Origin of the sequence: Dechloromonas hortensis (genome assembly GCF_009469765.1) — a bacterium.
Taxonomy (GTDB): Bacteria; Pseudomonadota; Gammaproteobacteria; order Burkholderiales; family Rhodocyclaceae; genus Azonexus; species Azonexus hortensis.
In genome coordinates this window covers 1-56151 of sequence record NZ_SSSQ01000002.1, presented here as the reverse complement: position 1 = coordinate 56151, position 56151 = coordinate 1, and the positions used below count along the sequence as shown (strand labels likewise).

Sequence of the window (56151 nt, the reverse complement as noted above, 5' to 3'; positions counted from 1 at the left end):
ATCCACAGCGGCAGGGAAACCAGCGTCGTCACTTCCTCCGATTCGTAGGTGGCAATTGCCGACAGCACGGTCCGCCAGGCCAGGATGCTGGAAACGATGGCGAACAGCACTTCGGCGACGCCATCGATCGGGCGTTTCAGTGAATCACGCATGTTCTCGGTGAAGAAATCCACCTTGATGTGCTCGCCGAGCAGGGTGCAGTACGGCAGGAAAGCCGTCGCCGCCACCGCCGTGCCGGCCTGCATCAGTTCGATATCGCCGTTCACCGAGCCGAAGCCCAGCTTGCGGCCGATGATCGAAACCAGCGACATGGCGATCAGCGCGATGAACAACACCCCGCCCGAAATCGCCATCGCCTTGCCCGCCATGATCAGGTAGTGCTCGACCTTGTCGTGCTCCACCAGATCATGGGGAATCCCCATCGGATCATGCATGATTCACCTCTTCCAAAAAAAACGTGTTACTTGTTGGTGCCAGTCAGTTCGCGGGCCGAAGCAATCAGCTTCTTGCCGTCCAGACCTTTTTCGCCGACCTGCTTGGCCCACTCTTCCTCGACCGTGGCCGTCGCCTGCTTCATCGCCGCCACCTGGGTGGCGCTGAAGTCGGTGATCTTGTCACCCTGAGCGGCAATCCGCTTGCGGGTATCGGCCGCGACGTCGTCGAACATTGCGCCGAACTTGCCGACCATGACTTCGCCGGTCGTCTTGTCGACGATGGCCTTCAGATCAGCCGGCAGGCTGTCGTACTTCTGCTTGTTCATCAGCACGGTGAGCACGGTTGCGGTCGGGTGGGCAACACCCGGTGCCGGCTGGGCGTGGAACTTGGTGACTTCGGAGAGCTTGGTCGGGTAAACCAGTTCCCAGGCGCCGAGCGAGCCATCGACAACGCCCTTGGCGATGGCTTCGGTGACCTGGGCCGGCGGCATGGCAACCGGTGCGCCACTGAGGGCGGCCAGCGTCTTGGCGCCGACACGGGTCGAGGTGCGCAGCTTCATGCCGGAAAAACCGGTCAGGCCGACGATTTCCTTCTTCGAGGTGTGCACTGCCTGGCCGCCATCGGTATGGAAAGCCAGCACCTTGTAGGCGGCGAATTCCTGCTGGGCATTTTGCTGGTAGTACTTCCACAGCGCCTTGGAGGAACTGGTCGCATCCTTGACCATGAAGGGCAATTCGAAAGCCTCGATGGCCGGGAAGCGGCCGGCCGAGTAACCCGGGCCGGTCCACACCACATCGGCAACGCCGTTCTTGACCTGATCGACCAACTGGGCTGGCGTACCACCGAGTTGCATGGCCGGGTAGAACTGACAGGCGATGCGGCCGTTCGACTCCTTCTTCATTTCCTCGCACCACGGCTGCAGGACTTTCTGCTGCGTCGGCGCGGCCGACGGCAGGAAGTGGGCAATCTTGAAGGTGACCTCCTGGGCAGCCGCCGGCAGGGCAACGGCCAGAGCACCAAGAACGGCGAAGTTACGGTAGTTCATGTCTATCTCCTCTTTTTTGGAAAAAAGGCCGAAGCCCAATCTTCGTTAATATGTTAGCGATTAAATCACTACGATGTTAGTGAGTCAACAGACTTGAAGAAAATTTTTCCACCATTTTTTGCCGGCCATTGCTGCTGCATTGCAGCATCCACGGCGGCCCGCCCGGCCAACGGCTGCCTATGTCAGCCAGCGATCAGCCCGGCGACGGATGGCGATAGATTTGAAAGCGGCCGCCGCGGAAATCGACTTCGTTTTCCAGCACCGCCCCCACCGACAGCGCCACCCGGATCGAGGCCAGATTGTCGCGATGGATAAAACTGATCGGCGGCGGCGCCTCGGGATAAGCCGCCCGCGCCATGCGCTGAACGGCACGGGCAGCCTCGCTGGCGTATCCCCTGCCCCACCAGTCGGGGTGCAAGGCCCACTTGATTTCACGTTCCGGAAAATCTGCCGGATACCACAGGCCAGCGGCACCGATCAGCGCCCCGCTCGCCTTCTCCTCCAGCGCGTAAGGCCCGTAGCCGCGCAGCAGCCAATGCCCGGCCAGGGTTGCCGTCTGCCGCCAGCTCTCGCCTTCGCTGAGCACCCGGCCCAGCGTAAAGCGGGTGCACTCGGGGTTGGCGTAGTGGGCGTGCATGCCAGCCCAGTCCGCTTCGCAAAACATGCGCAGGACCAGGCGTTCCGATTCGAGACGCGGGGGAATTTCAAACTGTTTCATATCGAGGATGATGCCGCTAAAAAAAGCCGGCTGCACAAGGCAGCCGGAAAACTCGCAGAGGAGGGAGAAATGGGTGGAAAAATGGCCGAGGAAATGCCGGACCGGCTCAGGATTTCATGATCTTCAAGGTCTGGATCGAGGTGTATTCGGCCAACCCGTGGCGACCGAACTCGACGCCGATGCCAGACTGCTTGACGCCGCCGAACGGCGCATCCGGCTGCACGGCACCGTGTTCGTTAACCCAGGCCGTGCCGCATTCCAGACGCAGCGCCAGGGCGGCGGCAGCGGCCAGATCGGACGACCAGACCGAGCCGCCCAGACCATTCGGATTATGGTTGGCGCGGGCGATCACTTCATCGATGTCGCTGTAGCGGATGACCGGCAGGATAGGCCCGAAAGGTTCTTCATCGACCAGGCGCGTGCCGTCGCTCAGATCGGCGACGATAGTCGGCTCGTAGAAATAACCCGGCCCGGCCCGGCGCTGGCCGCCACACAGGAAACGCCCGCCCTGGGCGCGGGCGTCGGCGGCGAGTTCCTCGACCTTGGCTAGTTGCATGGCGTTCTGGATCGGCCCGAGCTGGCTGTCCGCCTGCATGCCGTCGCCAACCACGGTCGACTGCGCGATGGCGGCCAATTCGGCACACAGTTCCTCGTAAATGCTGTCATGCACGTAAAGCCGTTTCAGGCAGGCGCAGGTCTGGCCGTTGTTGTGGAAGGCGACGCCGAACAGCTTGGGCGCCACGGCCTTGACGTCGACATCCGGCAGCACGATGCCGGCATCGTTGCCGCCCAGTTCCAGGGTCAGGCGCTTGAGATTGCCCGCCCCGGCCGCCATGATCTTGCGCCCGGTGGCGGTCGAGCCGGTGAAAACGATCTTGGCGATCCCTGGATGGCTGGCCATGGCCGGCCCGACCTCGGAGCCGGCGGCGCCGGTGACCAGGTTGAGGACGCCGGGCGGCAGGATGGCGTTGGCCAACTCGACGAAACGCGCCGTCGCCACCGGGGTCAGCTCGGAAGGCTTGATGACCACCGTATTGCCGGCGCGCAAGGCCGGGATGACGTGCCAGATGGCGATCATCAACGGCCAGTTCCACGGGGTGATCGAACCGACCACGCCGAGCGGCTTGCGATGCACTTCGACACGGGCCTCGGCGTTGTCCTGCAGCACTTCGACCGGCAGGTCGAGGTTGGCGGTGACCTGCGTCCAGGCAATCGAACCGCCGACTTCCATGCCGGCGCCGACGCCATTCAGGCCGTTCAGCGGCTTGCCGGTTTCCTGCGTGACCAGCGCCATCAGTTCCGGCATGTGTGCGGCCAGCGCATCGGCCAGCGCGAGCAGCAGGCGCTGGCGCTCGGCGTCGCTTGTCCGGCTCCAGCCGGAAAATGCCCTTTGTGCGGCGTCGACCGCAGCATCGACGTGCGCGGCGGTACCGGCGGCGGCCCGGGCGAAGGCTGCGCCGTTCGCCGGGTTGATGACCTCGAAAGTGGCTGGCGTGGTGACCGGCTGGCCGTCGATCAGCATGGCGATAGTTTTCATCTTGTCTCCTCAAACCATTTTTATTTGGCGTTGCCGTCGGTGACGACACCGCGCTTGGAAAAACGCTGCAACTTGCCATTGCCGACCGCAGCGACCGCGGTCAGCGACAGGCGGTCGTCGCGCTGGGTCCAGGTGAAGCTGGCGCCGCGGTCGGCGCTATCCACCTGGACACCGTCGAGCCCGACGCCGACCACCTTGTCGCCGACCGCCAGCAGATCGGTCAGCGAACTCTTGACGCCGCTATTCACGGCCTGCCAGGTATGCCCGTCATCGCCGCTGCGGTAGATCGTGCCGCGCAGGCCGCCGACCAGCAGCGTACCGTCGGCCAGGCCGACACCCGACCAGAAGGAACCCTTGTAGTCGGTCATCAGGTAGCGCCAGCTGCGGCCATGGTCGTCGCTGCGCAACACGGCGCCGCGCTCGGCGGCGACGAACAGGCTGCCCTTGGCCGAGACGAAGGCCTTGAACAGGTTGCGGTCGCCCTTGCCACCTTCCGGCGGCGCCGGCAGCTCGCTTGGTATCCAGGTCTTGCCACCGTCGCTGGTCAGCAACACCAGCGACCACAAGCCGACGGCCACCCCTTCGCGGGCATTGAAGAAATGCACCGAGAACAGCGGCCGGTCTTCCTGGCTATCGAGGCGCTGAATCTCCCAGCTCTCGCCGCCATCGGCGGTATGCAGGATGGCGCCCCAGTGGCCGACCGCCCAGCCCTGCTTGTCGTCGGCGAAACTGACTGCAGTCAGCGTCGACGAAACCGGTACCTTGGCCGACTGCCGGAAGGACTTGCCCGCGTCATCCGAGAGCAGCACGGTACCGTAGTTGCCGACGGCGACGATACGCTGGCCAGCCATGGCCGCACCGAGAATAGGCGCACTGGTCGCGGCGGCATTCATTTTGGCCGGCTGCGCCTGCAGGTTCACCGGCGCGCCCGGCGTTTGGGCCCAGACCAGCGTCGAACAGAGGGCCAGACTGAGCAGGCCGAGACGGAATTTTGCGTTGGCAGAAAACATGTTTCGTCCGATCAGTGATTGAGAATGCCTGGGGCGCGAACCGGCCTCTTGCGCGGGAAGAGCTTTTCCAGCCAGACCGCGAAGGCCGGCAGCGCCGTCATCGCCATCACCATGTTGACCATGAACATGAAGGCGAGCAGCTTGCCCATGTCGGCCTGGAACTTGAGGTCCGAGAAAGCCCAGGTGGCGACGCCGATGGCCAGCGTGATGGCGGTGAAGATGGTCGCCGTGCCGACTTCGAGGATCGAATGTTCGAGCGCCTTGACGATGTTCTCGCCGTGCGCCATGTGCATCTGCAGGCGGTTGTAGATGTAGAAGGCGTAATCGACGCCGATCCCGACGGCGAGCACCATCACCGGCAGGGTCGCCACGGTCAGGCCGATCTGCAGTTCCTTCATGAACCAGTAGCCGATGAAGGTGCCGACGGTCAACGGCAGGCAGCAGGCCAAAACCGCCCGGAAATCGCGGTACACCAGCGCAACCAGGATGACGATGGCGGCATAGACGTAGAGCATCATCGGCCATTCGCTGTGTTCGACTTCGTCATTGACCGCCGCCAGCACGCCGGCGTTACCGGAGGCGAGGCGGATGGTGACCCCGTCCAGCTTGTTTTCGGCACGGAAGGTCTTGACCTGGTCGATGACGCGATTGATCGTCGTCGCCTTGTGGTCGGTCAGGAACAGGTGCACCGCCGTCATGCTGCAATCCTTCTTCATGTAGCCCCGCATGCGGCCGACCTCGGTACTTAGCGCCGCGTAATTGCCGGGGTCGATCGGAATCGCCCCCATTTTCGGGTTGCCTTCGTTGTAGCCCTCGTTATAGGTCCGCAACTGGCCGGCGTAGGAACTGGCCGAAAGCACGCCTTCGGTGTGCTGCAGCTCCCAGACGAATTTGTCCTGGTAGATGCCGAGCGCGACGTTCTCGCAGGAATCCGGCGCCGCTTCGAAAACCACGGTCAGCCAGTCGAGGCCGGTGTCGTAGGCTTCGGCAATAGCCACCGCGTCGCGGTTGAAGCGGGCCTCGGGGCGCAATTCCGGCGCCCCCGGCTGCAGCGTGCCGATCACCCGGTCGCTGCTCTGCCAGACGGCGACGCCGAAGATGGCGGTGGTCAGCGCAATGACGACCAGCGCATTTTTCGGCTCGGCAACGCGGGCCAGCGAGCGCAGCCAGCGCGCCCGCTTCTCGCGCTTCAACATCGCCTTGTCGGCATAGGCCTTGGTAAAGGTGAAATAGGAGGCTGCAATCGGCAGCATCGCCAGGTTGGTGGTGATCTTGAAGAAGACGCCGAGCGAGGCGGTGATCGCCAGTTCGCGCACCATCGGGATCGGAATCAGGATCAGCGTGATGAAGGACACGAAGGCAGTGACCAGGGCCAGGACGCCCGGGATCAACAGGCCGGAAAAGCTGGCCCGGGCGGCCTCTTCGGTGGTCTTGCCGTGCGACAGTTCGCGGACGATGAAGTTGATCTGCTGTACGCCGTGCGAGACACCGATCGCGAAGACCAGGAAAGGCACCAGCACGGCCAGCGGATCGAGGCCGAAACCGAGCAGGCGCAAGGCACCGAACTGCCAGACCAGCGAGGTGAAGGAACAGAGCACCGGCAGCAGCGTGAAGCGCAGCGAGTGGCAGTACCAGTACACCGCAGCGGCGGTCAGCAACAGCGCGACGGCGCAGAATTCGAGTACCGCCGAGGCGCCGTTGGCGATGTCGCCGATCTGCTTGGCAAAGCCGATGATCTGGATCTCGAAATCGGCGTCCTCGTACTTGCCACGCAGTTCTTCAAGTAGCTTGTCATAGGCGACGTAGTCGATCTTGTTGCCGTCCTTGTCCACCTCGGCCAGTTCGGCGACGATCATCGCACTGGTCTGGTCGCGCGAGACCAGCGTCCCGACAAAACCGCCCTGGCTGGCCGAACGCTGGATGCCGGCGATGATTTCCGGATTGAGCTGCTCAGGCATCACCGTCCCCGGGATCAACGGATCGGCGCGAAAGCCCTCCTCGGTGATCTCATTGACGAAGCTGTTCGGCGTCCATAGCGATTGCACGCCCAGGCGGTCGACGCCGGGCAGGTAGATGACGGCCTGGGTCACGTCGTACAGGCGCTTCAGGCCGGCCTGCGTCCACACCGTGCCGTTCTTCGCCTTGACGACGACATTCAGTCGATTGGCGCCGAGCACGTCGTTGCGGTATTTCTGGAAGGTCTCGATGTACTCGTGGCCGGTCGGCATCTGCTTTTCGAAGCCGGCCTCCATCCGCAACTGCAATGCGAAGTAGCCCATGCCGGCGGTGAACACGGCAAGCCAGATCAGGAAAGGCGTGCGGAAGCGAAAGCAGAAATCCTCCAGCCCCTTGAGGGCCCGGGTCAGGTACTGGTCTACATCATTGACGCTGAATAAGTTGAGCATGGTCAGCTGTTCCGTGGGGGTAATGCCTGTTGTTATTTAATGTTTCGGGAAGGCGGTCGACGACCGCCCTCCCCTCACAGCATCAGAAGTTGCGGGAAACGTAGGCTCCGAAGAAATCGCGGTCGGCGTAAGGCTGGTCGAAGACGCGTGATCCGCCCCAGAACTTGGCGTAATTGACGCCGAGCTGCCAGTTGGCCGGGTTTTGCACGAAATTGACCATGAAGTTGGCCGATTTCGCCCCTTCCATGAACAGGGCCGAGGAATTCGGCGTCCGCCCGCTGACCGCGTGGAAGAAGTAGATTTCCGGAATGACCTGCCAGCCGGGAATCAGGCTGCCGTCGTACACCCAGCTGAAGTCGAGGTTGTAACCGGCCGACAACTTATCGCCAACCGCCTCGGCCGTGCCGCCGAGGTCGAATTCCTGGCCCCAGCCCCAGACCCCGGCCGCGATCGGCTCGCCGTTGTAGAACTTCTTCAGTTTCGGATAGTAGGTGGCAACGCCTTCGATCATCAGCGTGGCGGTCGAGGCGTTGCCGAGCAGCTTCAGAATGCCGCCGTAGTCACCCGGCGTCATGCTGAGCAGGCCGGTCAGGTGCCACTGGAACTTCTTCTCGTCCACCCAGCAGCGCCCACCGTTCGCCGCACAACCGTCGGCATTCGGGTTGAGCGAGACGGCATCCTTCGGTCGGTAGGACAGTTCGGTACCGACCGCCCAGTCGCCGAGCGGCATGTTGGCCGAAACGCCGAACAACTTGCGGTCCTCGGCAAACACCCATTCCGCCCCCTTCTCGAAGCTCAGTTGCGGCACCTTGTCGTGGTAGGCCATGCTGTAGACACCGAGATTGAGCTGGGTGCCGGACGGCTGCCAGCGCAGCGCTGCGCCATACTGGCCGGAATCCTTGGCCTTGCGCTTCGGGATGCCGTAGGCGGTATCGCCCTTGCCAAGACCGTTGAGCTGCGACCAGTAGCTGCCGGTCGGCGGGAAGTAGCTGTCGTTCCAGGCGCCCTGGACATAGGCTTCGAAATTGAAGCCGTTGCCGAGGCCGGTCGCGAAGCTGACGATCGGTGCCGGCAGGAAGACTTCCTTCAACTGCGTGCCCGGTTGCGACAGCCGCATGATGTCCAGCGCATTGGTCTGGTTGATGCCGCCAGGCAGGAACATGCTTTCACCCCAGCTGATCACCTGGTTACCGGCGCGGACCCGGGCCCGCTGTTCGCCGAGCGAAAACTCCTTGCTGACCCAGAGGTCAAGCAGGCGGGTCTTGAATTCCAGGTCGTCGCGGGCAGCGTCCGACTGCGAGACCGAATAGCCGTTCGGCCCAGTCGCCGCGCTGACGAAATCGGTCGTCCGCGTCGCCGAGAAGTCGCGCAGCCAGCTGAAACGGCCCATGAACTTCCAGTCGTCAGGCATCTTGAGCAGCAGCTCATGGGTGCCTTTCAGATAGGTCGTGAAGGCGTCGCCCTTCTTGTAGTTGATGTTGCCCTGGTCGCCGACCCCGGCCGTTGTCGTGCAGCCGGTCGGCGCGCCGCTGCCGCTCGCCCCGGCGACGACGAGGTTGCAGGACGGGTCCTGGCCGCGAACGCCGACCCCGAAGCTGACTGTCGAATCGAAACTGCCCGAAATGCTCTCCGTCTCGAAGGTGAAGGCGGCCGCGCTCCCCGCGTAGCCGATCAGTGCTGCCAGAATGGTTTTCTTGAATACCTTGGTCATGGATTTACCCTCCGTGTTTTTCTATGGCTGCCGGATCAACGCTCGCTGATCGCGCGCAGGTTTTCGGAGGTGTAGAAACCTTCCTTGAGCTTCGGGTCGCTGGCTTCGACGAACCAGCGCATGTCCTTGCCGCCGCCGAGCGAGCTCTGGTCGACCAGGTAGCGGTTGTCGATCAGGTTGTGCTGGACGAAGGCCGGGTTGTCGCAGCTACCCGTCTCGTAGACCGGGATGACGAAGCCTTCGCGAACCTTCCACAGCTTGCCCTGGGCGTCGTAATCCTCGGCGACGACAATGGCCCAGCTGTCTTCATCGATATAGAAGGTGCGCTTCGGTGCGACGTGGCGGACGCCCGGCTTGACGGTCGCTTCGACGACCCAGACGCGGTGCGTTTCATAGCGGCGGTTGGCGCTGCTCAGGCCTTCGCTCTTGGCGACATCATGAAAATTGGCCTTGGGGTCGTACATGCCGAAGGCGTTGTAGCCGACGATCAGTTCCTTCTTGCCGACCAGCTTCCAGTCGAAACGCTCGATGGTGCCGTTGAACATGCGCGGCTCGTCCATCGTGTACTGGTTCTCGAAGCCGATCTGCGGCGCATCGTAGGCGTAGGTCGGCATGCGGCGAACGCGGCGCTGGCCCGGGAAGTAGTAGAAGACCTCGTTGGTCTTGTCGAGGAAGTTGGTAATCGCCAGCGACTGACCGGCCAGCGCCGTCGGCGACTTGTAGGAGAAGAAGGTGAAATACTCGACCGGCGGCAGCGACGAGAGCTGGGTCGAACCCTTCTTGCCCCACGGGAAGAAATAGGTCTGGGTCGAGGTCGCATCGATCCATTCGCTCGCCCCCTGGCGCGGCGACAGCGCGGTGTACAGCGTCGGGAACTCGAAGCCGACCCCGGCGTACTTCATCTTCGCGTTCCACATCACCTCGGTGCCACTCTTCGGTATCGGGAAAGGCACGCCGGGCACGGTCGCCTCTTTCAGGCTCCAGCCATCGGGGCCGAGCTTGGCGCTGGTGGCATTCTTCTTGGTGTTGTCGACGACGAAATCGGGGTTGCCGCAGGTCCGGCGCGACGGATAGACATCCATCTTGTAGCCCTTGCTCTGTTTGAGCAGCTGGATCTGGCCCGGCGACAGCTTGTCGGCGTACTTGTCGACATTGCCGGCATCGATCGAGTAGAGCGCCTTGTCGTCATGGTGTTTCCAGAACTCGGCACGGCTCTTGCCGTAACTCCAGCCGGCGTTCGGTGCCTCGGTCCCCTGCCAGGCCGGAATCGAGCCATCCTTGTTGGCTCCCTTTTCGGCGCCGACCGGGGTCAGCTCCTTGCCCAGCTTGGCCGCTTCGGCATCGGTTGCGGCATACGCCCCGCCGCTGAATGCGAAGGCGGCAGCCAGGACCACGCCCACTTTACGCATCTGAATCATTTGAACCTCCTTGTTGGGTGAAGGGAACGACCTCTCGCCGAACCCGAACTGCCTATTGGTGACTTGAGTGTAGAAATCGGCGGCCTGTGCCCGTTATCAAAAATCGGCAAGTTTCTTGATCCGGATCACAGAAATAGCGTCAGCTTTGTGTCAGGAAACGCAACGCTAATTACTGGCATCCACGCTGACCGGCTCTGCCACAGGCCGGGCCATCGGCCAGAACTGGCAATCGCCGGTGAATTCACGAATATGTTTGTGATTCGCCTATAAAAATGGCGGCAACCCGCCCCCGGGTTTGCCGCCGGCGGCTCGGCTCAATCGGTTTTCTTGAGCCGTTCGAGCTGGTCCAGCAACTTGACGCGCATCCCGGGAATGTCCTCGGGAATCGAGGCCCGGTAGTTTTTGACATCCACCGCCGTGTACCGCCGGAAGTCGGCCGGCGTGCTCTGCCGCCCGATATTGAGCAACACCCAGTTCAGCAACTCCGCCGTTTCACCGTCGCTGAGCGGTGTATTCAACGTGCCCGGCACCTGCGACAGGTAGGCCCGGCCGCCGGGCACGGCCAGGAAATGGCCGACCTCGTCGCGCATGCTGGGGATGCCGTTGTCCGGCGAACCGCTGCCGTCGGCCTGGTGGCAGCCCATGCAGTGCAGGCGGTAGTTCTTTTTCGCGGCGTCGGCCCGGGCCGGGCCGCTGATCGCGCAGGCCAGGGCGAGCAGGAGCAGGCCACGGCCAAGGATGTTCGGGGCGCGCATCTTCTCTCCTTACTCGGACTTGGGCTCGGATTCGGCCCGCCAGGCCCGCAGATCCTTGGCCGTCGGCTTCTTCTCGCGCAACTGGGTGAAGGTCTCGGCGCTCAGCGGCTGGTGGCCGGGCGGCAGTTCGGCAGTGTTGAAGGTGGTCAGCACGTGATTGACGACGGCGGCCAGTTCGGCATCGGAAAGCTGCTGCCAGGAGGGCATGACGCCGGTGTAGGTGACGCCCTTCGAGACCAGCTTGCCGGCCAGCCCGCTGAGCACGACGCCCGGCACGTACTGGCGGCCGGCCGGCGTCGCCAGCCGCTTGCCGAGCGTGCCCTGCAGCGGCGGCGCCAGGCCGAGCGCGCCGCCGCCATCCGGCTGATGGCAGGCGGCGCAGTGGGCATCGTAGATCGCCTTGCCGTCCTCGGCCAAGGCGACTCCTGCGGTGAACGGCAGAAAAAGGGCAAAAACCGCGCGTCGCATCATGACTGCCCCTCTTCCAGGCCGACAATGACCGACACCGTGCAATGGTAGAGGCTGCTCTGGTTGGCCATGCACCAGTTGATGTCGTTATGGACACCGAGCCGGTAGCCGGCCCGCTCGCGGATATTGGTGTTGCAGCCGCAGCGGCCGCAGGTCGTCCGGCCGCAGCAGTCGTTGTAGCTGACCAGGTAGTCGCGGCCGTCGGCCGGGTTGTGGCAGGTGCCGACCCAGGACACGGCCGACGGCGTCGTGCCCGGCGGGCAGGTCGTCATCGTGCCGCCGCAGCAGGAACAGAGAAAGCCATCGACGCTGCAGTAACGCCAGTAATCGCAATCGGTATCGGTCGGTTCCTTCTTCGGCGCCGGCTTGCCGGCCGCCTGCACGGTACGGTCGAAGGGCAGCACCGGCAGCACGAAGGCGCTGGCGACCAGTACCTTGCTGACGCCGACCAGGAAGCCGCGCCGCCCGGAGCGCTGGGCGACGCCGCGCGTGCTGCGCTCGGCCAGGCTGTCGAATAGTTTGAGGAAATTCATGGTTCAGCCCTTTCCGAGGATGGCGGGCACCGCCAGGCTGCGGTCGAGATGTTCCTGCACCGAGGCGACACCGTGCTCGAAGGCGCTCAGCAGGCTTTCGACCTGCTCGCGGGAATTGACCAGGCCCTTGGCGCGGACGGCGCCGGCCGCGTCGAGCAGCACGCAGTAAGGCAGCTTGGAAATCTTGTAGGTCATGCCCAGCGGCTGCGACAGCACGTAGGGGAAATCGGCCAGCTGGTACTTGGCGTAAAAAGCGGCATGTTCGCTGCGTTCACCGTCGGAGGCGAGCACGACATCCAGCCACTGCCCTTCGCGGGCTTGGACCGAGCGGATGATCGGCAGCAGCTTCTTGCACACCGGGCAGGTCGGCGACAGGAAGAAGATCAGCGTGCTTTTCGTCATGCCGGCGCCGAGAGTCAGGGCGCGGCCTTCCCAGGTCGTCACTTCGACCGGCGGCGCCAGTTCGCCGACCTTCGGCCCGTGGTCCATCATCAGCGCCCCCATCGGCGCGACGCGCTCGTAGAGAATGCCGATCTGGCGGGACAGTGCGATGACACAGACGCCCAAGGCAATGACCAGCAGCCACAGGGCAACGATAGAAATCAGCATGGGATCGATCATGAGTGGATCTCCTTCAAAAACGGTTGATTGGCCAACAACTGGTTGGCGCAGGCATAGAGGGCGAGCAGCGCGAGGGCGATGGCAGCGACGCTGAAATAATCGAAGGCGGCGAGCGGGCGAGCCGCTTCATCGCCGGCAGCGAGGGCAATGGCCGCGGCGAGCACCGCGTTGCGGGCAACCAGGCCCCACGAGATACGCTGGCCGCTGCCACCACAACCGCACTCGATGCGGTCGAGGCCACGGCGCAGGCTGATCGCCACCCCGCCGCTCGCCACCGCCATGACGCCGAGGCCGAGCAAAGCGGCCCAGAACTGGAGCGGTTCGACGACGAGGGCGAGGCCGGCCAGCAACTCGGCCAGCGCGAAGCCCCAGGCAAAGGGCAGCACCGTTGGCGCCGGCAGCAGGCGATAGTTCTCGACGGCGTAGCGGAACAGTTCGATGTCGCGCAGCTTGGTCAGCGCGCCGAGAATCAGGATGATGCTCAGGGCGGCGCTGACGCCGCGCAGGATGACCGGGTCGAAAATGAACTGGCTGGCCTGCATCTCAGTTCACCTCCATGAACATCGGCGTTTCGCCGATGCCGGCGATGTCGCGCAGTACCGGGTAGCCCGGCGCCACCCGGCGCACCTGCACCTTGCCGTCGTGGCTCAGGCCGTAGAGCAGCGGCTCGGCGCCTTGGCTGACGGCGACCGAAATCGACTGGTTGGAGGCAATCCGGGCGAGGCGCTTGCGGCTTTGCAGGTCGACGGCCCAGATTTCCTTCGACGGGTTCTTGTGCGTCCCTTCCGCCCCCTTGTCGTGCATATTGACGAAGAAGGTGCCGCTGGCGCGATGCAGCGCGCTGATCTGCAAGCCGCCTGGCCGCCAGTTGCGCTTGCGGTCCGCCTGGTCGAGCAGCGACCAGGGCGCCTCGAAGCGCGGTGCCTCGCCAGCCAGGCCGACCTTGTACACATTGCCGTTGTAGGAAACGAAGTAGCGCTCGTCGCCAACGATTTCCGGATGGATGAAGATCGGGTCCTTGTCCGGATCGAAGAAAGGTGCGCTGCGCTCGCGCGACTTGGCCTGCCCGGCCTCGTCCAGCGTCACCGTCAATAAGGTGCCGTCGCCGCAAATCGCCGAGAAACGATAGCCCTGCTGCCAGGCCTGAATCGACCAGCAACCGGGCGTCTGGACCTCGGCGACGAACTTGCCGGCCACCAGATCGACGATGCCTACCGAGGTGGCCGGCGTCGCGTTCTGGATGTACAGGAAGCGGCCGTCGGCACTGGTCGCCAGCATGCCGCGATAGGAAATGCTCTGCGCCCGCCGTGGCGGAATATCGATCTCGCCCTTCAGCGCCAGCGTCTGCGTGTCGTGGATTTCGACGACATCGGTTCGTTGACCGCGGGAAAGGCGTGGGTAATAGGTGGTGACCTGATACAGGCTGCGGCCATCCTTCGACGGCAGCATCAGCGAACCGAAACCGGTGCCGATCATGCCCAGAAAGCGGCCGCTCTTGCCGTCCAGCACGTGTGTCCGGCCATCCACCATGTGGCCGAAGGCGGGGTCGACCACGTACAGCCGGTTGCCGTCAGCCGGCGCCAGGCGCTCGACCTTGATTTCTTCTTCGGGTAACGGCGGGGGCCGTCTGGGTTCGCCGATCGCCGTGCCCGATGCCAGACCTGCCAGCACCAGCAAAGCGATCAGTTTTTTCTTTTTCTGCATCTTCTGACCTCGCTCGACTCTGTTGAGAACGCGAGTTCAGTATCTTGGAAAGCCTCCTTTGAGGCATATCAAGAATTGGCAAAAAAACGACGCCTTTCAAGCGTTGAGGCAGCGCTCCCGCGTCTGCGACGGCAGCTCGCCGAACAGGCGGCGATAGTCCTGGGCCAGTTGCGACAGATGCCAGAAACCCCAGCGCGCCGCGACGTCGCCGATCGACTCGCGGCCCGGCGCACAGGCCTTCAGGGCGCGCCGGAAACCGTTCAGGCGGATGGCTTTCAGGTAATGCTGCGGCGAAATGCCGAACACTTCCTGAATGGCGTTCTGCAGCGTGCGCCGCGTCACACCGACCTCGTCGCAGATATCGGTGATACTCAGCGCCGACTCCGGGTTGGCGTCGAGAAAAGCGCGCACCCGCCGGGTGACCCGCTCCCGATTCGGGCACACCGAGCGCGCCTGGTTGCCCTGCCCGGCGCTGACCGTTTCGCTGATCAGCGCGTAGAACTCTTCGGCCAGCTGCTTCTGGTTGGAGGGAATGAACAGCCGCTCCGGCGACTCCTGGCTGGTCTCGAAGGCGCGCAGCAGAAAATCGGCCAGCGCCTCGGAATAGGTCGAATCGATCGTTTTCGAACTGCGCAGCAGGTCCAGTTCGAGTTCGCGATGGTCGATCGTCGAATCGTCGAGATTGGCGCACAGTTCCTGCGGCGTGAACACGGCTGCGACCAGGTCGAAGCTCTCCGGCGTCCGGATTTCGAACTCGGTTTTCGGGTCGAGCAAGGCCGCCGATCGATGCCGCATGATCTCGCCGCAATGGTAGCCATGCTCGGCGAGGCTCATCACCGAGCCGATGGCGAAGACCCCATCGGGTGTGCAGCCCTTTTGCAGCAACACGCGATTGCTGGTTTCACGCAACAGGGTAAAGGCCGGCAACTGGATTTCGTGCAGCGAGCCGTCGAAACGCCCCGCCGAAAGTTGATCGTAGCGTTGGCCCCAGCGTTCGTAGATCAGTGCCGAGGCCTGCAGATCGACGTCGGCATTCTGCCGGGTACGGCGATGGACGGCGCCGTGACCCACTACGGATTCCATCACCATGTTCATTTGCCGCCCCCGTGAATTTCGTTTAATGCAACTATTAACATATTAGTGAATCAACGGGAACCGTCAATAGCGTTTCCCGACAAATTCGACATCCGACTGAATATTCCTGAAAAGCAAAAAATCAGCCCATGTCATCGAACCGGCCGAAAAAACCCGAACGGGATTAAGGTTTGCGCCGCAGGCAACTGATGGATAAGGTTTTTCTGCAACACCGGGCGGACACGACAGGTAAATCAAAGACCGCCGGTCAACTGTCGCAAAGGCACCAAAACGGAGAGATTCGCCCAGCCACAGTGCGCGGTGGCCAGCAAAAAAAAGGCCGCGTTTTACGCGGCCATCAAGCCACCCGTTTGACCGAGTAGCGGAGAGGTGATCGGAATCAGTTGGCGAAGCTGCCGTCGTGCCTAAGGATCGTCAGCTCGACAAGGCTGGAGCCGGCGTGGCGGCGATTGCCGTAATCGACGACGAAATCGCCGAGATCGAATTTGCGCAGCCCGCCCAGCGCATTGACCAGGCCGGCCCGAGTCAGCTCCTTGCCGGCCCGGCGCAGCCCCTCGATCAGCACGCGGCCGGCGATGTAGCCTTCGATCGAGGCATGATGCATCTCGGCAGGATTGGTGCTGGCCGAGAGCGCCGCCCGGTACTGGCGGACGATGCCGTACTTGGTGTTCCACGGCGAGGGCACGACCTGGCTCATGACGATGCCGCCGACCCCACCCTTCAACTCAGCGTGCAGCAGCGCCGGGCTGAGCACCGAGAGGCCGAAGATCGACGGCCGCTGACCGCCCTGGCCGATGCCCTTGAGCAGGCTTGTCGACACCTTGCCGGTGGTCCCGAGCACGATCGCCATCGGCTGGCTGCGCCCGATTTCAGCGAGTGCCGGGGCGACGTCGATCGCCTGCGGATCGACGCTGGAAATGGCGACCGGCGCCAGGCGCTGGCGGCGCATCGCCTCCTCGAAGCTGCGCCGCGTCGCGCGGCCGAACGGGTCATCCTGATAGACCAGCGCGATCCGGGTAATGCCCAGCGTCGCCTGGTGCTCGACGATCCGATCCATCTCGTCGCCGTAACTGGCGCGCAGGAAGAACAGATTGGCCGCCGGCTTCTCGCGCAGCGCGTCGGACCCGGTCAGCGGCGCGATCAGCGGCACCCCGACCTTCTCGGCCAGCGCCTGGCCGGCGATCGTAGCGCCGGTGCCGGCATAGCCGAATAGCGCAAATACCTGCCGCTCCTCGATCAGCTGCCGGGTATTGCTTTCGGCACGCTGCGGATCGTAGGCATCGTCGAGGGTCTGCAGGTCGAGCTGGCGGCCGTGGATGCCGCCCTTGCGGTTAGTCTCGGCGATCGCCAGCGCAACACCCTTGGCATACTGCCGGCCGACTTCGGCCATCGGCCCGCTCAACACGACCGACTGGCCGAGCACGATCGCGTTCGGCGTCACGCCCGGCACCGACTGCGTCGCCGATGCGGCCAGGGCACCGGCGAGCAGGCCGAGACCGGCCAGCCAGCGGAACATGGCTTTCTTCATTGCTGTCTCCTTGCGTGGCATTTTTTTATGTCGCTGCCACTGCAAAAAATCGCCCCACCGGCGGTCAACCGCCAGCGGGGCCTGATTGCCGAGGGCTTCGGTTCAGACGCGCTTGAACAGCGGACTGCGCACCTGTTGCGCATCGGCGGCCGAGAAGAATTTCTCGGTATAGATGTCGCGCTCAAACAGTCGGCCCTGCATCAGGGCGGTGATGCAGGCTTCAATCATGATCGGCGGGCCGCACAGGTAGGCCTTGTTGCCGCGGAAATCGTTGTCGAAATGAGCCTTCGCCGCTTCATGAACGAAGCCGCGGAAACCTTCCCAGCCGCTGTCGGCCGGCTCATCGTTGAGGGCCGGCACGTAGGTGAAGTGCGGATACTGCGCCGCCAGATCGAGGAATTCCTGGTGGTAGTACAGCTCGCCCTGGTTGCGGGCGCCATAGACCAGCGTGATCGGCAATTCGCTGCCCGTTTCGAGCAGTTCGAGAATCATCGAGCGCGGGCTGGACAGGCCGGAACCGCCGGCCATGAACAGCGACGGCACGTTGGCCGACTTGTGTACGAAGAAGCGGCCATAGGGACCGGACACCGTGATCTGGTCGCCGACCTTCAGTTCGTTGTGGATCCAGGTGGTGCCGACGCCGCCGGGGACGATGCGGATGTTCAGTTCGATCTCGTTGCCGGCCGACGGTGCATTGGCCAGCGAAAAGGCGCGGTGGCCCATGTCGTTCGGCAGGTACAGGTTGATGTACTGGCCGGCCTGGAAGTCGAGCACCTCGTCGTTCGGGAGCTTGAGCCAGATGCCTTTGATGGTCGGCGTCAGGTCCTCGATACGGCTGACCGTGCCGTGGAAATCCTTGACCGGGATATCGCGTGCGTCCTCGTCGATTTCCATCTCGACTTCGATGACCGTATCGGATTCCAGCGTCGCGCAGCAGGCCAGGGTCTGCCCTTCCTCGCGCTCGTAGTCCATCAGCGCGAAGCTCGACGCATTCTGGTGATCGACTTCGCCGTCGGTGATGCACACCTTGCAGGTGGCGCAGTAGCCCTGGCCGCAGGCATGCGGCAGGTAGATGCCGGCGCGCAGCGCGGCATCGAGGATGGTCTGGCCTTCTTCGACTTCGATGCTGCGGCCGAGCGGCTCGATGGTCAGTTCGTAGCTCATGTTCTTGTCTCTCCGTGGGGAATGCTTAGCCGGTCACCCCCACCAGCGGGGTGACCGGCAGGCCATCAGTAGCCGGTACCGGCAATACCGTCCAGGCCTGGCGTCCGGAAACGGATCAGGTCCTTGTGGCCGATGCCGTTGTCTTTCAGGCTCTTGTTGCGATCCGGCGTGAAGGGCGTGTTGCCGTTCTGCCAGACGACCGTGTTCCAGTCGATCTGCTTCCAGTCCGGGTGGTAGCTGAAGCACTCGGTCATGTACTGGTCGATGATCACCGAGAACGGCGTTTCCGGCGGCAGGGCCAGCACGAAGGGACGCGAGAACATGCGGTGACGTTCCCAGTTCACGTAGAGCAACTGGCGGCCCTTGTAGTTCTCGACCGCGTCGCGCGACTTGAACTCGTAGGGAGCAAGGGTTTTCAACATCGTCATGGCTGTCTCCTTAGTTCTTGGTGGCTTGTTCGCGCCAGGCGGCAAAGTTCTTCTGGTCATCGGAGCCGTTGAAGTCGCCGAGGGCGCGCTTGTCGAGCTTCCAGTAGTCGAGCATGTTCTGACCCGGTTTGAAGTCGGCGGCATTGACGTCGGTGCCATCCGGCTCGCAGTTGCCCTGCAGTACCTGGTGCGAGGAGATGAAGGTCTGGATGTACTTCTCCGGCTCGTTGTCGAAGATTTCCTTGCAGTGATCCGAACAGGTATGGAACTTCTCGCCCTGGTAGATCGACTCGCGAAAACACATTTCCATCGGATCGCCCGGTTCGTTGAACTTCATGGTGCTGACGCAGACTTGGCAGTTCATCGGCGCCGTCTTGTTGTCGAAGCGGTTGCCGGCCTTTTCCTGGGCGTCGAGATGCTCGAGCACCGGACGGTAGTACTTGTCGAAGGTGTTGGGGTACTTCTCGGACAGCCAGTCCATTTCGTCCGGCGTCGGGATCCAGGTGTGGAAAGGCGTCGCCTGCGGCTTCATGTAGAAACCGATCCACGACTGGTGGGTGACGTGTTCTTTCTCTTCGATGGTCTGGCCGAAGCACTTGGGGATGGTGATGCCGTAGCGGGCGAGGTCCTTGAACAGCGCGCCGCCGTTTTCCTCGACGTACATTTCCCAGGCTTCCTTGAAGCTCATGATGCGCTTCGGCAGCATGTAATCCATCATCATGCCGACCGAGGCCAGCTTGCGCGTACCGCGCCAGGTCCATTTGTCGATCCAGCGCTGGACGATGGGCAGGTTGTCCGGGTCCTGTTCGAGCATGAACTTGATGCATTCGAGGCCGAGCGTCATGTGGCGCGCTTCGTCGGACTGGGCCGAGAAGCCGACGGTCATCGCCGCCATGTCGCCGTTGTAGGCGGCACCGGAGATGAAGGGCACGAACAGGATGTTGGTCAGCACGTATTCGAAGGCGAAGCCGATGGCGACCATGAATTCGAAGGGGCCGGCGGTGATCGCGTCATCGAAGAAGGACTTGCCGTCCGACAGGTACCACATGCGGGATTGCTGATGGGCAAACTCGTCCATCCCGTTGTAGTACTTGTTGTAGTTGGAGATCGAGTGGATCTGCGTCTGGAAGTGACGGTACTCGTCGACCGCCTGCATCTGGCAGGCGACGCGCGGACCGGCGCCGTTCATCTGCCGGCCCATCATCGAGAAACCACGGGCGGCCATCAGTTCGAGCGGCGGGGTCGAGCCGAGGAAGAGCTTGAGGACGTTGATGTAGCGCGCATCGGTGACCGACAGGTGGCCGTTGTTCTGGTTGAAGCCGTCGAGAATGGCGTACAGCTTGCGCTCCTTCTCCGACTGGTACTTCCAGTAGGCGTCCATGGTCAGGCGGAACGGATCCTCCCATTTGTCCCAGTCGTGAATCTTGATGCCTTCATAGGTGGTCTGCGGAAAAACCTTGTCCATCGGCTGGTAGGTCGTATCCCAGGCCAAATCCCGGGTCATCAGGGCGTAGCGCTCTTTGAGGCCGAGCTTCTTGGCAACTTTCATATCCATGGTGTTCTCTCCTTGGCGGCCGGAATCAGGAATTCCAGGTCAGGGTAAATTCGTCGTCGGTCTCGTCCAGATTGCCGGAGATGGTGATCAGGTGCAGTTGCAGCTCCTGCAGGTCGAACTCGCGACCCATCTTTTCCGTGACCGTCTCGCGCTTGATAACCAAGCGGTTGGGGACGTCGATCTTCACCATCGACGGCTGGTCGTCGACCATCGCCCCCGGGTTGTCGTCGAGGATGGCCTCGATGATGCAGCGGGAGTCGTCGTTCTTCTGGAATGCGATAAATGCGTTGGACATGCGGCTTCCTTTACAGGGCAATCCCGGCCTTGGCGGCGCGGGCATTCAGGTTCTGGACGACTTCTTCCATGACGGCATCGGCTTCGCTGCCGAAGGCCAAGCCGGCGATCGGCTGCACCGCCTTGATCGCCCGCTCGCGCCAGTGCTTGATCCACACCGCGAGTTGTTCCTTGTTGTCGGCGTTATCGGCAGCGGTCGTCTTCAGGATGGAGTCCATCCACTTGGTGGTTTCGCCGAACCATTCGCGCTGGAAGCGGGTCAGCATCGAGAACACCGGGCTGTAGGCGGCGTTCAGCTTGTCGTTGAAGCGCTCGTAGATCAGCGGATAGAGCAGGCCTTCGAGGGCGAAGTCCTGGGCGACGAGGACCTGGAACCAGTCCTTCTCGACCATCAGGTCTTCGACGTAGCGGCGCATTTCCTGCCACTCGGCCCCTTCCAGCCAGGCGGTCTTGGCGGTAGCCAGCGCGTCGAGGTCATTGAAGGCCATGCCGAGCCGGGTCACGTACTGGGCGACCCCCAGCTGATCCATGCTGGCGTAGCAGGCGGCTTGTGAAATGGCGATGCCGTAGCCGTAGGAGGAAACGTAGGCCTTGTTCAGGTTCGAGGCCCAGGCAACGTGGCGCAGCGGCAGGAAAACCTGCAGGGCTTCTTCCTTGCCGGCGGCCGGATAGGCGGCGGCGAGACCGAGTTCATCGACCAGATCGAAGTCACCTTCGGCGATTTCCTGCATCTTGCCGCGCGCCAGCGTCCAGGCACCGTAGTAGTACTGGCGCGGATCCTTCAGCGCATACCAGTCCTTCATCGTGATACTGGTGCGGGTCGTATCGAAGATGTCGTACTGCGGTTCCCAGGTCGGGCGATAGTGATAGTTTTCAACCGGCTGCAGGTCCATCGTCGCTTCCATGTAGCGCGAAGCCGGCTTGTCGGCGCCCATGCGCCGGGCCAGGTGGCCAAAGGTCTGGCGCAGCGGTGTAATGCTGACCGTCCGCAAATCTATTGCCATGCTTGTCTCCTCAAATAAACAGATGCGCTGCGGTCGACCGCAGCTAAAAGCCAAAAACCCTTAGCGGAAGCGCTGATGCGTTGCCTGGTGCAGGTTCCATTGAAAATCGGCGTCGGCCGCGTCGGCTTCGACTGGGGCAGCCTTGGCCGCAGTCAGCATTTCGACGTGATTGGCCGCGCAAAACTCTTCGAAGGCAGCCTTGGGCATGACCAGCTCGACCGCGACATCCGGGTCGCCAACGGCGAACTCGAATTCGATCAGGCCGTTGGGCAGGGTGCGCATGACGCGCACGAACTTGCGCGTGATGTCGAAATTGCTGCTTGCCATGTCGTCTCACTCCTCTTTTTTGTCCGCCTCGAAAGCGGCTATCTGATGAGGCACATTAAACCTTTTACTAAGATGTTAATGAATGGACGTTTGGGGAAATGACTTGTACTTTTCGTAACCTGGCCGATCGTCGACCGGCGGCAAGCCGGCGGCCGTATACTGCTCGTCGTTCAGGATTCGTCCTGAACAGCCCCCGAGCCAGTCGCCCTGCTTCCGCTACCTGATATCCATTGCCTGTGATCCACCTGCCACCTTCCCTCGCCCTGCCCCGGCCAGCTCTTCGATGAGCACCAAGGACTCCCGCCGCCTTCTCGCCAAGGAGCTTGCCGCCGCGGCCGCCGCCTATCAGGCAGCCGCCGTCATCCCGCATTGCGCCGTGTGCACGAAACCGTGCTGCCGACTCGATGCACTCGTCCTCGAACTGGAATGGAAGCAGGTCAAAACGCTCTGGCATCTCGGCGAATCGCGCCCTGCCTTCGACAAGCAGCTCGCCGCGGGCAAAGGCCCGGAGGAAATCCGGGCCGGAAACGGGCTTTACTACATCCATAGCAAACCCTGCCCCGCTTACGATGACGCGTGTGGCTCGTGCAAGATTTACGGCCAGGAACTCAAGCCCCAGGGGTGTTCGGACTTCCCGGTGTACGAAGATCAGGGCAGCGTGATCGCCGACCTGCGCTGCGAAGCCGTGGACCTCAAGGCGCTGGTTGCCTGGATGGCCCGCGCGCTCGGCCCGGAGTTTCGCGTCGTCCATTCCGCCGACGAGGAGTTCCCTTTCATGGTCACGCTGTCGGTGAAGCGGGTAGCCGCCCGGCGCAACCCGAAGCGTTAGCCCGCCCCGCCGGCGTAAGCTGGAAACTACCGGCGCTGCAAATCATCGATCACCGGAAAAGCCATCAATCAAGCCGCTGTCTCCGGTCTACGCGTGTGGGGAAAGAATCAGGGGAACACTCTTCTCGCCGGCTCGGACTGCAGCGCTTCGATGGGCGCCGGGCGTCCCAGCAAATACCCTTGCGCCTTATTGACCTTTAACTCGCGCAAGGCTTGGAGTTCGGCGTCAGTTTCGACCCCTTCGGCAACGATCTTGCTGCCCATCTCCTCGGCAAACCGTATGAGGGCAGCCGCCAAAGCGCGGCACCCGGTATCGGAGTCGATTTTCCGGATCAGGCTGACATCTAGTTTGATCACGTCCGGCTGCAATTTGAGAATGTGACGGAAACTGGCGAACCCCGCCCCGGCATCGTCTACGGCCAAGCGCAAGCCCCGTTGCCGCATGGGCTTGAGAACGGTGGCGATCGGGGAATAATCGCTGACGGACGCATGTTCGGTCACTTCCAACATCAAGCGCTCGAAGGGATAGCCTTGCAAAACGGAGGCGACGGAACCCTTCAGAAGGGTAGCCGGGGAAACGTTGAGTGAAAGGTAGGCATCCTCGGGGAGACGGGCCAGCCCGAGCAATGCCTTCTTGATCGCCGCCAATTCCAGTTCTTCCTGGAGGCCGACCGTTGCCGCCTCATTGAACCACAGGTCGGGCGTGCGCACCGGTTCGGCCGAAAACCGCGTCAGGGCCTCGTAGCCAACGATCTTGTGCTGGGCGACATGAATGATCGGCTGATAGACGATCGTAAAGCGCTCCGCGTCAAGCACGTCTCGAAGACGGGTGACGAGTTCGTTGCGGGCTTCTTCATCGCTCACCTGCTGCTCCAGGAGCTTGCCGGTGACTTCGGCAAAGAGCCGCATCGCCCGGATATCGCGATCGTTCAGGGTGCTGTCGGGAGAAGTGCAGAAGCAGCAAAACGTGCCGTAGATATGGCCATCGCTGAACCGGATCGGAACGCTCAGGTGGGCGCCCACCGGCAAGGCTATCGTCACCGGCAAGGTCAGCGCCTCGGGGATTTGCGTTGCATCGCGGATCAGTTCCGGCAGGCGGCCGTCAACTACGCGTTGGCAGTAGCTTTCCTCGAGAGGATCACCCGCTCCAACGCAGAGCGATACAGCACCCTTTTGTGAATCCACATAACGAAAGACGCGGCATCCGCCCGTAAACTCCGAGATAAATGCCACTTCCATGCCAAGCAGGGTGCGTACCGAGTGCAGCGTTTCCATGATGATTTCATGAGAAGAACGGTGATTGGCGCTCATGTCTATCCTTGGTCTATCGATGGATTGATCCCTGCATCATTATAGACAGGGTACTCGCCATGTCCGCACGCCGCATAACAGCAGGAATCGATAGACTTGCCGACAGACGTCACGCTGGTTTCCGGTCGCAGCCAGTGCGGCACCAGCACTGGATTGCTGATGTCAGCATTAGCGAAGCGCCGCTTTGAATCGGGATTTGAGTGGGGCAAGCCACTGCTGCGGTGCACGCCCTAAATTAAGCAAAAACCAACTTAATGCTGCCCGGCCAAGCGAAACTGGCCGGGCTATGTGCCGACCCGCTTGGTGAAGAAGCGGGAGAAAGTGCAATGACGATGCGGCCCGGATCAGACCTTGGTCAATAATCGGTATAGCCCTTTTCTCCCGGCGTGTAGAAGGTAGCGAAATCGGGCGCCACCAACGCCTGGCCCGACCTGAGCTTGGCTACCAGATCCGGATTCGAGATGAACGGGCGACCGAAAGCCACCAGGTCGCCGCGCTGCGCGTCGAGATCGGCATTGGCTCGCGCCACGTCATAGCCACCGGAGAGTATGTATTGTCCTTTGAAGGCGGTACGGATTTTGGCCTTCAATTCGGGACTGACTTCAGGCGCCCCCATGGCGCTGTGATCGACGATGTGGATGTAGAGCAGGCCGAGCCCATTCAACTCGTCGATCAAACGTAAATACAAAGCGTCCATTTCTGCATCCGGCAGCTGAGCATTGAATACGCCGTAAGGCGAGATCCGCATGCCGACGCGCTCGGCACCAATGGCGGCGACGCTTGCCTTGGCGACTTCTACAGCGAAGCGGATACGGTTGTCGACGCTACCACCCCAGCGGTCATTGCGCTGATTGGAGGCGGTATTGAGGAATTGGTCGATCAGATAGCCATTCGCCGCATGCAACTCGATGCCATCGAAGCCGGCCTGCATGGCCAGTTTGGCCGAGGCTGCATATTCGGCGATGCTTTGCGCGATGTCCGCCTCGCTCATTTCGCGTGGCACGGGATGCGGCTGCATGCCCTCCGCGTCGGTCCACATCTCGCCCTGGACGGCGAGCGCCGAGGGCGCCAGGACGCTAGCACCGGCCGGCAGGTTGGCAGGATGGCTGACCCGTCCGGTATGCATCAGTTGCACGAAAATCCTGCCACCTGCCTGATGGACGCCCTCGGTGACGCCTCGCCAGGCCTGCACCTGTTCCTCATTGAACAGTCCGGGAATGCGTGCATAGCCAAGGCCGTTGGGTGAAGGCGAAGTACCTTCGGTAATGATCAGTCCAGCCTCCGCCCGCAAGCGGTAATACTGTTCCATCAGGGCATTGGGCAGGTTTCCGATCGCGCGACTGCGCGTCAGCGGTGCCATGACGATGCGGTTCTTCAGCGACAGACTGCCGAGTTGGGTAGGGGTGAATAGCGTGCTGCTCATGAAAATTTCCTTGGTGTTTAGTTCAGATTAACGCGTCGTTGCGTCGCTTAAAGCGAAAGCAATCGTGGCGCCGGCTGGCCGGTTTGCATCGCGACGAAGAGATCGGACCGAGCTGTGTCATAGCGCTCCCAGAGACCGGTATCTGCCATGGACGGCAAAGTGACCGACTCGCCCTGGTCGAAGCCGGCCAGCGCGGCATCGACCAGGTGCTCGACAGACATCACCGTTTCTGGCGCCAATGCGGCCAGCGGTACACCGGAGATATCCCAAAGATCGGTAGCTGTCGCGGCCGGCAGCACCACTTGAATCCTGATGCCGGTATTCGCGAGTTCCTGCTGCAGACCGCGACTGAAATTGAGTACGAAACCCTTGGTGCCGCTATATACGGAACTCACCGGCAGCGCATGCAGCGCCAATGCCGAAGCAATATTGACGATAACGCCTTGGTTGCGCTCTTTGAAGGCGGGCAGGACGGCCTGCGTCAAGCGCGTCAGGGCCGTGATGTTCAACGCGATCTGCGACAAGGAGTCTTTGATCGACGTCTCGGCAACAGGACTCAGCCTGGCAATGCCGGCGTTGTTGACCAATAGATGGATGGCGGGATTGCCAGCAAGAACAGCTTCGAGAGCGACAAGATCGGCTTCTTTTTCAAGGTCGGCGACGAAGGTTTCGGCCTTGATGCCGTACGCCTGCTCAAGCTTTGCGGCGAGATTCCGCAAACGCTCGCCACGCCTGGCGACGAGCAGGAGGTCGTAGCCGCGCCGTGCCAGGCGATCGGCATAAACGGAGCCGATGCCGGAAGATGCACCGGTGATAACAGCGATTTTTGTAGATGGGGTCATGGTTTTATGTCCTAAAAGTTAACTGCCTGTCTTGGCCGGCTTGCTGCCCGGCGATTCATATTCAACGCATTTTGATGACGACTTTTCCCTTGGCATGCCCCTGGGCGAGGTAGGCAAGCGCCTCCTTTGCTTGTTCGAACGGAAACACCTTGTCGATCACGGGCTGGATACGCTCCGCCTCGATGAGTTTGCCGATTTCGGCAAGTTGAGCGCCATCGGGGCGGGCAAAGAGAAACGAGTAAGTGACGTCCCGCTTTTTCGCAAGACGCATGATCTTGCGGCTCATCAGCCCGAAGACGAACTCAAGGACGAAGTTGAGCCGTCGAGCCCGAGCGAATGCTGTATCCAGCGGCCCGACCAGCGAAACGATCGTGCCCCCTGGCTTGAGGATGCCGAGGGACTTCTCGATCGCGTCCCCCCTGATGGTACCCAGTACCGCGTCGTAGCCGCGCAGCACTTTTTCGAATTCCTGTTTCCTGTAATCGACCACCTCGTCGGCGCCAAGGCTGCGCACCAGTTCGACATTGCCCGTGCTGGTGGTCGTTCCCACCTTGGCGCCCAGGTGCTTTGCCAGTTGAATCGCAAACGTACCAATACCGCCGGAGCCTGCCGGGATGAACACCTTCTGGCCGGCCCGAAGATTGGCCCGCTCCTTCAGCGCTTGCCACGAGGTGAGCCCGACCATCGGGATCGATGCCGCCTGCACGAAGTCCAGATTGGCCGGTTTCAGTGCGGCAAGCTTCTCCGGTACCACTGCGAACTCGGCGATAGCGCCCGTACCCAGGTCGAAGATGTTGGCGAAGACGTTATCGCCAGGCTTGAAACGAGTCACGCCACTGCCAACCTCGGTCACCACACCGGCCAGATCGCTACCCAACGTCGCGGGAAGCTGAAAATGCAGGACTGGTTTGAATACTCCCGTCAGGATCATGTTGTCCACCGGGTTCACGCTCGCCGCGTGCACATGTACGAGCAATTCATTGGCCTTCAGGGTCGGGCGGGGAACGTCGGCAACCCCGATCTCGGGCGATTTGCCATAGCGTTTGAAAGTAAGTGCTTTCATTGTTTGAGTTTTCATCCTTGCTCTTTCATTCTTGTCTGGTCAGTCGGCGAGAAAGTCCAGAATCGCAGGTACAAAGGCCCGGTGGTGCTGAAAGACGCCGCCGTGCCCGGAATCCGGATAGATAGTCAGCTGAGCGCTCGGCAGACGGCGAGCCATGTCGGCCGAAAGGCTGCTGGCGACCATGAGGTCGTGGTCGCCGTTGGCGACGAAAACGGGTTGCTTGATGACCGAGAGGTCGTCGGGCACGCTCAAACCCGCGGTTCTGATGGCCTGCAATTGGGCCCGCCGGGCTTGCAGGGAAATGGGCTTGTCGCGGTCCTTGGTGCGCTCCTTCAGCCGCGAGAAGTAGTCTTTCGCGGCGCGCTTGCCCTCCGGGGTACGAGGGAAGAACAGGAAATTCCTCGGATCGCTCAGCGTGAGTGCCGCTTTGAGGTAAGCGATGACCGCGATTCTGTTGATCTCGTCGATCCCCCCGCCGCCCCGTGGCCCCGTTCCGGCCAGGACCATCCGACGCACGAGGTCGGGGGCCTGCAAAGCAATCATTTGCGCGACGCCGCCGCCCAAGGAGAAGCCGAGAAGGTCGACCTGACTGAATCCCAAGGCCCGAATGAAGGCGATGGCATCCCGCCCCATTTCCTCGATCGTGGGCGGCACCGATCCGCCCGAGGCACCGACCCCGCGATTGTCGAAGGCGATCACCCGCCGCTGTGCGGCAATGCCGTCGATAATCCGCGGGTCCCAGTCATCGAGCACGGCCATCAGATGGTGCAGGAAAATCACCGGCACGCCGGAATCGGGGCCGAGTTGCCGATAGGCAAAAGGCACCCCGCCAACGTCGACCCTGCGGGTCGGAACATCTTTCCACGTCACATTGCTCATCTGTCGCTCCAGGTGTTACTATCAATTTGAAACGAACGGTACTACCAATTTGAAAGCAAGTCACTATCGAAACAGTATGAACGAAGAAAATAGTTGCAATGACCCCTGTCCGATAGCGCGCAGCCTGGCTTTCGCCGGTGACGCGTGGAGCATATTGATCCTGCGGGATGCCCATGCCGGCCTGACGCGCTTTGACCAATTCCGGAAAAGCCTGGGTATCGCCCCGACGATGCTGACCCGCCGACTGGCGACGCTGACCGAGGAGGGGCTGCTGGAGAAACGGCGCTACTCGGAGCACCCGCCGCGCGAGGAGTATCTGCTGACCGCTGCCGGGCGCGATTTTCTGCCGGTACTCTTCATGATTGGCGCCTGGGGGCGTCAATACCGGGGCGGCGGCAAGTTGGTTCAGTTTTTTGACGCTGAAACGGGCACGGAAATTAAAGCGGTGGCCGTGGATGAAGTCACCGGGGCAAAGATCGGGACTCGCCCGATACGCATGGTCACGCCAGATGAAAGCTGACAGCTGATTTATTAGTTCGACTTGCCGGCAAAGGAGACGTCATGCTGATTCCCGGTCGCTGTCAGTGCGGCAATATTTCGTTCATTCTCGAATGGCTGCCAGATCCCATTGAGATACCCGCGCGCGCTTGCTCGTGCTCCTTCTGCACCACCCACGCCGGCGTCTGGACATCCTGCCCATCCGGCAAGCTGCAGGTGCGAATCAAGAATCCCGCACAGGTCCGCAAACACAGTTTTGCCACGGAAACGGCCCAATTTCATGTTTGCGAGGGCTGTGGCGATGTTCCTCTGGTAACCAGCCAGATCGAGGGCCAGGTTTTCGCAGTGATCAATACCCATGCGCTTCTGGGAATTGCCCCGGCACTACTCAAGCATCAGCCAGCCAGCTTCGATGGGGAGAGCGCCGAGGCCAGAATGGCCAGGCGTCGTCAGCACTGGATTGCCGAGGTCGTTATTAGGGAAGATCCGGTTTGAACCGTGATTCGACCGGGGCAAGCCGCTGCTGCGGTACACACCCCAAATCAAGCAAAAACCAACTTAATGCTGCCCGGCCAGGCGGAACTGGCTGGGCGGTGTGCCGGTCCGCTTGGTGAAGAAGCGGGAGAAATAGGCCGGGTCGGCAAAGCCGAGCTGGTAGCTGATTTCGCTGACCGGCACCGCCGAGTAGCGCAGCAGGCGGCGCGCTTCCTGCAGCAGGCGCTCATGGACGACCTCTTTCGATGGCCGTTCGGCCATCCGCCGACAGATGTCGTTGAGCCGGGCTTCGGTGATCAGCAGACGGCCGGCGTATTCGCTCAGCGTCAGGTGGTCGCGAAAATGCGCCTCGACCAGATCGCAGAAATTGAGGAAAAGGCGCAGATCCTCGCTGCGTTCCGGACGCTGCCCCGCGCTTGGCTCATGGGCGAGCAGCAGGCGGCTGAGATGAATGAAGACACATTCGCCCAATGCCTGCAGCAGTGCGGAATGCCCCTTGGCATCGCGCTCGAATTCGCGCTGCAACAGCTCGACGGTTTGGACCAGTGCCGAAAAATCGGCAGCGCTCTCGGCCGGCAGGCTGTCCAGTTCAAAAAAAGCGGCCTCGCGCAGCAGGGCATCCGGCCATTGACCGGGCATTGCCCGATACCAGCCACGAACGACTTCCTGGCGAACGGTCAGCACATGGCCGTCGGTATCTTCTTCGGAGTAGAAGGAATGCGGAATGGTCGGCGGCGTAAAGATCAGCAGCGGTGCCTTGCCGCCGTAGACCCGACCATCGAGATTCAGGCTGATACTGCCGCGCAGCAGCAGGTGGATCTGGAAAAAACAGTAGTGGCGATGCGGCGGCGTGTTGCGGCCGAAGAACTCGGCGAGGCGGCCGAAGGTTTCGTAGTGGATTTCGCATTCCGGATCACGCTGGTCGTAAACCCGACCAATGTGGATATCCGGAATCGCCTGAACGGGTGCGGCCGCCATGTTGTCCATCCAATCCAAACCACGAAACCGCCAGTTTACATCGTCTTGCCCTGCCCTACTTCTGGCCGGCCAGTTCGCGAGCGGCGGCGGCCAGTTTCTTGCCGTCCAGGCCCTTCTCGCCAACCTGCTTGATCCACTCCTGCTCGACACCGGCGGTCGCCTTCTTCATCGCTTCCATGTCGGCGGCGCTGAATTCGTTGATCTTGTTGCCTCGGGCCAGCACTTTCTTGTGGGCAGTCAGGTTTTCTTCATCCCAGACCTTGCCGAAGGACTCGGAAAGCACGGCCCCGCTGTTCTTGTCGATGATCGCCTTGAGATCGGCCGGCAGCGCATCGAACTTCTGCTTGTTCATCAGCACCATCAGCACCGTCGTGGACGGGAAAGCCTGTCCGGCCGGCGGCTGAACGTGGAACTTGGCGACTTCGTCGAGCTTGGTCGGCAGCACGACTTCCCAGGCGCCCATCGCGCCATCGACGACGCCCTTGGCAATCGCTTCGGTGACCTGAGCCGGCGGCATGGCGACCGGACTGCCGCCCAGCGCAGCCAGCGTCTTGGCACCGAGACGGGTCGAGGTGCGCAGCTTGAGGCCCTTCCAGTCGGCCGCCGTCTTGATTTCGGTCTTGCCGGTATGCGTCGCCTGGCCGCCATCGGTCATGAAGGCCAGCACCTTGAAAGCGGCGAATTCGGACTGGGCGTTCTGCTGGTAATACTTCCACATGGCGCGGTTGCCGGAAGTGGCATTGCTGACCATGAAGGGCAGTTCGAAAGCCTCGATCGCCGGGAAGCGCCCGGCCGAATAACCCGGCGCCGTCCACACGATATCGGCGACGCCGTTCTTGACCTGATCGACCAGCTGGGCCGGCGTGCCGCCCAGTTGCATGGCCGGGTACATCTGGCAGGCGATACGCCCGGCCGATTCCTTCTTCAAGGTCTCGCACCACGGCTGCAGAACCTTCTGCTGCGCCGGTGCGGCGGGCGGCAGGAAGTGGGCGATTTTCAGAGTCACTTCCTGGGCCAGAAGCGGGGTGGACAAGGCAAGGGCACCGACGGCCAGGGCAAAGCGAGCAATCACGATTTTCTCCACGAACTTATTTACTAATATATTATCAATGTAATCACTAACATATTAAGCAGTCAACTGGTATCATTGCTGCAAACCGAATGCCATAATTTGCACATCCAGCCCACCTGACTGGAGGAATCGTCCCTATGTCCCGCAAGCTAGCCTACCGAAACCTGCCCCAACTCTTCCTGAAAGCCCGCGAAGAGCTGCTCTGCCATTTCCGCCCCATCATCAGCCATTTCGGGCTGACCGAACAGCAGTGGCGGATTCTGCGCACGCTAAGCGAAATGGAGCAACTGGAACCGCGTGAAATCTGCGAGCTGTGCCACATCCTCAGCCCAAGCATGACCGGTGTGCTGTCGCGGATGGAGGAAATGGGACTGGTCACCCGCACCCGCGTACCTGAAGACCAGCGCCGGGTCATCGTCCGCCTGACCCGCAAGAGCGAACAGCTTGTCTCCGAACTGGGGCCGCTGATCGAAGCCCAGTACCGGGTCATCGAACAGGCGTTCGGACCGGAACTGATCCGGCAGCTTTACGAAGTCATGGACAAGGTGATCGTCGCCGAGCGCGGTCCCATCCAGCGTATCGCGCTGCCCGAGAAAAAAGACTGGGCCAACCTGCAGTTTTGACCCACCCCGGCCGGCCCGAACTTACTGGCCGGCAGCTACTCCAAGCATTACACCCGGCTGGCGACGCCGTCGCCGCTGTGGCCTGCCAAGGAGTAGCGCATGGAAACCCCTGTTCATAACCTGAGCATGCTTTTCGCCCAGCTCGGCGAACCCGACGACGCGCGCTCGATTGCCCGCTTCATCGAAACCTGGCGCCCGCTGGCCAACAACGTACTGTTGCACGAAGCCAATTTCTGGACACCGGCCCAGGCCACTTTCCTGTGCGAAGCGATTCTCCAGGACGCCGACTGGGCCGATGTCGTCGACGAACTGAATGTCGAGTTGCATGCCGTGCACTAGGCAGTCGCCAGCATGACCCGCCAGGAAAAGGATGCCTTCGGCGAAATCAGCGTTGCCGCCGACCGGCTGTGGGGCGCCCAGACCCAGCGTTCGCTTGAGCATTTCGCCATTTCCAGCGAGCGCATGCCGGATGAAATGATCCAGGCGCTGGCCGAGGTCAAGCTGGCCTGCGCCCGGGTCAATCAGGAACTCGGCCTGCTGCCGGCCGCCAAGGCCGAAGCCATCATCACCGCCGCCGATGAAGTGGCCGAAGGCCGGCATGCCGATGAATTTCCGCTCGTCGTCTGGCAAACCGGTTCCGGCACGCAGACCAACATGAACCTCAACGAGGTGCTGGCCAATCGCGCCTCTGAACTGCTCGGCGGCGAGCGCGGCAGCAAGCGTCTGGTGCACCCGAACGATGAAGTCAATCTCGGCCAGTCGTCGAACGACATTTTCCCGACCGCGATGCACGTCGCCGCCGTCATCGGCCTGACCCGCCGGGTACTGCCCGCCCTTTGCCGACTGGCCAGCCGGCTGGAGGAAAAATCGGCTGAATTCGCCGACATCATCAAGATCGGCCGCACCCATCTGCAGGACGCGACCCCGCTCTCCCTGGGCCAGGAATTCTCCGGCTACGTCGCCCAGTTGCAGCATGCCGAAGGCGTCATCAGCGCCAGCCTGCCCTCGCTCTACCCGCTCGCTGTCGGCGGCACCGCGGTCGGCACCGGCCTCAATACGCACCCGGAGTTCGCCACCCGGGTCACCGCCGAACTGGCCGCCGGCAGTGGCCTGCCCTTCACCAGCGCCGACAACAAGTTCGCCGCGCTGGCCGCCCACGACGGCCTGGTCGCCGCCCACGGCGCCTTGAAGACGCTGGCCGTGGCCTTGATGAAAATCGCCAACGACATTCGCTGGCTGGCTTCCGGCCCGCGTTCCGGCCTCGGCGAAATCAGCATTCCGGAAAACGAACCGGGCAGTTCGATCATGCCTGGCAAGGTCAATCCGACCCAGTGCGAGGCGCTCACCATGCTCTGCTGCCAGGTCATGGGCAACGATGTGGCGATCAGCATCGGCGGCGCTTCCGGCAATTTCGAACTGAATGTCTTCAAGCCGCTGCTCGCCCACAATTTCCTGCAAAGCGTCCGGCTGCTGGCCGACGGCATGGAAAGCTTCGAGCGCCACTGCGTGCGCGGCATCGGCGCCAACCGGCCGCGCATTGCCGAACTGATGGAACGCTCGCTGATGCTGGTCACCGCGCTGACCCCACACATCGGCTACGACAAGGCGGCCGAAATCGCCAAGTACGCCAACCGCGAGAACTGCAGCCTGAAACAGGCGGCGCTGGCACTGGCCTACGTCAGCGCTGACGACTACGAACGCTGGGTCAGACCGGAAGACATGCTCCACCCCGCCCCCTGAATCCGGCCAGCCAGCCACACCGATTGCTGCGGTCGACTGCCGAATACAGGGCTTTTTCAGGCGCTTTTTTCAGCAGGCAAGGCGGCCTTATTTCAACGGGCCGCAATCACCCCGCAGGCAACGCGCTTGCCGGAGTTGCCGGCCGGCTGCGACTTGTAGTCGTCCGGATCGGCATGGACCACGACGCTGCGTCCGACCACACCGGTCGCGCCACTCAGGCTGAGCCCGGTTACCTCGGCACTGTACGTCGCCTCGCCCTGGGCATTGGCCAGCAGGTTGGGCATGTCGCCGCCGTGCCGTTCGGCACTGCCGTGATAGCCGTGCGCCTTACCGGCCGGGTTGAAATGCCCCTTGGCCGAGCTCGCATCCGGCGCACTGCAGTCGCCCGCTTCATGAACGTGGAAGCCATGCTCGCCCGGCGTCAGCCCGGCCACCTTCGCCTCGACCCGCAACTTGCCGTCGACCTCAATGAATCGAACACTACCGGACACCGTACTGCCCGAGCGGGGCTGCAGTTCGGCCGTCGCCGACGGGCCGCCGAGGGAACTTGCACAACCGCCGAGCAGGACAGCGGCACAAGCGCTGAGGATAAAAACGGATTGATTTTTCATGGTTTCTCCCAGGGATGGAACGGCTCCGCCGTCAAAATGACGACGAGCTATTGGATGACCGGCCGCGCCAGTAAACGTTCCACGCCACAGACATATTCTTTTATAACCAAAAAAACTAACAAGATGCGTACATGTTCTTAAAACAATATTAAGGCCTTGCTACAATGCGGACCATTCCACATCCATCCTTGGATTTCCCTGCAATGACCCAAACGACTCAACGCGCGACACTGAGCCACCTCGACTGGCTCGAAGCCGAAGCCATCCACATCATGCGCGAAGTGGCCGGCCAGTGTTCCAACCCTGTGCTGCTCTTCTCCGGCGGCAAGGACTCGATCTGCATGTTGCGCATCGCCGAAAAGGCTTTCCGCCCGGGCAAGTTCCCCTTCCCGCTGATGCACATCGACACCGGCCACAATTACCAGGAAGTCGTCGCCTTCCGCGACAAGCGTGCCGCCGAACTGGGCGAGCGCCTGATCGTGCGTTCGGTTGAAGATTCCATGGCCCGCGGCACTGTCGTTTTGAAGCATGAAGGCGAATCGCGCAACAAGCATCAGTCGGTGACCCTGCTCGAAGCCATCGAGGAATTCGGCTTTGACGCCTGCATCGGCGGCGCCCGTCGCGACGAGGAAAAGGCCCGCGCCAAGGAACGCATCTTCAGCTTCCGCGACGAATTCGGCCAATGGGACCCGAAGAACCAGCGCCCGGAACTGTGGAGCCTGTACAACGCCCGTAGCCACAAGGGTGAAAACATCCGCGCCTTCCCGATCTCGAACTGGACGGAAATGGACGTCTGGCAATACATCGAGCGCGAAGGCCTGGAACTGCCGTCAATCTACTTCGCCCACACCCGCCCGGTCGTCATGCGCCAAGGCGCCATCGTGCCGGTCAACGTGCCGCTGGTTTCCGGCGAACTGACCAACCTGCCCAAGGCCGGCGAGGAAATCATCGACCTGCAGGTCCGTTTCCGCACTGTTGGCGACATTTCCTGCACCGCCCCGGTCGAGTCGGATGCCGACAACGTCGAGAAGATCGTGCTCGAAACCGCCACCACCACCATCACCGAGCGCGGCGCTACCCGTCTGGATGACCAGACCAGCGAAGCCTCCATGGAACAACGCAAGAAAGAGGGTTACTTCTGATGTCCGCCCAAGTTGAAGACCACGGCCTGCTGCGCTTTCTGACCTGCGGCAGCGTCGACGACGGCAAGAGCACGCTGATCGGCCGCCTGCTGTTCGACACCAAGACCATCCTGGCCGACACGCTGTCGGCCATCGCCAAGACTTCGGAAAAGCGCGGCCTCGGCGCCGTCGACCTGTCCCTGCTCACCGACGGCCTGCAGGCCGAGCGCGAACAGGGCATCACCATCGACGTCGCCTACCGCTACTTCTCGACCGGCACGCGCAAGTACATCATCGCCGATGCGCCGGGCCACGAGCAGTACACCCGCAACATGGTGACCGCCGCCTCGACCGCCAACCTGGCGATCATCCTGATCGATGCGCGCAAGGGCGTCCTCACCCAGACCCGCCGCCACTCCAAGCTGGCTGCGCTGGTCGGCATCCCGCACCTGATCGTCGCTATCAACAAGATGGACCTGGTCGATTACTCGCAGGAAACCTACGAACGGATCAAGGGCGAATACCTCGAATTCGCCGCCAAGGTCGGCATCGAAGACATCCGCTTCATTCCGTTGTCGGCGCTGAACGGCGACATGATCGTCGACCGGGGCGACAGCCTGAACTGGTACGACGGCCCGACCCTGCTCGAGATGCTGGAAGCCGCCCCGGCCGCCCATACCGAGCACACCGAGAAATTCCGCTTTCCGGTCCAATACGTCTGTCGACCGCAGGACTCGGCCAATCCCGACCTGCACGACTACCGCGGCTTCATGGGCCGTGTCGAAGCCGGCTCGCTGAAGGTCGGCGATGCCGTCACCGTGCTGCCGAATGGCCTGACTTCGACCGTCAAGGCCATCCAGATCGGTGGCGTCGATATTCCGGAAGCCGTCACCGAGCAATCCGTGACCATCCTGCTGGCCGATGAAATCGACACCTCGCGCGGCGACATGATCGTCAAATCGAGCGAAGTGCCGGCCGCCGTCAAGCAGATCGAAGCCACCGTCTGCTGGATGGCCGAGCAACCGATGGACCGCGCCCGTACCTACCTGATCCGCCACACGACGCGCGATTCGAAGGCCAAGCTGGCCGCCATCGACCATCGCCTCGACGTCAATACGCTGGAGAAGGTGCCGGCCGAAAAGCTGGCCATGAACGACATCGCGCAGGTCACCTTCAAGCTGGCCCAGCCGCTGTTCGCCGATCCCTACCTGGAAAACCGTGGGACCGGGGCGTTCATCATCATCGACGAAAGCAACAACAATACGGTTGGGGCGGGGATGATTTTGTAAGATTCCTGCGGTGGACCGCTAAAAACGGCCAAAAATCAAAACGCCTCCGAGATGGAGGCGTTCTATTTTGTGGACCGCAGATGGGGCACCTAGGATACCCTCTCGGCATTTGAGCGAACAAGGGAACGCCGATGCTGATTAAGAAGGCCGACAACAAGACCAAAGACATCGAAACCCTGCAAGAGCTGCTGAACCGCCCCGACGCGTCGGCGGATGCCAAGAGGAAAATCGAGCAGGAAATCCGCAACATCCAGTCGGGGGCTAAGGGTGAGGCGGACGCGGCCTACGAGATCGACTTCCACTACGGCCCGTCCAAGAACTGGGCCGTCATCCACGACCTCCGCATCGAGCACAAAGGCCGCGTGGCCCAGATAGATCACCTGCTGGTGAACCGATTCCTCGACATCTGGGTTTGCGAGAGCAAGCGGTTCTCGGAAGGCATCGCCATTAACGAGCAAGGCGAGTGCTCCATGTTCTGGCAGGGTCGCCCGCAGGGAATCGGCTCCCCTCACGAACAGAACGCAAAGCACATCGCCGTCGTCAAGGCAGCCTGCGACGACGGTACCGTGGAACTACCCAAGCGGCTCGGCTTCTCCATCAAGCCATCCCTCACGGGGCTCGTGGTCGTCTCCAAGAACGCCCGCATTTCCCGTCCGAAGACCAAGGGCTGGTGGAACGACGGCATTGTGAAGGCGGATTCGGTCAAGGCCAGAATCGAGAAGTCATTCGACTCGGACAACAACATCCTTCTTGCGGCAAAAATCGTCGGCTCCGACACCTTGGAAGGCTTCGCAACGCGGCTTGCAGCCCTGCACGTTCCCGCCACCTTCGATTGGCATGCCAAGTTCGGCCTACCCAAGGAGGCTCCAGTTCAGACAAAGCCCGTCGAGGCTCCCCTCGCACAGCCCAAGACCAAACCTGTTATGGCAGAAAACCCTGTGCAGGAAGAGCCCTCTTCAGACTCGGCGGACTCCAGGAAATCCAAACTCTTCTGCACCTCCTGCGGCACTTCCGTCCAATACAACGTCGCAAAGTTCTGCTGGTTCAACAAGGGACGGTTCGGCGGCAAGGTGTTCTGCTTCGACTGTCAAAAGAACGTTCCGCAGCCCTCGGTCTGACTCCTCCCCGAAAAAGCCCCCGCCCACATTTCGCGGGGATTCAGTTTGCTGTCTTCGGCTGCCAGCCCTAAAAAATACCGCTTTTTAGAGGGCCCCGCACTGCGGGGCCTTGTTCATTTCGGCAGTACGTATTGCCGAACCACCCGGATCAATTCCTCGATCCGGATCGGCTTGGCGACATGATCGACCATGCCGGCCGCCAGGCATTTGTCGCGCTCTTCGTTAAAAGCATGTGCCGTCTGCGCAATGATCGGCAGATCGGGGGCCAGTTCGAGAATCCGCCGGGTCGCCTCGTAGCCGTCCATCTCCGGCATCTGGATATCCATCAGCACGATATCGTAGGCATCGCGACCATCCTGCACGATTCGCTCGACCGCCTCCCGGCCATTGACCACCATGACTACCCGCGCCCCATCCTCGAGCAGGTTGTCCTCGATAACCATCCGGTTGATCAGGTCGTCCTCGGCAATCAGGAACGACAGCCCGGCCAGCGGCTTGGTTTCATCCGTCACGGTGGGCAAAGGCAAGGAAGGGGTAACGAAGGTCGAGGCGACATAGGGCAGGTGCACTTCGACGGTCGTCCCGACCGCCGGCTGGCTGTGCACACTGACTGAACCGTTCATCAGTTCGAGAATTCGCTTGCTGATCGCCAGGCCCAGACCGGTGCCGCCAAAGCGACGACTGGCCGAGGCATCTGCCTGCTGGAACGGCGTGAACAGTTCGCCCAGTTGCTCGTCGTTCATGCCGATGCCGGTGTCGATAACCCGGAAGACCAATTGGTCGGCATCCAGTGAAGCGGTTAGCCTGACGCTTCCGCTTTCGGTGAATTTGACGGCATTGGCGAGCAGGTTGAGCAGCACCTGGCCTATGCGCAACGGATCGCTGGTGCAATAGCGGGGAAAGTCGTCGGCAACTTCAAGGCGCAGATCGATCCCTTTCGCCTCGGCCCGGTCGCGCACCAGCTCGACCGCATGACCGAGCACTTCGCCGAGCACCACCGTCACCTGCTCGATGCCGAGCTTGCCGGCCTCGATCTTCGAGAAATCGAGAACATCATTGATCACCCCGAGCAGGCGTTGACCGGAAGCCAGGATCTTGGCGAAGGCATCGCGGGCCTTTTCGCCATTGTCGAAGTTGCGGAAACCGATCTGGGCAAAACCGAGCACGCCATGCAATGGGGTACGGATTTCATGGCTCATGTTGGCTAGGAATTCGCTACGCACCCGGGCCAGATTCTCGGCCGCCGCCAGCGCTTTTTCACGGGCCAGCGTCGCGGCGCGCTGCTCGCTGACATCGACGAAACTGGTCACCGCGCCGCTCAACCGACCATGCAGGAACATCGGATGGGTGGCATAGATGACCGGCACGGCATGGCCGTCGGCGTGCCAATAGACCTCGTTGTCGACCCGAATCTTCTGGCCGAGATGCAAGGCGCCGTAACTCGGGCAGTCGGAAACCGGATAGGGGCTGCCATCCGGCCGACTATGATGAAACAGCGCATGGGCCGGATGCCCGATAACGTCGTCCGGCGCATAGCCCAGCATGGTGCATGCCGCCGGATTGATGAAGGTAATGCGGCCAGCGTCATCGACCCCGTAAAGACCGGCCGCACTAGAGTTCAGGATATGCGTCGCCTTGGCCTCGGTTTCGCGCAGGGCTTCGGTCCGTTGCGCCACCAACTCTTCGAGATGGCGCCGGTACTGTTCAAGCTCGGCTTCGTTCCGCTTGCGTTCGGAAATATCGCGCCCGACGACGACCATGGCCTGGCGATTTCCCTCGCCATCGAACAGCGGCACCTTGATGATATCGAAATCGATGCGCTGACCATCGCTGGACTCGACCCACTCCTCGCTGCGATAGAGCGGACGGCCACTGGCCCAGGCCTCGTCATCGCTGCGTTGACAGGCATTGAGCGCGGCAATGCCGAGTTCGGCATCGGTCTTGCCTTGCCAGGCCTGGCCGGCCAGACCAAAGATATTCAGGCAGACATTATTGGCAATCAGCCAGCGCCCGCCCCCATCCTTGAAGACGATGGCATCGGGCACCGCCTCGACCAGCGAACTCAACTGCGCTTCGCGCTCGGCCAGCACCCGCTGGCTGCTGTCGTTCCGGGCCTGCAGGCGCAGCAGATAGGTGCCCAGCAGCAGGGACAGCAACAGGAAACCGCCGGCCATGAACGAGGTTTTATAGACTTCGTCGTACCAGTCGACCAGCGCATCGGAACTGGCGACCCCGACAACAGCAAACATCGGCGCCCTGGCCAGGCGCCGAAAAGTGACGATGCGGTCGAAACCGTCGCCACTGACCGGGGTGTGAAAGGTATCCCCCTGCACCCCGGATTCGACCAGGCCGCGAAATTCCGGGGAGACCAGGGTATTGCCGACCTGGCTAGCCGGTTGATCGGCAATCAGCGGCACCCGGGTAATCAGGCCAAGCTCGGTATCGCGCAAACTGATGGCGCCCTGCGCCCCGATGTCGTAGCGGGAGAGCAGGCGGCTGAAATGATCGAGTGCAATCGGCGCCGAGACGACGCCGGCAAAACGACCATCCGGATAGTTGTAGCGCAGTGCAAAACCGACGATGTGTTGCTTGGCGACGCGCCCCATCATCGGCTTGGAAATCTGCACGGCCGGATCGGCATGCTGGCGGAGATAGACGAAGTAATCGCGGTCGGCCCAACTGGCCGCCTCGCGCTTGCTGACGCCCTTGCCGAGAACGACCCGACCGTCGGCATTGGCTACCCGGAACGCCTCGACCTCGGGCAAACGCTGCTCCTGACGCAGCAGAAAGGCATTCATCGCGAACTCGTCGATGCCCTTGCCCGCCGCCAGTTGTCGCTGCAATTCATCGACCACCGTGCGCAGGGCCAGTTCGATTTTTTCAATCGAACCGGAGACGGACTGATCGAGCGCATTGGCCGTATTCTGGGTCAGCGCCTCGGCCCGCAACTGGTATTGCTGCCGGCTTTGCACCAGCGAATAGGCGGAAAGGGCGAGGACCACCACGTTGGAACAGACCAGGCCGGCAATCAACCATCGGCGCAGATGTCGCGATGTTTTCCCCGCGATTGGATTCATCCCTCTCCCATCGTTCAGCATTGGCTGATTTGGCAATGGCGGGGATTCTACCTGTTTGCCGCACCTGCGCACCGGCCCGGCCCCTGCCGCGGAGCGATCCAACCGGCAGGGGCCGACCTTTCAAGGCCGATCACATGCCGAGGTAGGCAGCGCGTACCTGCTCGTTGCTGATCAACTCCTGGCCGGTGCCGGTCAGCGTGATGTGGCCGGTTTCCAGCACATAGCCGCGGTCAGCGATAGCCAGCGCGGCGAAGGCATTCTGCTCAACGAGGAAGATGGTCATGCCCTGCGCCTTCAGCGTCTTGACGACATTGAAGACTTCTTCGACGAGCAGCGGTGCCAGCCCCATCGACGGTTCATCAAGCAGCAGCATCTTGGGCCGCCCCATCAATGCCCGGCCGATGGCCAGCATCTGCTGCTGGCCGCCGGACAGCGTACCGGCCGGCAAGGCCCGCTTTTCCTTGAGAATAGGGAACATCGCGAAGACCTTGTCGAGGTCGCCTTCGACTTGCCCTTTCGGCTGGGTGTAGGCACCGAGCCGCAGGTTGTCTTCGATACTGAGCGGTCCGAAGACCTGTCGCCCTTCCGGACTCTGGCAGATGCCGCGCCGCATGCGCAGGTCGGAACGCAGGTCGGAGATGTCCTCGCCGTCGAATGTGATGCGGCCGGCGCTCATCGGCTGGACACCGGACAAGGTGCGCAGGAAAGTCGTCTTGCCGGCGCCGTTGGCACCAACCAGCGCCACCAGTTCGCCCTTGCGCACTTCGAGGTCGATACCTTTCAGTGCCTTGATCCGGCCATAGCAGCTTTCCATGCCGGACACCGAGAGCAGGACTTCGCCGGCCCCGGGCGAAGCGCCCGGTTGCAGTTCGCCGGCACTGTGCGCGCCGAGGCCGATCGACTCCGGCGCCAGGCTGGCGATGCGGTGGAACAGTTCGCGGAATTCGGCCTTGGCCTTCTCGCCGAACAGCGGATCGTCGTTGTCGAGAAAGGCGCGGTCGATGCCCGACCAGTCTTCGGCACTGAGCACCTGCCGGGCCAGCGGCATGGCGTCTTTTTCCTCGCTGCGAATGTGGCCGCGCAGGCTCTGCGTATAGACGCGCAGCGCGGCGACGAATTCGGCATTGCCGACCGCCCCGCTCGCCGCCACAGCCAGCTTGTCGCGCAGGGCCTTGAGGTTTTCCGGGCCGTTGCGGTGCTCGGCCTGCAGGCGGTCGAGAATGGCCGCTGCCTCGGCGCTGCGCTGGCGCAGCACCGGGAACAGGTATTCGTCTTCCTTGGCGTGGTGGCAGCCGTCCATGAACTCCTCGATGTAATCGAAGATGGCGTTGAAGAAGGCCGGATCGACCTTGCTCCCCGCCTCCGCCTCGTCGGCCACCATGTCCATGGTGGTGGCGATGCGCCACAGGTTGCGATGTTCCTCGCTGATGATTCTGAGTGCTTCCATGTTCTTCCCCTGATCAGGCGTGGGCGCCCAAATATGCAGCGATGACGTCCGGATTCTTTCTCACTTCCTCGCCCGAGCCTTCGGCCAGTTTCTTGCCGTAGTCGAGCACCAGGATGCGGTCCGAGAGGTTCATCACCATTTTCATGTCGTGCTCGACCAGCACCACGGTGACGCCGGAATCGGCGATCTTGCGCACCAGGTGGTCGACCTCGATGGTCTCCTTCGGATTGAGGCCGGCCGCCGGTTCGTCGAGGAAGATCAGGCGCGGCTTCATGGCCAGGGCGCGGGCAATTTCCAGACGTTTCAGTGCGCCGTAGGACATCGCATCGGCACGCGCTTCGACGTATTTTTCCAGGCCGACGAAACGCATCAGCTCGGCCGCTTCAGCGCGCGTTTCGGCGTCGCGCCGCTTGAGGCCGGGGAAGCGCAGCGCCGCCTTGACCAGGTTGCGATCCAGCCGCAGGTGGGCGCCGACCATGACATTCTCGACCGCGCTCATATTCATGCAGATCTGCAGGTTCTGGAAAGTCCGCGCCACGCCGCGTGTCGCCAGTTCGTTCGGCGACTTGCCGTGGATGGCTTCGCCGTCGAGGCGGATTTCACCCGTCGTCGGCTTGTACACCCCGGTAATCAGGTTGAACAATGTCGTCTTGCCGGCGCCATTGGGGCCGATCACCGAATAGACGATGCCGGCATCGATGTTGAAGCTGACGTTCTGCACCGCCTTGACGCCACCGAAGTGGATGGAGAGGTCTTTTACTTGCAGCATGCTCATCTCACTCTCCCTTGCCGAACTTGGCGGCCAGCGTCGGGACCAAGCCCTTCGGCATGAAGATCATCGACAGCATCAGGATGGCGCCGAAGACCACCGTTTCCCAGCCTTCGAAAGTAGCCAGGGCCTGCGGCAGCGCGGTGAGCAGCACGGCGCCGACCAGCGAACCGTACACCGAGGCCATGCCGCCGATCACCACCATGGTGACCAGTTCGATGGAATGGAAGAAGTCGGCGAAGTTGGGGCTGACGAAACCGACGTAGTGCGCCGTGACGCTGCCCATCAGGCTGGCGAAGACGGCGGAGAGCACGAAGATCGCCACCTTGTAGCGGACGACATCGACGCCGACCACCTGCGAGGCGACTTCCGAACCATGCAGGGCGCGCAGCGCCCGGCCGAACGGCGAGTCGATCAGGTTCAGCGAAGCCCAGACGGAGACCGAGAGCAGCACCGCGACGACCCAGTACCACTGCTTGTCGCTGGAGAGCTCGAAGCCGAACAGGCCCATCCCCGGCACCGGCATGCCGTCCGGCCCGCCGGTCCATTGCGCTTCGTTGCGCAAGGCGATGTTGATGATGATGCCGAGACCGAGGGTCGCCATCGCCAGGTAATGCCCCTTCAGCTTGAAGATCGGCCGTGCCACCAGGCCGGCCAGCAGGCCGGTAGCGGCAGCCCCTGCCCCCATGGCGAGCAGCGGATGCCAGCCGAAGTGGGTCGGCAGCACCGCCGAGGCATAGGCGCCGATACCGAGGAAGCCGGCATGACCGAGGCTGATCTGGCCGGCAAAGCCGATCAGCAGGTTGAGGCCGAGGACGATCACGGCGTTGATCGCCATGCGCACCGCGAGGTCGAGGTAGAAGCTGTTGGGCAGCACGAAAGGCAGCACCAGCAGGATGGCAATGACTAGGTAGAGGCCGTTGTAGACACTTTTTTTCATGCTTACACCCGATCCGTCGATTTGCCGCCGAACAGGCCGCGCGGCATGAAGAAGAGGATGAACAGGATGAGCACGAACGGAATCGCATCCTTGTAGGCCGACGAGATGTAACCGGCCCCCATCGCTTCCAGGATGCCGACCAGCAGGCCGCCGACCACGGCGCCCAGGCCGTTGCCCAGGCCGCCGACGACCGCCGCGACGAAGCCCTTGAGGCCGAGCATGATGCCGACATCGTATGAGGTCAGCGTGATCGGCGTGATCAGGATGCCGCCCAGCGCGCCGAGCGCCGCCGACATCGCGAAGCTCATGAACAACACCCAGCTGGTGTTGATGCCGACCAGTTCGGCGGCTAGCCGGTTGTAGGAAGTGGCGAGCATGGCCTTGCCCTGCAGCGTGCGGTTGAAGAAGTACCAGAGCGCGACGACGACCAGGGCGGTGACGCCGAGCACCCACAGGCTTTGCGGCAGCAGCGTGGCGCCGAGCACCTCGATCGGCGCATCGCCGGAGAAAGCCGGCATGCTGTGCGTGCCCTTGCCGAAGATCACCGCCGTCAGACCGCGGATGACCAGCGAGGCACCGATGGTGATGATGATCAGCGTCACCGTCTCGGCGCCCTTGACCGGCTCGATCGCCAGTTTCTCGACCAGCACGCCGACAATGGCCGGCACGACGATGGCGAGCAGCAGCGCGACCGGCAGCGGCAGGCCCATCTGGGTGAAAAACACGGCGAGCATGCCGCCCAGCATGATGAACTCGCCCTGGGCGAAGTTGATCACGTTGCTGGCGTTGTAGATCAGCGTGAAGCCGAGTGCGGCCAGCGCGTAGGTGGCGCCAACCGTGATCCCGGAAAAGAGGAATTGCAGGAACTGGGCCAGCATCATGCCCTCCCAGCCTGTGGGCGTATCGTGTTCATGTCGTCTCCGTTGTATTTATTGGGGTATTCCGGCGGTCGACCGCTCAACTCGGCAATAAATGGTCGGCATCGGCCGTTACCGGCTGCTGCTGGGCGAAAAAGCCCTCGGTGTGGATCAGCCCGTCCTGGGCGCCCTGCTGTTTGACGGCGGCGACGCCGGCATCGACGAACTCGGGGCTGCCGGCAATGAAGATGGTGTGCTTCGACAAATCCTTGAATAGCTGCGGCAGCACGACATCGATGCGGCCTTTCAGGAAGCCCTCGGCCTCTTCACGGGTCAGCGTCACCTTGTAGTCGAAGTTGCGATGCTTGGTCCGCCACCAGGCCATCATGCCCTGGCTATAGACATCCTCGCGGGTCCGCGCCGAGAACAACATCGTCACCGGCTTCTTGAAACCGCGGCGCAGCGCCGCTTCGGCCAGCGCCAGCACGGGTGCCAGGCCGGTACCGGCGGCGATGCAGAGGACCGGCGTATCGACCGACGGATCGCCGATGAAGGTGCCGTAGGCGCCGGAGACCTTGACGCCTTCGCCGACGTTCAACTGGTCATGGACCCAGTTGCTGGTCACGCCGCCATCGGCGCGGGCAACCTGCAGCACCAGCTCGCCGTCGGGGCGCGGGGCATTGGAAATGGAATAGGCGCGGGCCGGGATATCGGCGCGCGGATTGCCGATCGTCACATACTGGCCGGGCCAGTAGCGGATCGGCTGGCCGACCGGACGCAGGCGCAGCTCGACGACGCGGTCGGCAATCTGTCTTTTATCGACGACGACGAACAGTGCGTCCTCGCGTGGCGGGAAGAGTTTTGGCTTGGCATCTTCGGTGCCCCATTCGATGGTCAGTTCCTCGGAAATCGGCTTGGCCATGCACATCAGGCCGAAACCCTGCTTGCGTTCGTCCTGCGACAGCGCCATGTCGAGCACCATGCCCTGGTCGAACTGACCGGACGTGACCTTGACCTTGCATTCGCCGCAAGCACCGGCGCGACAGTTGTTGGGCAGGGCATAACCCGCCTTTTCGAGCGCCATCAAAACGGTATCGCCATAGGCACAATCGACCGACTTGCCGGACGGTTGCATGATGATACGAGCCATTTGTCTTCCCCTTTATTTGTCTTGGTTTCTCTGTTGCGGCAAGGCCGGCACCCTTGTTCGGGGCGCCGGCCGGAGCAATTGCTGCTATTGCATCAATTCAGGTCTCAGAAGACCGGAATGATGTCTTCCATGTCGATTTCGCTGACTTCCTGGCCGGTAATGCCGACTTCCGGGATGGCCGGGAACGGAATGTTGTAGCGGTCGAGCACGCCCTTCAGGTTGATCATCGCGTTTTTCCAGTTTTCCAGCTTGGCTTCGTAGCTCGGGATGCCGAAACCGGCGCCGCGGGCCACTTCCTCGCCTTCACGCTGGTTGGCGATGAAGTCTTCCGGCAGGTCCCAGAATTCCATCGGCGGCTCGAACAGCACGGCCGACAGGAACAGGTAGCCGGCGCGGATCTGCTTGGTGACGACGGCCTTGGTCTCTTCCTTGAGGCCCGGGTAATCGCGTTCCATCACCGCCATGCAGATCGCCATGTGGCGGCCTTCGTCGCGGCCGATGTTCTTGAAGCCTTCCTTGAAGACGGCTTCACGGGAGTTGTCGAACATCTGCTTGAAGATGGTGGCGGCAGCGATTTCGCCCATCAGGAAGGAGCTGAACAGCACGGCCAGGTCGTACTTCGGCACGGCCTGCTTGTAGCCGGTCCAGTAGCGGGCGCCGTTGAAGTACAGCCATTTGACGTTCTTCTGCAGGCGACGACCGAGGTCGGTCTTCGGCTCGTAGGTGATCGGGTCCGGATGGCCGAGCAGCTTGGTGATGGCCAGGCCGCACATGATTTCGTGGTTCTGCTCGTCGCGGGTCACCGAGAAGAAGCATTTGCGAACCGGATCTTCCTCATGCACTTCATAGGTCTTGATCAGCGCTTCGGCGAAGACCGGCGGGGCCGAGGCGTCGAACACCGAGAGCAGGCTCCACCAGTAGGCGATGGATTCGCGCTCTTCCCAGGTGTAGCTGTCTACATCCAGCGTATCCCAGGGCAGCTTTTCCGGATCCCAGTTCTCACGCAGCGAGGCTTCCCAGACTTCCTGCAGCTTCTTGGTCTTGCTGTTCCAGGACAGCGGATAGATGTTGGGCTGCTGGATTTCCGGCGGGAATTCCATCTTGTCGGCAAAACGTTCCTTGTTGCTAGCCATGTCTCTGTCTCCTCTAGGTAGGAATTTAATCATCAGGTTGATCTGCCACCCGACAGGGCGTGTGGCGTTGGTTGAATAATGATACCGATGAATACGATGTGTCAACATTTTTTGTATCGTATCGTTAAAAATTTCATGGGGAACAAATTCCTCATTTCAGAATACTCAAACAACACATCAAATTTAAAATTCGTATCTATTTGTTTTTTTGTATAAATTATCTTTCTTCGTAATCTTTTTCTCTAAACGGAATACGAAAACAGTGTATTTTTTACGATACTTTTGTTTGACAAAAATAAACTTAGTTCGTATCGTGCAAGTAGATTGGTGCTGCCCGGCGCACACCTGACAAAGAACAACGCCTCCATGGAGATACCGATGTCCGTTCAACTACTCGAAAAGCACCGCGCCACGCTCGACGGCGCCCTCAATGCCATCCACACCCGTGGTTACTGGTCGGCCTATAACGAGATGCCCAGCCCGAAGACTTACGGTGAAACGGCAGCCGAAGATGGCAAGCAAGCGTTCGATGCCCATCTTGGCCGGCAGTTCGAACTGAATCAGCCGGGCCAGACCGGCTGGCTGGGTGGCGAACAGTCGCCCTACGGCATCGATCTCAATGTGCAATACCCGGTCTGCGACCACGAAGCGCTGATCGCCGCCGGCCAGCAGGCAATGACCGGCTGGCAGAAGGCCGGCAGCGAAGGCCGCACCGGCATCTGCCTGGAAATTCTCGATCGCCTGAACAAACAGAGCTTCGAACTGGCCCATTCGGTGATGATGACTACCGGCCAGGGCTGGATGATGGCTTTTCAGGCCGGTGCGCCGCACGCCCAGGACCGCGGCCTCGAAGCCGTCGCCTACGCCTATCGTGAAATGAAGTTCGTGCCCGGCGAAACGACCTGGGAAAAGCCGCAGGGCAAGAACCCGCCGCTGGTCATGAAGAAGCACTTCGAACTGGTCGGCCACGGCGTCGGCGTCGTCGTCGGCTGCGGCACCTTCCCGACCTGGAACACCTACCCCGGCCTGTTCGCCGCGCTCGCCACCGGCAACGCCGTGATCGTCAAACCGCACAGCAATGCCATCCTGCCGGCTGCGATCACCGTCCGCACCATCCGCGCCGTGCTCGCCGAAAACGGCATCGATCCCAACCTGGTCACGCTGTGCGTCGCCGACCAGCGCGAAACGACACAAAAGCTGGTCACCCACCCGGCCGTCAAATCGATCGACTTCACCGGCGGCAACGTCTTCGGCCAGTGGCTGATCGACAATTGCCGCCAGGCCCGCGTCTATGCCGAGCTGGCTGGCGTGAACAACATCGTCATCGACTCGACCGACGCCTACAAGCCGATGCTGCGCAACCTGGCCTTCACGCTGTCGCTGTACTCGGGTCAGATGTGCACCACCTCGCAGGCCATCTTCGTGCCGGCCGGCGGCATCGAGACGGAAGACGGTCACAAGTCCTACGACGACGTCTGCGCCGATCTGGCCCGCGCCGTCTCCGGCTTCCTGAGCAAGCCGGAAGTCGCCCTCGCCGTGCTCGGCGCCGTACAGTCGGCCGATACCCTGAAGCGCATCAACGAGGCCGACAGCGGCGCACTGGGCAAGGTCATCCTTGCCTCGACCAAACTCGACAACCCGGACTTCCCGAAATCGGAAGTACGCACCCCGGTCCTGCTCGCCTGTGACGCCGCCGACGAGAAGGCCTATATGGAAGAGCGCTTCGGCCCGATCAGCTTCATCGTCAAGGTGGCCGACACCGCCGCCGCCATCGCGCTGTCCGAACGCATTATTGCCACCCACGGCGCGTTGACCGCCGGCATCTACTCGACCAAGGCCGACGTGCTCGACGCGATGACTGCCGCCACCATGCGTTCCAAGGTCGCCCTGTCGATCAACCTGACCGGTGGCGTCTTCGTCAATCAGTCGGCCGCCTACTCCGACTACCACGGCACCGGCGGCAACCCGGCCGCCAACGCCTCCTACGCCGACGCTGCCTTTGTCGCCAACCGCTTCTGCGTTGTGCAGCGCCGCTACCACGTATGACCTCTGACGCCGTCATTCCCGCGCAGGCGGGAATCCGGAAACCTCTGGGTCCCCGCCTACGCGGGGACGACGATCCGAGTTGCAATGTCATGAAGAAAGCTAACGATGAACTTTGAAACCATCACCTTCACCGTCGACGCCGGCATCGCCCGCCTGACCCTGAACCGTCCGGACAAGCTGAACAGCTTCAATACCGAGATGCACGCCGAGCTGCGTGTCGCCCTCGACCATATCCAAGACAACAAGAACATCCGCGTCCTGGTCCTCAGCGGTGCCGGCCGCGCCTTCTGCGCCGGCCAGGACCTCGCCGACCGCGCCATGCAGATGGTGGACGGCAAGATGCCGGATATCGGCAATGTCGTCGAAGCCAACTACAAGCCGCTCGTGCTGCGCCTGCAGAACCTGCGCGTACCGACCATCGCCGCCGTCAATGGCATCGCCGCCGGCGCCGGCGCCTCGGTCGCGCTGGCCTGCGACCTGGTCGTCGCCACCAAGTCCGCCTCCTTCCTGCAAGCCTTTTCCAAGATCGGCCTGATTCCGGATACCGGCGGCACCTGGTTCCTGCCGCAACGCGTCGGCATGGCCCGCGCCATGGGCCTCGCCCTGCTGGCCGACAAGCTGTCGGCCGAGAAGGCCGCCGACTGGGGCCTGATCTGGCAATGCGTCGAGGATGCCGAATTCACTGCTGCGGTCGACGCGCTGGCCAAGCAACTTTCCACCGCCCCGACCAAGGCCTTGGTCCGCACTCGCCAGGCCATGCATGCCGCCCCCGGCCACACGCTGGAACAGCAATTGTCGATGGAAGGCGGCTTCATGCGCGAGCTGGGCTGGAGCCCGGACTACGCCGAGGGCGTGGCCGCCTTCATGGCCAAGCGTGCGCCAGATTTCACCGGAGAGTGAACGCGTGAGTCATCCACCCCTGCCCCAACAGGCCATCGTCGCTGTCGTCGGTACCGGCGCCATGGGGGCCGGCATCGCCCAGATCGCGGCGGCCGCCGGCCACATGGTCAAGCTGCTCGACAACCGGCCCGGTGCCGCCGAACAGGCCATCCACGGCATTCGCGCCCAATTCGCCAAGCTCGCCGAAAAAGGCAAGCTCAGTGCCGAAGCGGCGCTGGCCGCCGGCACCCGCCTGGTCGCCGCGCAAAGCCTGGCCGACCTGGCCGATGCCGCGCTGGTCGTCGAAGCCATCGTCGAAAATCTCGAAGCCAAGCAGACGCTGTACAGCGATCTCGAAGCCATCGTCAGTGCCGACTGCATTTTCGGCACCAACACCTCGTCGATTTCGGTGACCGCCATCGGCGCCAAATTGAAGCGCCCCGAACGCCTGGCCGGCCTGCATTTCTTCAATCCGGCGCCGCTGATGGCGCTGGTCGAGATCGTCTCCGGCCTCGCCACCGAGCGTTCGGTCGCCGACACCCTGTTCGCCACCGCCGCCGCCTGGGGCAAGACCCCGGTCCATGCCAAGTCGACGCCCGGCTTCATCGTCAATCGCGTCGCCCGCCCCTACTACGCCGAAGCGCTGCGCCTGGCCCAGGAAGGCGCCGCCGACTACGCCACCATCGACGCCGTGATGCGCGAGGCCGGCGGTTTCCGCATGGGGCCGTTCGAACTGATGGACATGATCGGCCACGACGTCAATTTCGCCGTGACCAATTCCGTCTGGCGCGCCTTCTACAACGACCAACGCTTCCTGCCTTCGCTGATCCAGCAGGAACTGGTCGATGCCGGCTTCTACGGCAAGAAGACGGGCCGCGGCTTCTACGACTACCGCGAAGGCGCCGTCAAGCCCGAGCCGCAAAGCGAAGCACCGCAAACGCCGGCCGGCAAAATCACCGTTTTTGGCGAGTCGACCGCAGCGGAATGCCTGGTCGAGCGTCTGCAACTGAGCAGCCTTTCCTTCAGCCGTGCTCCGGATACCGACGGCCGCATCGCCGAAATCGGTCGCGCCGCGCTTTACGTCACCGATGGCCGCAGCGCGACGCAACGCGCCGCTGAATCCGGCGTCGCCAATACCGTGCTGATCGACCTCGCCCTCGACTACGGCAAGGCCACCCGCCTCGCCATCGCCGCCGCCGAACAGTGCGAAGCCGCTGCCATTTCGGCCGCCGTCGGCCTGTTGCAGGCAGCCGGTTACGCCGTCTCCCGCTTCCTCGACATTCACGGACTGGCCGTCATGCGCACCGTCGCCATGCTGGCCAACGAAGCGGCCGACGCGGTTAACCAGGGCGTCTGCTCGGAAGGCGCCGCCGATTCGGCAATGCGCCTCGGCGTCAATTATCCGCAGGGGCCGCTGGCCTGGGCCGATGCCGTCGGCGTCGCCGCCATCCGCGACGTACTGGCCAATCTCGGCGCCAGCTACGGCGAGGACCGCTACCGCATTTCGCCGTTGATCCAGCGTGCCGTCTGCGCCGGAAGGAAGATCCATGACTGAACACAAGCTCAACCCGGCCGAGGCACAAGCCCTGGCCGAAGCCACCGCCGAAGCGATGTTTTCCCGCGACCGTGCCGCCCAGGCGCTCGGTATCAAAATCGTCCGCGTCCAGCCCGGCGCCTCGCTGCTGACCATGGCGGTCCGCGGCGACATGGTCAACGGCCACCACATCTGCCACGGCGGCATGATCTTCAGCCTGGCCGACACCGCTTTCGCCTATGCCTGCAACAGCTATAACAAGACCACCGTCGCCTCGGCCTGCCACATCGATTTCCTGGCTCCGGCCAAGGAAGGCGAAACGCTGGAAGCCGAAGCCGTCGAACAATCGGCGGCCGGCCGCACCGGCGTCTATGACATCACCGTGCGCACGACGCACGGCAAGACCATCGCCCTCTTCCGGGGCAAGAGCTATCGTATCAGCGGCGAAGTGATCGCCGGCCTGCAACAGGCCGACTGAGCCGACCAGACATAACAGAGGAGACAACCATGACCGTCAAAAAACCCCTGCCCGGCGACCTCGAGCCGATCGAAACGGCCAGCCGCGACGAGATTTCGGCGCTGCAACTGGAGCGCCTGAAGTGGTCGGTGCGCCACACCTACGACAACGTCGAGCCGTACCGCAAGAAGTGCGAAGCCAAGGGCGTGCACCCGGACGACCTGAAGACGCTGAGCGATCTGAGCAAGTTCCCGTTCATGACCAAGCTCGACCTGCGCGACAACTACCCGTTCGGGCTGTTCGCCGTGCCGCGCAACAAGCTGGCCCGTCTGCATGCATCGTCCGGCACGACCGGCAAGTCGGTGGTCGTCGGCTACACCAAGAACGACCTCGACAACTGGGCCAATGTCGTCGCCCGCTCGATCCGCGCCGCTGGCGGCCGGGCCGGTGACATGGTCCATGTCGCCTACGGTTACGGCATGTTCACCGGCGGCCTCGGCGCCCACTACGGCGCCGAGCGCGCCGGCTGCATCGCCGTGCCGATGTCCGGCGGCCAGACCGAGAAGCAGGTCCAGCAGATCATGGACTTCAAGCCGGAAATCATCATGGTCACCCCGTCCTACTCGCTGGTCATCGCCGAGGAATTCGAACGCCTGGGCATCAAGCCCGAGGAAATCTCGCTGAAGGTCGGCATCTTCGGCGCCGAGCCCTGGGGCGAAGGCATGCGCCACGAGATCGAGAAGAAGCTCGGCATCGACGCCATCGACATCTACGGCCTGACCGAAGTCATGGGCCCCGGCGTCGCCTGCGAATGCATCGAGACCAAGGACGGCCCGGTGATCTGGGAAGACCATTTCTACCCGGAAATCATCGACCCGGAAACCGGCGAAGTGCTGCCCGACGGTTCCGAAGGCGAACTGGTCTTCACCTCGCTGACCAAGGAAGCCTTTCCGGTCATCCGCTACCGTACCCGCGACCTGACCCGCCTGCTGCCGCCGACCGCCCGCTCCTTCCGCCGCATCGGCAAGCTGACCGGCCGTTCCGACGACATGTTGATCATCCGCGGTGTCAATGTCTTCCCGACCCAGATCGAAGAGCAGATCCTGCGTGACGCCCGCCTGGCCGGCAATTACCAGGTCGTCGTCACCCGCGACGGGCACATGGACAACCTGGAAGTGCGCTGCGAAGTCCAGCGCGAACTGTCCGGCAAGCTGGCGCCGGTCGAAATCCAGGCCATTTCCAAGGAGCTGCAGCACCGCATCAAGACCATCATCGGCGTGTCGACCAAGATCACCGTGATGGAATTCGACGCCATCCCGCGCACCCAGGTCGGCAAGGCCAAGCGTGTGCTCGACGAACGCCCGAAGCGCGACTGAGAACACCCTATTTGCCGTCGTTCCCGCGCAGGCGGGAACCCAGAAAGGACGCTGGATCCCCGCCTGCGCGGGGATGACCGTCAAAAGCTGAAAGGATTTTCATGACTCAAGCCTTTATCTGCGACGCCATCCGTACCCCGATCGGCCGCTACGGTGGCGCCCTCAGTGGCGTGCGTGCCGACGACCTCGGCGCCATCCCGCTCAAGGCGCTGATGGAACGCAACCCGCAGGTCGACTGGACGGCCGTCGACGACATCATCTACGGCTGCGCCAACCAGGCCGGCGAAGACAACCGCAACGTCGCCCGCATGTCCGGCCTGTTGGCCGGCCTGCCGATCGAGGTGCCGGGCACCACGGTGAACCGCCTGTGCGGCTCCGGCATGGATGCGGTCGGCCTCGCTGCCCGTTCGATCAAGGCCGGCGAAACCCGGCTGATGATCGCCGGCGGCGTCGAAAGCATGTCGCGCGCCCCGTTCGTCATGGGCAAGGCGGAATCCGCCTTCTCGCGCAGCGCCGCGATCTACGACACGACCATCGGCTGGCGCTTCGCCAACCCGTTGATGAAGAAGCTCTACGACACGCATTCGATGCCGCAGACGGCCGACAACGTCGCCGAAGAGTTCAAGATCAACCGGGCCGACCAGGATGCCTTCGCCGTCCGTTCGCAGCAGCGCTGGGGCGCCGCGAATGCCGCCGGCCGCTTTGCCGACGAACTGGTGCCGGTAGTCATCGCCCAGAAGAAGGGCGAGCCGAAAGTCGTCACCACCGACGAGCATCCGCGGCCGGAAACCACCGTTGATATGCTGGCCAAGCTGAAGGGCGTCAATGGCCCGGAACTGTCGGTGACCGCCGGCAACGCCTCCGGCGTCAATGACGGCGCCTGCGCCCTGCTCATCGCCTCGGAAGCCGCCGCCAGTCAGTATGGCCTCAAGCCGCTGGCCCGCGTCGTCGGCATGGCGACGGCCGGCGTGCCGCCCCGCATCATGGGTTTCGGCCCCGCCCCCGCCGTGCGCAAGGTACTGGCCCAGACCCGCCTGACCCTGGCCGACATGGACGTCATCGAACTCAACGAAGCCTTCGCCGCCCAGGCGCTGGCCGTGCTGCGCGATCTCGGCCTGGCCGACGACGCGGCACACGTGAATCCCAACGGCGGTGCCATCGCCCTCGGCCACCCGCTCGGCATGAGCGGCGCCCGGCTGGTGACTACCGCCGCCTATGAACTCAAACGCCGTGGCGGCCGCTACGCCCTGTGCACCATGTGTATCGGTGTCGGGCAAGGCATCGCCATGGTGATCGAGCGTATTTGACGTACCGGCGTCATTCCCGGCTTGACCGGGAATGACAGAAACACAACAAGTTTTACCGCAGTAACAGACAACAACCCCGTGGAGGAGACAAACCCATGAAACACACAATGAAGAAGCTCGTTGCCGGTACCGCCCTGGTCGTCGGCGCCTTTGCTGCCATTGCTGCCGAGCCGATCAAGATCGGTTCCGTGCTGTCCGTCACCGGCCCGGCCGCCTTCCTCGGCGACCCGGAACTGAAGACGCTGCAGATGTATGTCGACGACCTCAACAAGAAGGGCGGCGTCCTCGGTCGCCAGTTGCAACTGGTCCATTACGACGACGGCAGCGATGCCAACAAGGCCAACGGCTTCGCCAAGCGCCTGATCGACGACGACAAGGTCGATATCCTGGTCGGCGGCACCACCACCGGCGCCACGATGTCGATGGTGCCGCTGGCCGAGAAGTCCGGCACCCCCTTCATCTCGCTGGCAGGTGCGGTCGTCATCGTCGAGCCGGTCAAGAAGTTCGTCTTCAAGACGCCGCACACCGACCGCATGGCCGCCGAAAAGGTTTTCGAGGACATGAAGAAGCGCGGTATCAGCAAGGTGGCGCTGCTTTCCGAAACCTCCGGTTTCGGCCAGTCCGGCAAGAAGGAAACCGAGGCGGTTGCCGGCAAGTACGGCGTCACGCTGGTCGCCAACGAAACCTACGGTCCGAAGGACACCGATATCAGCCCGCAGCTGACCAAGATCAAGAACACCGCCGGCGTCCAAGCCGTCTTCGTCTTCGGTCTCGGCCAGGGTCCGGCCATCGTCACCAAGAACTACAAGCAACTGGGCATCACGCTACCGCTCTATCAGTCGCACGGCGTCGCTTCCGACGAATTCCTGAAGCTGGCCGGCCCGGCGGCCGAAGGCGTCCGCCTGCCCTCGCCGGCCCAGCTGATTCCCGAGAAACTGGCCGCCAACGACCCGCAGAAACCGATCGTCACCGCCTATGACAAGGCCTACAAGGCCCAGTACAAGCAGGATGTGTCGACATTCGGCGGTTATGCCTACGACGGCCTGATGCTGGCGGTCGACGCCATGAAACGGGCAAATTCCACCGACAAGGCCAAGGTCCGCGACGCGCTCGAAGCGACCAAGGGTTTCGTCGGCACCAGCGGCACTTTCAATATGTCGGCCACCGACCACATGGGCCTCGACCTCTCAGCCTTCCGCATGCTGGAAGTCAAGGGCGGCGACTGGACCATTTCCCAGTAAGCCGGCTCAAAGAACGCCACAACCCCTGCAGCAACTTCGGGCCGCTTTCGGGCGGCCATTTTTTTGGAGAGCAGACATGACTCAAGTAGTTCTGGTTGAAACCATCGGCAAGGTCGGCCTGATCCGCATCAATCGCCCGGAAGCGATGAATGCGCTGAACAACGACGTGGTCGATGGCATCGGTGCCGCGATCGATACCCTCGAAGCCGATGACCACATCGGTTGCATCGTCATCACCGGCAATGAAAAAGCCTTCGCCGCCGGGGCCGACATCGGCTTCATGAAGGATTTC

At 62.4% G+C, this 56151-nt stretch carries 54 protein-coding genes (1 of these 54 only partly in view); 17 read left to right on the top strand and 37 right to left on the bottom strand.

Features of this window, described 5'->3' with window-relative positions:
• The 22 genes from GH663_RS03600 to GH663_RS03495 form a co-directional block, all read right to left on the bottom strand.
• Positions 1–434: the 5' portion of a TRAP transporter small permease gene (locus GH663_RS03600; protein WP_153130334.1), read on the bottom strand. 109 nt of this gene lie to the left of the window's left edge; the window shows 434 of its 543 coding nt (coding positions 1–434); its start codon is at positions 432–434; its stop codon lies beyond the left edge, outside the window.
• 26 nt (positions 435–460) lie between these two features.
• Positions 461–1480, bottom strand: coding sequence for a TRAP transporter substrate-binding protein (locus GH663_RS03595; protein WP_153130333.1), 1020 nt, complete (start codon positions 1478–1480; stop codon positions 461–463).
• Between the two features lie 193 nt (positions 1481–1673).
• Positions 1674–2198 carry a GNAT family N-acetyltransferase gene (locus GH663_RS03590; RefSeq protein ID WP_153130332.1) on the bottom strand — a complete coding sequence of 175 codons (525 nt, stop codon included), beginning with the start codon at positions 2196–2198 and terminating at the stop codon, positions 1674–1676.
• A 106-nt stretch (positions 2199–2304) separates the two neighbouring features.
• Positions 2305–3735: an aldehyde dehydrogenase family protein gene (locus GH663_RS03585; protein WP_153130331.1), complete on the bottom strand. Its 1431-nt coding sequence runs from the start codon at positions 3733–3735 to the stop codon at positions 2305–2307.
• 20 nt (positions 3736–3755) lie between these two features.
• Positions 3756–4745, bottom strand: coding sequence for a WD40/YVTN/BNR-like repeat-containing protein (locus GH663_RS03580; RefSeq protein WP_153130330.1), 990 nt, complete (start codon positions 4743–4745; stop codon positions 3756–3758).
• A gap of 11 nt (positions 4746–4756) precedes the next feature.
• A complete protein-coding gene (locus GH663_RS03575) occupies positions 4757–7150 on the bottom strand; it encodes an efflux RND transporter permease subunit (RefSeq protein WP_153130329.1) in 2394 nt (797 codons plus the stop codon).
• Between the two features lie 82 nt (positions 7151–7232).
• On the bottom strand, positions 7233–8861 hold the full coding sequence (locus GH663_RS03570) for a DUF1302 domain-containing protein (RefSeq protein WP_153130328.1): 1629 nt from the start codon (positions 8859–8861) through the stop codon (positions 7233–7235).
• Positions 8862–8896: 35 nt separating this feature from the next.
• The gene (locus GH663_RS03565) at positions 8897–10279 is read right to left on the bottom strand and encodes a DUF1329 domain-containing protein (protein WP_170291329.1); all 1383 of its coding nucleotides are present in this window, start codon (positions 10277–10279) and stop codon (positions 8897–8899) included.
• A 314-nt stretch (positions 10280–10593) separates the two neighbouring features.
• Positions 10594–11034 carry a cytochrome c gene (locus GH663_RS03560; protein WP_153130327.1) on the bottom strand — a complete coding sequence of 147 codons (441 nt, stop codon included), beginning with the start codon at positions 11032–11034 and terminating at the stop codon, positions 10594–10596.
• Between the two features lie 9 nt (positions 11035–11043).
• Positions 11044–11505 carry a c-type cytochrome gene (locus tag GH663_RS03555; RefSeq protein WP_066886268.1) on the bottom strand — a complete coding sequence of 154 codons (462 nt, stop codon included), beginning with the start codon at positions 11503–11505 and terminating at the stop codon, positions 11044–11046.
• Positions 11502–12035, bottom strand: coding sequence for a methylamine dehydrogenase light chain (locus GH663_RS03550; RefSeq protein WP_153130326.1), 534 nt, complete (start codon positions 12033–12035; stop codon positions 11502–11504). Before GH663_RS03550 ends, GH663_RS03555 begins: the two co-directional genes overlap by 4 nt.
• A gap of 3 nt (positions 12036–12038) precedes the next feature.
• Positions 12039–12656 carry a methylamine dehydrogenase accessory protein MauD gene (mauD, locus tag GH663_RS03545; RefSeq protein WP_066886262.1) on the bottom strand — a complete coding sequence of 206 codons (618 nt, stop codon included), beginning with the start codon at positions 12654–12656 and terminating at the stop codon, positions 12039–12041.
• Complete coding sequence (locus tag GH663_RS03540; protein WP_153130325.1) at positions 12653–13198, bottom strand: MauE/DoxX family redox-associated membrane protein; 546 nt, start codon at positions 13196–13198, stop codon at positions 12653–12655. Before GH663_RS03540 ends, mauD begins: the two co-directional genes overlap by 4 nt.
• A 1-nt stretch (position 13199) precedes the next feature.
• The gene (locus GH663_RS03535; protein WP_153130324.1) at positions 13200–14360 is read right to left on the bottom strand and encodes an amine dehydrogenase large subunit; all 1161 of its coding nucleotides are present in this window, start codon (positions 14358–14360) and stop codon (positions 13200–13202) included.
• Between the two features lie 96 nt (positions 14361–14456).
• Positions 14457–15455: a helix-turn-helix domain-containing protein gene (locus GH663_RS03530; RefSeq protein WP_083518478.1), complete on the bottom strand. Its 999-nt coding sequence runs from the start codon at positions 15453–15455 to the stop codon at positions 14457–14459.
• Positions 15456–15834: 379 nt separating this feature from the next.
• On the bottom strand, positions 15835–16983 hold the full coding sequence (locus tag GH663_RS03525; protein ID WP_170291328.1) for an ABC transporter substrate-binding protein: 1149 nt from the start codon (positions 16981–16983) through the stop codon (positions 15835–15837).
• Between the two features lie 102 nt (positions 16984–17085).
• The gene (locus tag GH663_RS03520) at positions 17086–18147 is read right to left on the bottom strand and encodes an NADH:ubiquinone reductase (Na(+)-transporting) subunit F (RefSeq protein ID WP_153130322.1); all 1062 of its coding nucleotides are present in this window, start codon (positions 18145–18147) and stop codon (positions 17086–17088) included.
• 65 nt (positions 18148–18212) lie between these two features.
• The gene (locus GH663_RS03515) at positions 18213–18575 is read right to left on the bottom strand and encodes a phenol hydroxylase subunit P4 (RefSeq protein ID WP_153130321.1); all 363 of its coding nucleotides are present in this window, start codon (positions 18573–18575) and stop codon (positions 18213–18215) included.
• Between the two features lie 10 nt (positions 18576–18585).
• Positions 18586–20130 (bottom strand): YHS domain-containing protein, encoded by a 1545-nt coding sequence (locus GH663_RS03510; protein WP_153130320.1) that lies wholly within the window; start codon positions 20128–20130, stop codon positions 18586–18588.
• 25 nt (positions 20131–20155) lie between these two features.
• On the bottom strand, positions 20156–20425 hold the full coding sequence (locus GH663_RS03505; protein WP_066886238.1) for an MmoB/DmpM family protein: 270 nt from the start codon (positions 20423–20425) through the stop codon (positions 20156–20158).
• Positions 20426–20435: 10 nt separating this feature from the next.
• Complete coding sequence (locus GH663_RS03500; protein ID WP_153130319.1) at positions 20436–21428, bottom strand: ferritin family protein; 993 nt, start codon at positions 21426–21428, stop codon at positions 20436–20438.
• 60 nt (positions 21429–21488) lie between these two features.
• Complete coding sequence (locus GH663_RS03495; RefSeq protein WP_153130318.1) at positions 21489–21755, bottom strand: phenol hydroxylase subunit; 267 nt, start codon at positions 21753–21755, stop codon at positions 21489–21491.
• A gap of 283 nt (positions 21756–22038) precedes the next feature.
• Between GH663_RS03495 and GH663_RS03490 the strand changes: the two genes are divergently transcribed.
• On the top strand, positions 22039–22584 hold the full coding sequence (locus tag GH663_RS03490; RefSeq protein WP_153130317.1) for a YkgJ family cysteine cluster protein: 546 nt from the start codon (positions 22039–22041) through the stop codon (positions 22582–22584).
• 107 nt (positions 22585–22691) lie between these two features.
• Here the strand turns inward: GH663_RS03490 and GH663_RS03485 are convergent, their stop codons facing one another.
• From GH663_RS03485 to GH663_RS03465, 5 genes are all read right to left on the bottom strand, one after another.
• Positions 22692–23894, bottom strand: a complete 1203-nt coding sequence (locus GH663_RS03485) for a sensor domain-containing phosphodiesterase (RefSeq protein ID WP_153130316.1) — start codon at positions 23892–23894, stop codon at positions 22692–22694.
• A 355-nt stretch (positions 23895–24249) separates the two neighbouring features.
• Positions 24250–25317 carry an alkene reductase gene (locus tag GH663_RS03480; RefSeq protein WP_153130315.1) on the bottom strand — a complete coding sequence of 356 codons (1068 nt, stop codon included), beginning with the start codon at positions 25315–25317 and terminating at the stop codon, positions 24250–24252.
• A 47-nt stretch (positions 25318–25364) separates the two neighbouring features.
• On the bottom strand, positions 25365–26159 hold the full coding sequence (locus GH663_RS03475; protein WP_153130314.1) for an SDR family NAD(P)-dependent oxidoreductase: 795 nt from the start codon (positions 26157–26159) through the stop codon (positions 25365–25367).
• 61 nt (positions 26160–26220) lie between these two features.
• Positions 26221–27222, bottom strand: coding sequence for an NADP-dependent oxidoreductase (locus GH663_RS03470; protein WP_153130313.1), 1002 nt, complete (start codon positions 27220–27222; stop codon positions 26221–26223).
• A gap of 39 nt (positions 27223–27261) precedes the next feature.
• Entirely contained in the window at positions 27262–28101 is an 840-nt protein-coding gene (locus tag GH663_RS03465) for an alpha/beta fold hydrolase (RefSeq protein ID WP_153130312.1), read from the bottom strand.
• A 76-nt stretch (positions 28102–28177) separates the two neighbouring features.
• Between GH663_RS03465 and GH663_RS03460 the strand changes: the two genes are divergently transcribed.
• Together GH663_RS03460 and GH663_RS03455 are read left to right on the top strand one after the other, a co-directional pair.
• Positions 28178–28621 (top strand): winged helix-turn-helix transcriptional regulator, encoded by a 444-nt coding sequence (locus GH663_RS03460; RefSeq protein ID WP_153130311.1) that lies wholly within the window; start codon positions 28178–28180, stop codon positions 28619–28621.
• Between the two features lie 41 nt (positions 28622–28662).
• Positions 28663–29094 carry a GFA family protein gene (locus tag GH663_RS03455; RefSeq protein ID WP_153130310.1) on the top strand — a complete coding sequence of 144 codons (432 nt, stop codon included), beginning with the start codon at positions 28663–28665 and terminating at the stop codon, positions 29092–29094.
• Positions 29095–29157: 63 nt separating this feature from the next.
• On the opposite strand, the gene hpaA is transcribed toward GH663_RS03455, so the two are convergent.
• On the bottom strand, positions 29158–30072 hold the full coding sequence (gene hpaA / locus GH663_RS03450; protein WP_153130309.1) for a 4-hydroxyphenylacetate catabolism regulatory protein HpaA: 915 nt from the start codon (positions 30070–30072) through the stop codon (positions 29158–29160).
• A gap of 55 nt (positions 30073–30127) precedes the next feature.
• Complete coding sequence (locus tag GH663_RS03445; protein WP_153130308.1) at positions 30128–31144, bottom strand: TRAP transporter substrate-binding protein; 1017 nt, start codon at positions 31142–31144, stop codon at positions 30128–30130.
• A gap of 137 nt (positions 31145–31281) precedes the next feature.
• Here GH663_RS03445 and hpaR point away from each other — a divergent pair, with 137 nt between their 5' ends.
• The 3 genes from hpaR (at position 31282) to fumC (ending at position 33507) form a co-directional block, all read left to right on the top strand.
• On the top strand, positions 31282–31767 hold the full coding sequence (hpaR, locus tag GH663_RS03440; RefSeq protein WP_153130307.1) for a homoprotocatechuate degradation operon regulator HpaR: 486 nt from the start codon (positions 31282–31284) through the stop codon (positions 31765–31767).
• A gap of 99 nt (positions 31768–31866) precedes the next feature.
• Positions 31867–32106 carry a DUF2789 domain-containing protein gene (locus tag GH663_RS03435; RefSeq protein WP_153130306.1) on the top strand — a complete coding sequence of 80 codons (240 nt, stop codon included), beginning with the start codon at positions 31867–31869 and terminating at the stop codon, positions 32104–32106.
• Between the two features lie 12 nt (positions 32107–32118).
• Entirely contained in the window at positions 32119–33507 is a 1389-nt protein-coding gene (gene fumC, locus GH663_RS03430) for a class II fumarate hydratase (RefSeq protein WP_153130305.1), read from the top strand.
• A gap of 92 nt (positions 33508–33599) precedes the next feature.
• On the opposite strand, the gene GH663_RS03425 is transcribed toward fumC, so the two are convergent.
• A complete protein-coding gene (locus GH663_RS03425) occupies positions 33600–34118 on the bottom strand; it encodes a superoxide dismutase family protein (RefSeq protein ID WP_153130304.1) in 519 nt (172 codons plus the stop codon).
• A 203-nt stretch (positions 34119–34321) separates the two neighbouring features.
• On the opposite strand from GH663_RS03425, the gene cysD reads away from it, so the two are divergent.
• The 3 genes from cysD to GH663_RS03410 all read left to right on the top strand — a co-directional run bounded on the left by cysD (position 34322) and on the right by GH663_RS03410 (position 37646).
• The gene (gene cysD, locus GH663_RS03420) at positions 34322–35260 is read left to right on the top strand and encodes a sulfate adenylyltransferase subunit CysD (protein WP_153130303.1); all 939 of its coding nucleotides are present in this window, start codon (positions 34322–34324) and stop codon (positions 35258–35260) included.
• The gene (locus GH663_RS03415) at positions 35260–36528 is read left to right on the top strand and encodes a sulfate adenylyltransferase subunit 1 (RefSeq protein ID WP_153130302.1); all 1269 of its coding nucleotides are present in this window, start codon (positions 35260–35262) and stop codon (positions 36526–36528) included. The genes cysD and GH663_RS03415 overlap by 1 nt, the downstream gene beginning before the upstream one ends.
• 131 nt (positions 36529–36659) lie before the next feature.
• Complete coding sequence (locus tag GH663_RS03410; RefSeq protein WP_153130301.1) at positions 36660–37646, top strand: nuclease-related domain-containing protein; 987 nt, start codon at positions 36660–36662, stop codon at positions 37644–37646.
• A gap of 113 nt (positions 37647–37759) precedes the next feature.
• Here GH663_RS03410 and GH663_RS03405 read toward each other — a convergent pair whose 3' ends face one another.
• The 7 genes from GH663_RS03405 to GH663_RS03375 form a co-directional block, all read right to left on the bottom strand.
• Positions 37760–40723 carry an ATP-binding protein gene (locus GH663_RS03405; protein ID WP_170291327.1) on the bottom strand — a complete coding sequence of 988 codons (2964 nt, stop codon included), beginning with the start codon at positions 40721–40723 and terminating at the stop codon, positions 37760–37762.
• 130 nt (positions 40724–40853) lie between these two features.
• Positions 40854–42170, bottom strand: a complete 1317-nt coding sequence (locus GH663_RS21410) for an ATP-binding cassette domain-containing protein (protein WP_153130299.1) — start codon at positions 42168–42170, stop codon at positions 40854–40856.
• A gap of 13 nt (positions 42171–42183) precedes the next feature.
• Positions 42184–42945: an ABC transporter ATP-binding protein gene (locus GH663_RS03395; RefSeq protein ID WP_153130298.1), complete on the bottom strand. Its 762-nt coding sequence runs from the start codon at positions 42943–42945 to the stop codon at positions 42184–42186.
• A gap of 1 nt (position 42946) precedes the next feature.
• Entirely contained in the window at positions 42947–43879 is a 933-nt protein-coding gene (locus tag GH663_RS03390; protein ID WP_153130297.1) for a branched-chain amino acid ABC transporter permease, read from the bottom strand.
• 2 nt (positions 43880–43881) lie between these two features.
• Positions 43882–44760: a branched-chain amino acid ABC transporter permease gene (locus GH663_RS03385; protein WP_240481876.1), complete on the bottom strand. Its 879-nt coding sequence runs from the start codon at positions 44758–44760 to the stop codon at positions 43882–43884.
• A gap of 76 nt (positions 44761–44836) precedes the next feature.
• Positions 44837–45886 carry a 2Fe-2S iron-sulfur cluster-binding protein gene (locus GH663_RS03380; protein WP_153130296.1) on the bottom strand — a complete coding sequence of 350 codons (1050 nt, stop codon included), beginning with the start codon at positions 45884–45886 and terminating at the stop codon, positions 44837–44839.
• Positions 45887–45990: 104 nt separating this feature from the next.
• Positions 45991–47019: a hypothetical protein gene (locus GH663_RS03375; protein WP_066886175.1), complete on the bottom strand. Its 1029-nt coding sequence runs from the start codon at positions 47017–47019 to the stop codon at positions 45991–45993.
• Between the two features lie 378 nt (positions 47020–47397).
• Between GH663_RS03375 and paaN the strand changes: the two genes are divergently transcribed.
• The 8 genes from paaN to GH663_RS03335 all read left to right on the top strand — a co-directional run.
• Entirely contained in the window at positions 47398–49065 is a 1668-nt protein-coding gene (gene paaN, locus GH663_RS03370; protein WP_153130295.1) for a phenylacetic acid degradation protein PaaN, read from the top strand.
• A 105-nt stretch (positions 49066–49170) separates the two neighbouring features.
• Positions 49171–49965, top strand: coding sequence for a 2-(1,2-epoxy-1,2-dihydrophenyl)acetyl-CoA isomerase PaaG (paaG, locus tag GH663_RS03365; RefSeq protein ID WP_153130294.1), 795 nt, complete (start codon positions 49171–49173; stop codon positions 49963–49965).
• Positions 49966–50026: 61 nt separating this feature from the next.
• Positions 50027–51499 carry a 3-hydroxyacyl-CoA dehydrogenase PaaH gene (paaH, locus tag GH663_RS03360; RefSeq protein ID WP_246181509.1) on the top strand — a complete coding sequence of 491 codons (1473 nt, stop codon included), beginning with the start codon at positions 50027–50029 and terminating at the stop codon, positions 51497–51499.
• Positions 51492–51956, top strand: coding sequence for a hydroxyphenylacetyl-CoA thioesterase PaaI (gene paaI, locus GH663_RS03355; RefSeq protein ID WP_153130292.1), 465 nt, complete (start codon positions 51492–51494; stop codon positions 51954–51956). The genes paaH and paaI overlap by 8 nt, the downstream gene beginning before the upstream one ends.
• 29 nt (positions 51957–51985) lie before the next feature.
• On the top strand, positions 51986–53311 hold the full coding sequence (paaK, locus tag GH663_RS03350; RefSeq protein ID WP_066886161.1) for a phenylacetate--CoA ligase PaaK: 1326 nt from the start codon (positions 51986–51988) through the stop codon (positions 53309–53311).
• A gap of 101 nt (positions 53312–53412) precedes the next feature.
• On the top strand, positions 53413–54618 hold the full coding sequence (gene pcaF / locus GH663_RS03345) for a 3-oxoadipyl-CoA thiolase (RefSeq protein WP_153130291.1): 1206 nt from the start codon (positions 53413–53415) through the stop codon (positions 54616–54618).
• A gap of 95 nt (positions 54619–54713) precedes the next feature.
• Entirely contained in the window at positions 54714–55859 is a 1146-nt protein-coding gene (locus GH663_RS03340; protein WP_153130290.1) for an ABC transporter substrate-binding protein, read from the top strand.
• A gap of 76 nt (positions 55860–55935) precedes the next feature.
• Positions 55936–56151: enoyl-CoA hydratase-related protein (locus tag GH663_RS03335; RefSeq protein ID WP_211371051.1), on the top strand; the 216-nt coding region annotated here is incomplete at its 3' end.

Bases quoted from the DNA above. Each gene is read 5' to 3' on its own strand.
- GH663_RS03435 (WP_153130306.1), top strand. From the start codon at position 31,867: ATGGAAACCCCTGTTCATAACCTGAGCATGCTTTTCGCCCAGCTCGGC.
- GH663_RS03550 (WP_153130326.1), bottom strand. From the start codon at position 12,035: ATGAATTTCCTCAAACTATTCGACAGCCTGGCCGAGCGCAGCACGCGC.
- GH663_RS03455 (WP_153130310.1), top strand. From the start codon at position 28,663: ATGCTGATTCCCGGTCGCTGTCAGTGCGGCAATATTTCGTTCATTCTC.
- paaN (WP_153130295.1), top strand. From the start codon at position 47,398: ATGTCCGTTCAACTACTCGAAAAGCACCGCGCCACGCTCGACGGCGCC.
- GH663_RS03410 (WP_153130301.1), top strand. From the start codon at position 36,660: ATGCTGATTAAGAAGGCCGACAACAAGACCAAAGACATCGAAACCCTG.
- GH663_RS03565 (WP_170291329.1), bottom strand. From the start codon at position 10,279: ATGATTCAGATGCGTAAAGTGGGCGTGGTCCTGGCTGCCGCCTTCGCA.
- GH663_RS03555 (WP_066886268.1), bottom strand. From the start codon at position 11,505: ATGATGCGACGCGCGGTTTTTGCCCTTTTTCTGCCGTTCACCGCAGGA.
- GH663_RS03495 (WP_153130318.1), bottom strand. From the start codon at position 21,755: ATGGCAAGCAGCAATTTCGACATCACGCGCAAGTTCGTGCGCGTCATG.
- GH663_RS03580 (WP_153130330.1), bottom strand. From the start codon at position 4,745: ATGTTTTCTGCCAACGCAAAATTCCGTCTCGGCCTGCTCAGTCTGGCC.
- GH663_RS03485 (WP_153130316.1), bottom strand. From the start codon at position 23,894: ATGAGCGCCAATCACCGTTCTTCTCATGAAATCATCATGGAAACGCTG.
- GH663_RS03595 (WP_153130333.1), bottom strand. From the start codon at position 1,480: ATGAACTACCGTAACTTCGCCGTTCTTGGTGCTCTGGCCGTTGCCCTG.
- GH663_RS03525 (WP_170291328.1), bottom strand. From the start codon at position 16,983: ATGAAGAAAGCCATGTTCCGCTGGCTGGCCGGTCTCGGCCTGCTCGCC.
- GH663_RS03575 (WP_153130329.1), bottom strand. From the start codon at position 7,150: ATGCTCAACTTATTCAGCGTCAATGATGTAGACCAGTACCTGACCCGG.
- GH663_RS03475 (WP_153130314.1), bottom strand. From the start codon at position 26,159: ATGACCCCATCTACAAAAATCGCTGTTATCACCGGTGCATCTTCCGGC.
- GH663_RS03510 (WP_153130320.1), bottom strand. From the start codon at position 20,130: ATGGATATGAAAGTTGCCAAGAAGCTCGGCCTCAAAGAGCGCTACGCC.
- GH663_RS03530 (WP_083518478.1), bottom strand. From the start codon at position 15,455: ATGAACATGGTGATGGAATCCGTAGTGGGTCACGGCGCCGTCCATCGC.
- pcaF (WP_153130291.1), top strand. From the start codon at position 53,413: ATGACTCAAGCCTTTATCTGCGACGCCATCCGTACCCCGATCGGCCGC.
- paaK (WP_066886161.1), top strand. From the start codon at position 51,986: ATGACCGTCAAAAAACCCCTGCCCGGCGACCTCGAGCCGATCGAAACG.
- GH663_RS03505 (WP_066886238.1), bottom strand. From the start codon at position 20,425: ATGTCCAACGCATTTATCGCATTCCAGAAGAACGACGACTCCCGCTGC.
- GH663_RS03460 (WP_153130311.1), top strand. From the start codon at position 28,178: ATGAACGAAGAAAATAGTTGCAATGACCCCTGTCCGATAGCGCGCAGC.
- GH663_RS03375 (WP_066886175.1), bottom strand. From the start codon at position 47,019: ATGGCTAGCAACAAGGAACGTTTTGCCGACAAGATGGAATTCCCGCCG.
- GH663_RS03415 (WP_153130302.1), top strand. From the start codon at position 35,260: ATGTCCGCCCAAGTTGAAGACCACGGCCTGCTGCGCTTTCTGACCTGC.
- hpaR (WP_153130307.1), top strand. From the start codon at position 31,282: ATGTCCCGCAAGCTAGCCTACCGAAACCTGCCCCAACTCTTCCTGAAA.
- GH663_RS03480 (WP_153130315.1), bottom strand. From the start codon at position 25,317: ATGAGCAGCACGCTATTCACCCCTACCCAACTCGGCAGTCTGTCGCTG.
- hpaA (WP_153130309.1), bottom strand. From the start codon at position 30,072: ATGGCGGCCGCACCCGTTCAGGCGATTCCGGATATCCACATTGGTCGG.
- GH663_RS03500 (WP_153130319.1), bottom strand. From the start codon at position 21,428: ATGGCAATAGATTTGCGGACGGTCAGCATTACACCGCTGCGCCAGACC.
- fumC (WP_153130305.1), top strand. From the start codon at position 32,119: ATGACCCGCCAGGAAAAGGATGCCTTCGGCGAAATCAGCGTTGCCGCC.
- GH663_RS03585 (WP_153130331.1), bottom strand. From the start codon at position 3,735: ATGAAAACTATCGCCATGCTGATCGACGGCCAGCCGGTCACCACGCCA.
- GH663_RS03540 (WP_153130325.1), bottom strand. From the start codon at position 13,198: ATGCAGGCCAGCCAGTTCATTTTCGACCCGGTCATCCTGCGCGGCGTC.
- GH663_RS03425 (WP_153130304.1), bottom strand. From the start codon at position 34,118: ATGAAAAATCAATCCGTTTTTATCCTCAGCGCTTGTGCCGCTGTCCTG.
- GH663_RS03380 (WP_153130296.1), bottom strand. From the start codon at position 45,886: ATGGCTCGTATCATCATGCAACCGTCCGGCAAGTCGGTCGATTGTGCC.
- GH663_RS03340 (WP_153130290.1), top strand. From the start codon at position 54,714: ATGAAACACACAATGAAGAAGCTCGTTGCCGGTACCGCCCTGGTCGTC.
- paaH (WP_246181509.1), top strand. From the start codon at position 50,027: ATGGGGGCCGGCATCGCCCAGATCGCGGCGGCCGCCGGCCACATGGTC.
- GH663_RS03535 (WP_153130324.1), bottom strand. From the start codon at position 14,360: ATGCAGAAAAAGAAAAAACTGATCGCTTTGCTGGTGCTGGCAGGTCTG.
- GH663_RS03405 (WP_170291327.1), bottom strand. From the start codon at position 40,723: ATGAATCCAATCGCGGGGAAAACATCGCGACATCTGCGCCGATGGTTG.
- GH663_RS03520 (WP_153130322.1), bottom strand. From the start codon at position 18,147: ATGAGCTACGAACTGACCATCGAGCCGCTCGGCCGCAGCATCGAAGTC.
- paaG (WP_153130294.1), top strand. From the start codon at position 49,171: ATGAACTTTGAAACCATCACCTTCACCGTCGACGCCGGCATCGCCCGC.
- GH663_RS03590 (WP_153130332.1), bottom strand. From the start codon at position 2,198: ATGAAACAGTTTGAAATTCCCCCGCGTCTCGAATCGGAACGCCTGGTC.
- GH663_RS03390 (WP_153130297.1), bottom strand. From the start codon at position 43,879: ATGAAAAAAAGTGTCTACAACGGCCTCTACCTAGTCATTGCCATCCTG.
- GH663_RS03465 (WP_153130312.1), bottom strand. From the start codon at position 28,101: ATGAGCAATGTGACGTGGAAAGATGTTCCGACCCGCAGGGTCGACGTT.
- GH663_RS03560 (WP_153130327.1), bottom strand. From the start codon at position 11,034: ATGCGCGCCCCGAACATCCTTGGCCGTGGCCTGCTCCTGCTCGCCCTG.
- GH663_RS03570 (WP_153130328.1), bottom strand. From the start codon at position 8,861: ATGACCAAGGTATTCAAGAAAACCATTCTGGCAGCACTGATCGGCTAC.
- GH663_RS03515 (WP_153130321.1), bottom strand. From the start codon at position 18,575: ATGACGATGTTGAAAACCCTTGCTCCCTACGAGTTCAAGTCGCGCGAC.
- paaI (WP_153130292.1), top strand. From the start codon at position 51,492: ATGACTGAACACAAGCTCAACCCGGCCGAGGCACAAGCCCTGGCCGAA.
- mauD (WP_066886262.1), bottom strand. From the start codon at position 12,656: ATGATCGATCCCATGCTGATTTCTATCGTTGCCCTGTGGCTGCTGGTC.
- GH663_RS03395 (WP_153130298.1), bottom strand. From the start codon at position 42,945: ATGAGCATGCTGCAAGTAAAAGACCTCTCCATCCACTTCGGTGGCGTC.
- GH663_RS03385 (WP_240481876.1), bottom strand. From the start codon at position 44,760: ATGATGCTGGCCCAGTTCCTGCAATTCCTCTTTTCCGGGATCACGGTT.
- GH663_RS03470 (WP_153130313.1), bottom strand. From the start codon at position 27,222: ATGAAAGCACTTACTTTCAAACGCTATGGCAAATCGCCCGAGATCGGG.
- GH663_RS03490 (WP_153130317.1), top strand. From the start codon at position 22,039: ATGAGCACCAAGGACTCCCGCCGCCTTCTCGCCAAGGAGCTTGCCGCC.
- cysD (WP_153130303.1), top strand. From the start codon at position 34,322: ATGACCCAAACGACTCAACGCGCGACACTGAGCCACCTCGACTGGCTC.
- GH663_RS21410 (WP_153130299.1), bottom strand. From the start codon at position 42,170: ATGGAAGCACTCAGAATCATCAGCGAGGAACATCGCAACCTGTGGCGC.